General features: G+C 64.3%; 45 protein-coding genes. 17 read left to right on the top strand and 28 right to left on the bottom strand.

Annotated elements, in window-relative coordinates:
• Positions 1-130: 130 nt before the first annotated feature.
• From ACO48X_RS02045 to ACO48X_RS02055, 3 genes are all read right to left on the bottom strand, one after another.
• A complete protein-coding gene (locus ACO48X_RS02045) occupies positions 131-778 on the bottom strand; it encodes a MarR family winged helix-turn-helix transcriptional regulator (protein WP_485000060.1) in 648 nt (215 codons plus the stop codon).
• Positions 779-824: 46 nt separating this feature from the next.
• A complete protein-coding gene (locus ACO48X_RS02050) occupies positions 825-923 on the bottom strand; it encodes a 30S ribosomal protein bS22 (protein ID WP_005504750.1) in 99 nt (32 codons plus the stop codon).
• Between the two features lie 89 nt (positions 924-1,012).
• Positions 1,013-1,225 (bottom strand): helix-turn-helix domain-containing protein, encoded by a 213-nt coding sequence (locus ACO48X_RS02055; protein WP_040323104.1) that lies wholly within the window; start codon positions 1,223-1,225, stop codon positions 1,013-1,015.
• Between the two features lie 293 nt (positions 1,226-1,518).
• On the opposite strand from ACO48X_RS02055, the gene ACO48X_RS02060 reads away from it, so the two are divergent.
• The 3 genes from ACO48X_RS02060 to radA are packed head-to-tail and all read left to right on the top strand — an operon-like array spanning position 1,519 to position 4,979.
• Entirely contained in the window at positions 1,519-2,919 is a 1,401-nt protein-coding gene (locus ACO48X_RS02060) for a TrkH family potassium uptake protein (RefSeq protein ID WP_485000062.1), read from the top strand.
• A gap of 13 nt (positions 2,920-2,932) precedes the next feature.
• Entirely contained in the window at positions 2,933-3,595 is a 663-nt protein-coding gene (locus tag ACO48X_RS02065; protein WP_009198570.1) for a potassium channel family protein, read from the top strand.
• A gap of 16 nt (positions 3,596-3,611) precedes the next feature.
• Positions 3,612-4,979: a DNA repair protein RadA gene (gene radA / locus ACO48X_RS02070; RefSeq protein WP_485000064.1), complete on the top strand. Its 1,368-nt coding sequence runs from the start codon at positions 3,612-3,614 to the stop codon at positions 4,977-4,979.
• Positions 4,980-5,063: 84 nt separating this feature from the next.
• Here the strand turns inward: radA and ACO48X_RS02075 are convergent, their stop codons facing one another.
• Positions 5,064-6,647, bottom strand: a complete 1,584-nt coding sequence (locus ACO48X_RS02075; RefSeq protein WP_485000066.1) for a hypothetical protein — start codon at positions 6,645-6,647, stop codon at positions 5,064-5,066.
• 48 nt (positions 6,648-6,695) lie between these two features.
• Here ACO48X_RS02075 and ACO48X_RS02080 point away from each other — a divergent pair, with 48 nt between their 5' ends.
• Positions 6,696-7,574 carry an HhH-GPD family protein gene (locus ACO48X_RS02080; protein WP_485000068.1) on the top strand — a complete coding sequence of 293 codons (879 nt, stop codon included), beginning with the start codon at positions 6,696-6,698 and terminating at the stop codon, positions 7,572-7,574.
• 265 nt (positions 7,575-7,839) lie between these two features.
• Here ACO48X_RS02080 and ACO48X_RS02085 read toward each other — a convergent pair whose 3' ends face one another.
• On the bottom strand, positions 7,840-8,838 hold the full coding sequence (locus ACO48X_RS02085) for a sugar-binding transcriptional regulator (RefSeq protein WP_485000070.1): 999 nt from the start codon (positions 8,836-8,838) through the stop codon (positions 7,840-7,842).
• Between the two features lie 251 nt (positions 8,839-9,089).
• Between ACO48X_RS02085 and ACO48X_RS02090 the strand changes: the two genes are divergently transcribed.
• The 7 genes from ACO48X_RS02090 (at position 9,090) to ACO48X_RS02120 (ending at position 19,103) form a co-directional block, all read left to right on the top strand.
• Positions 9,090-10,838 carry a glycerol-3-phosphate dehydrogenase/oxidase gene (locus ACO48X_RS02090; RefSeq protein ID WP_485000072.1) on the top strand — a complete coding sequence of 583 codons (1,749 nt, stop codon included), beginning with the start codon at positions 9,090-9,092 and terminating at the stop codon, positions 10,836-10,838.
• Between the two features lie 69 nt (positions 10,839-10,907).
• Positions 10,908-12,434, top strand: coding sequence for a glycerol kinase GlpK (gene glpK / locus ACO48X_RS02095; protein ID WP_485000074.1), 1,527 nt, complete (start codon positions 10,908-10,910; stop codon positions 12,432-12,434).
• 1,053 nt (positions 12,435-13,487) lie between these two features.
• On the top strand, positions 13,488-15,146 hold the full coding sequence (locus ACO48X_RS02100; protein WP_485000076.1) for an L-lactate permease: 1,659 nt from the start codon (positions 13,488-13,490) through the stop codon (positions 15,144-15,146).
• 151 nt (positions 15,147-15,297) lie between these two features.
• Positions 15,298-16,086 carry a (Fe-S)-binding protein gene (locus ACO48X_RS02105; RefSeq protein ID WP_485000078.1) on the top strand — a complete coding sequence of 263 codons (789 nt, stop codon included), beginning with the start codon at positions 15,298-15,300 and terminating at the stop codon, positions 16,084-16,086.
• The gene (locus tag ACO48X_RS02110; protein WP_485000080.1) at positions 16,083-17,636 is read left to right on the top strand and encodes a LutB/LldF family L-lactate oxidation iron-sulfur protein; all 1,554 of its coding nucleotides are present in this window, start codon (positions 16,083-16,085) and stop codon (positions 17,634-17,636) included. Before ACO48X_RS02105 ends, ACO48X_RS02110 begins: the two co-directional genes overlap by 4 nt.
• Complete coding sequence (locus ACO48X_RS02115; RefSeq protein ID WP_485000082.1) at positions 17,633-18,286, top strand: LutC/YkgG family protein; 654 nt, start codon at positions 17,633-17,635, stop codon at positions 18,284-18,286. The genes ACO48X_RS02110 and ACO48X_RS02115 overlap by 4 nt, the downstream gene beginning before the upstream one ends.
• The gene (locus ACO48X_RS02120; protein ID WP_485000084.1) at positions 18,261-19,103 is read left to right on the top strand and encodes an SMP-30/gluconolactonase/LRE family protein; all 843 of its coding nucleotides are present in this window, start codon (positions 18,261-18,263) and stop codon (positions 19,101-19,103) included. The genes ACO48X_RS02115 and ACO48X_RS02120 overlap by 26 nt, the downstream gene beginning before the upstream one ends.
• A gap of 437 nt (positions 19,104-19,540) precedes the next feature.
• Here ACO48X_RS02120 and ACO48X_RS02125 read toward each other — a convergent pair whose 3' ends face one another.
• The 9 genes from ACO48X_RS02125 to ACO48X_RS02165 form a co-directional block, all read right to left on the bottom strand.
• Entirely contained in the window at positions 19,541-21,175 is a 1,635-nt protein-coding gene (locus tag ACO48X_RS02125; protein ID WP_485000086.1) for an amidase domain-containing protein, read from the bottom strand.
• A 409-nt stretch (positions 21,176-21,584) separates the two neighbouring features.
• Positions 21,585-21,752: a hypothetical protein gene (locus ACO48X_RS02130; RefSeq protein WP_485000088.1), complete on the bottom strand. Its 168-nt coding sequence runs from the start codon at positions 21,750-21,752 to the stop codon at positions 21,585-21,587.
• Complete coding sequence (locus ACO48X_RS02135) at positions 21,749-22,351, bottom strand: hypothetical protein (protein WP_485000090.1); 603 nt, start codon at positions 22,349-22,351, stop codon at positions 21,749-21,751. Before ACO48X_RS02135 ends, ACO48X_RS02130 begins: the two co-directional genes overlap by 4 nt.
• Positions 22,352-22,440: 89 nt before the next feature.
• Positions 22,441-22,737, bottom strand: coding sequence for a hypothetical protein (locus ACO48X_RS02140; protein WP_485000092.1), 297 nt, complete (start codon positions 22,735-22,737; stop codon positions 22,441-22,443).
• A gap of 200 nt (positions 22,738-22,937) precedes the next feature.
• On the bottom strand, positions 22,938-25,280 hold the full coding sequence (locus tag ACO48X_RS02145; protein WP_485000094.1) for an FtsX-like permease family protein: 2,343 nt from the start codon (positions 25,278-25,280) through the stop codon (positions 22,938-22,940).
• Between the two features lie 11 nt (positions 25,281-25,291).
• Positions 25,292-26,122: an ABC transporter ATP-binding protein gene (locus ACO48X_RS02150; RefSeq protein ID WP_485000096.1), complete on the bottom strand. Its 831-nt coding sequence runs from the start codon at positions 26,120-26,122 to the stop codon at positions 25,292-25,294.
• A 179-nt stretch (positions 26,123-26,301) separates the two neighbouring features.
• Entirely contained in the window at positions 26,302-27,558 is a 1,257-nt protein-coding gene (locus ACO48X_RS02155) for a sensor histidine kinase (RefSeq protein ID WP_485000098.1), read from the bottom strand.
• A gap of 115 nt (positions 27,559-27,673) precedes the next feature.
• The gene (locus ACO48X_RS02160; RefSeq protein ID WP_485000101.1) at positions 27,674-28,441 is read right to left on the bottom strand and encodes a response regulator transcription factor; all 768 of its coding nucleotides are present in this window, start codon (positions 28,439-28,441) and stop codon (positions 27,674-27,676) included.
• Between the two features lie 180 nt (positions 28,442-28,621).
• Complete coding sequence (locus tag ACO48X_RS02165; protein WP_485000103.1) at positions 28,622-29,428, bottom strand: TetR/AcrR family transcriptional regulator; 807 nt, start codon at positions 29,426-29,428, stop codon at positions 28,622-28,624.
• Between the two features lie 110 nt (positions 29,429-29,538).
• On the opposite strand from ACO48X_RS02165, the gene ACO48X_RS02170 reads away from it, so the two are divergent.
• Complete coding sequence (locus tag ACO48X_RS02170) at positions 29,539-31,761, top strand: MFS transporter (RefSeq protein ID WP_485000105.1); 2,223 nt, start codon at positions 29,539-29,541, stop codon at positions 31,759-31,761.
• Positions 31,762-31,800: 39 nt separating this feature from the next.
• Here the strand turns inward: ACO48X_RS02170 and ACO48X_RS02175 are convergent, their stop codons facing one another.
• From ACO48X_RS02175 to ACO48X_RS02185, 3 genes are all read right to left on the bottom strand, one after another.
• Positions 31,801-32,646, bottom strand: coding sequence for an anti-sigma factor domain-containing protein (locus ACO48X_RS02175; protein WP_485000107.1), 846 nt, complete (start codon positions 32,644-32,646; stop codon positions 31,801-31,803).
• Entirely contained in the window at positions 32,643-33,191 is a 549-nt protein-coding gene (locus tag ACO48X_RS02180; protein WP_484997618.1) for a sigma-70 family RNA polymerase sigma factor, read from the bottom strand. Before ACO48X_RS02180 ends, ACO48X_RS02175 begins: the two co-directional genes overlap by 4 nt.
• Positions 33,192-33,314: 123 nt before the next feature.
• Entirely contained in the window at positions 33,315-34,997 is a 1,683-nt protein-coding gene (locus ACO48X_RS02185; RefSeq protein WP_485000109.1) for a cytochrome c biogenesis protein CcdA, read from the bottom strand.
• A gap of 164 nt (positions 34,998-35,161) precedes the next feature.
• On the opposite strand from ACO48X_RS02185, the gene ACO48X_RS02190 reads away from it, so the two are divergent.
• Positions 35,162-35,431 (top strand): hypothetical protein, encoded by a 270-nt coding sequence (locus tag ACO48X_RS02190; protein ID WP_485000111.1) that lies wholly within the window; start codon positions 35,162-35,164, stop codon positions 35,429-35,431.
• A gap of 241 nt (positions 35,432-35,672) precedes the next feature.
• On the opposite strand, the gene lysS is transcribed toward ACO48X_RS02190, so the two are convergent.
• The 5 genes from lysS to ACO48X_RS02215 all read right to left on the bottom strand — a co-directional run bounded on the left by lysS (position 35,673) and on the right by ACO48X_RS02215 (position 40,460).
• Complete coding sequence (lysS, locus tag ACO48X_RS02195) at positions 35,673-37,214, bottom strand: lysine--tRNA ligase (RefSeq protein ID WP_485000113.1); 1,542 nt, start codon at positions 37,212-37,214, stop codon at positions 35,673-35,675.
• A 270-nt stretch (positions 37,215-37,484) separates the two neighbouring features.
• Positions 37,485-38,423 (bottom strand): hypothetical protein, encoded by a 939-nt coding sequence (locus tag ACO48X_RS02200; protein ID WP_485000115.1) that lies wholly within the window; start codon positions 38,421-38,423, stop codon positions 37,485-37,487.
• Positions 38,423-38,851: a hypothetical protein gene (locus tag ACO48X_RS02205; protein WP_485000117.1), complete on the bottom strand. Its 429-nt coding sequence runs from the start codon at positions 38,849-38,851 to the stop codon at positions 38,423-38,425. The genes ACO48X_RS02200 and ACO48X_RS02205 overlap by 1 nt, the downstream gene beginning before the upstream one ends.
• Positions 38,848-40,140: a hypothetical protein gene (locus tag ACO48X_RS02210; protein ID WP_485000119.1), complete on the bottom strand. Its 1,293-nt coding sequence runs from the start codon at positions 40,138-40,140 to the stop codon at positions 38,848-38,850. The genes ACO48X_RS02205 and ACO48X_RS02210 overlap by 4 nt, the downstream gene beginning before the upstream one ends.
• Entirely contained in the window at positions 40,137-40,460 is a 324-nt protein-coding gene (locus ACO48X_RS02215; protein ID WP_485000121.1) for a hypothetical protein, read from the bottom strand. The genes ACO48X_RS02210 and ACO48X_RS02215 overlap by 4 nt, the downstream gene beginning before the upstream one ends.
• 870 nt (positions 40,461-41,330) lie before the next feature.
• On the opposite strand from ACO48X_RS02215, the gene ACO48X_RS02220 reads away from it, so the two are divergent.
• The 3 genes from ACO48X_RS02220 to ACO48X_RS02230 all read left to right on the top strand — a co-directional run bounded on the left by ACO48X_RS02220 (position 41,331) and on the right by ACO48X_RS02230 (position 43,055).
• Complete coding sequence (locus tag ACO48X_RS02220; protein ID WP_485000123.1) at positions 41,331-41,744, top strand: hypothetical protein; 414 nt, start codon at positions 41,331-41,333, stop codon at positions 41,742-41,744.
• Positions 41,745-41,895: 151 nt separating this feature from the next.
• A complete protein-coding gene (locus ACO48X_RS02225) occupies positions 41,896-42,345 on the top strand; it encodes a hypothetical protein (protein ID WP_485000125.1) in 450 nt (149 codons plus the stop codon).
• A complete protein-coding gene (locus ACO48X_RS02230; protein ID WP_484989672.1) occupies positions 42,342-43,055 on the top strand; it encodes a hypothetical protein in 714 nt (237 codons plus the stop codon). Before ACO48X_RS02225 ends, ACO48X_RS02230 begins: the two co-directional genes overlap by 4 nt.
• 128 nt (positions 43,056-43,183) lie before the next feature.
• Here ACO48X_RS02230 and panD read toward each other — a convergent pair whose 3' ends face one another.
• Both panD and panC read right to left on the bottom strand, forming a co-directional pair.
• Complete coding sequence (gene panD, locus ACO48X_RS02235) at positions 43,184-43,600, bottom strand: aspartate 1-decarboxylase (protein WP_485000138.1); 417 nt, start codon at positions 43,598-43,600, stop codon at positions 43,184-43,186.
• 16 nt (positions 43,601-43,616) lie between these two features.
• Positions 43,617-44,642 (bottom strand): pantoate--beta-alanine ligase, encoded by a 1,026-nt coding sequence (gene panC, locus ACO48X_RS02240; protein WP_485000140.1) that lies wholly within the window; start codon positions 44,640-44,642, stop codon positions 43,617-43,619.
• Between the two features lie 256 nt (positions 44,643-44,898).
• Here panC and ACO48X_RS02245 point away from each other — a divergent pair, with 256 nt between their 5' ends.
• The gene (locus ACO48X_RS02245) at positions 44,899-46,101 is read left to right on the top strand and encodes an amidase domain-containing protein (protein WP_485000127.1); all 1,203 of its coding nucleotides are present in this window, start codon (positions 44,899-44,901) and stop codon (positions 46,099-46,101) included.
• Between the two features lie 340 nt (positions 46,102-46,441).
• On the opposite strand, the gene ACO48X_RS02250 is transcribed toward ACO48X_RS02245, so the two are convergent.
• From ACO48X_RS02250 to ACO48X_RS02265, 4 genes are all read right to left on the bottom strand, one after another.
• Positions 46,442-47,431, bottom strand: coding sequence for a Rossmann-like and DUF2520 domain-containing protein (locus ACO48X_RS02250; RefSeq protein ID WP_485000129.1), 990 nt, complete (start codon positions 47,429-47,431; stop codon positions 46,442-46,444).
• A gap of 194 nt (positions 47,432-47,625) precedes the next feature.
• Positions 47,626-49,221: a PH domain-containing protein gene (locus ACO48X_RS02255; protein WP_485000131.1), complete on the bottom strand. Its 1,596-nt coding sequence runs from the start codon at positions 49,219-49,221 to the stop codon at positions 47,626-47,628.
• Positions 49,218-49,745 (bottom strand): PH domain-containing protein, encoded by a 528-nt coding sequence (locus ACO48X_RS02260; RefSeq protein ID WP_485000133.1) that lies wholly within the window; start codon positions 49,743-49,745, stop codon positions 49,218-49,220. The genes ACO48X_RS02255 and ACO48X_RS02260 overlap by 4 nt, the downstream gene beginning before the upstream one ends.
• A gap of 474 nt (positions 49,746-50,219) precedes the next feature.
• Entirely contained in the window at positions 50,220-50,726 is a 507-nt protein-coding gene (locus tag ACO48X_RS02265) for a DUF3180 domain-containing protein (RefSeq protein ID WP_485000135.1), read from the bottom strand.
• Positions 50,727-50,811 lie beyond the last annotated feature (85 nt).

Consider the following 50,811-nt stretch of genomic DNA (forward strand, 5'->3'; position numbering starts at 1 on the left):
GGGATTGTCCACCTCCCCGTGGCGCACAAAATGGACGGTCGTGAGTTTGTCGTTCATGTGTCCAGCCTGCCGTCGATTTGATGGATTCAGCTCGGTTCGAGGGATTGAGCGTTGCCGAAGCTCGAGGGATTCAGTCCGTCCGCGAGTCTGGCGCGTCTGCCGATTCGCCGGACGGCGCCGGGCCTTCGGAGTCCGCCGAACAGTCAGATGGCTGCGAGCCTCCGGCCCCTGGGGAGACAACCGAATCTTCCGAATCAACCGACCCGTGAGACGGCACGGAGCCCCCTGGGCCCGTCGGAGAGTCTGCGGGCTTGACAGGCTTCACTTCGCTGGCGACGTCGGCCAAGATGTTCGACAGGCGCCCAAGCTCGAGCATGTCCTCCCTGCCCAGCTTGTCGACGAGCACGCGGCGAACCGAGTTCACGTGGGAAGGGGCGGCCGAAACCAAGTATTCGAACCCTTTCTCGGTCAATATGCAGTTGACGCCGCGGCGGTCGTCGGCACAGGGCTCGCGCTTGACCAGGCCGGCGTCTTCGAGCCTGCGCACCGTATGGGTCAGCCGGGAACGTGAGTGAACGAGCCTGTCTGCCAGATTGGACATGCGGATCGTGCGCCCAGGCGACTCCGAAAGATGCGCAAGCACTTCGTATTCGTTGAGGGATATACCCTTTTCGTTCTCTATGTCCTGATTGAGCACTTCCATCACGAGGGAAACAGCACGCAAGAAAGCCCGCCAAGCTTTCTGTTCCTCCGGTGAAAGCCACTGAACGTCAGTCATCGCACCTCCCACACAAAAGGCCCGGAAACCGCCCGGGCCTTTTAGGTCACTTCTTGTTGCGACGCTGGTGCCGAGTTTTACGAAGCAACTTGCGATGCTTCTTCTTCGACATGCGCTTGCGACGCTTTTTGATGACGGAACCCACAGGTTACCTCCGAAACTAATGGGCTTGTGCCCTCGAAATATTCAGGAACATACTAACGCCTTGAGCGCCGTACCGGTAACACGGACCCGTCACTCGCCCGCTGCGCGGGCGGTCGGTTCGTCCTGCACGCCCAAAAGGGCGTCGATGGCCGACTTAGGAACCCGGTATGAACTGCCGAAGCGAACCGCGGGCAACTCCCCCGAGTGGACCATGCGGTAGACGGTCATGCGCGAGACTCGGGTGAGTTCGGCAACTTCGGCAACCGTGTAGAACTGCGGCGCTTTGTTCGGCAACTGCGTCATGAATCCCATCCTGCGAATACGTGTGGTGAACCTTTTCCGCACAGGCTAGCGGCGGTCACACCGCAAGGGTACATGAACTTTCACATCCGTCACAGCAGCCGGGCACCATCACCCGGGCGCGTCGCACCGTTTCGGCGTTTCGGACGGCGGGATTCTACGCCCGGGTCAGGCCTGCCGACGCTGCCAACAGGGACCAAATGGCGATAGTCTTGGCCAATCGACTCCTTTTCCCAGAGCCCTCGAGCTCTGAAAAAGGCAAGACGTGAAACAGGCAACAGTGAGGAGCGACCATCGTGCGCAAGCGAGTGCGGGCTCAGGGCCGTCCGTCCGCGGCGCCCGGCCCTTTCCTTCGGGCGCGGGAGCTAATGGACCGCGTCGCCCGCGATTCGCCCGCGCGCCTGGCCCTTTTCGTGTTCGCGGGGATCGTCCTCGTCGAGACGTCGCTGCTCTCGCTGCCGGCGTCGACCTCTTCGGGCCAACGCGCCCCCTTTGTGGACGCTTTCTTCACGGCGACCTCGTCTGTGTGCGTGACCGGGCTCGTCACTGTGGACACCGCCACCTACTGGTCGCCGCTGGGGCAGTTCTTCATCGCCATAGGGATGATGATCGGCGGGCTGGGCATCATGATGATGGCCTCGATTCTGGGAATCGTGGTGTCGCGTCGCATCGGCCTGACGCAGCGCTTCCTGGCGGCCTCGGAGACCAAGTCGCGCCTGGGCGAAGTCGGCCTGCTCGTGCGGGCCGTCGTCGTCGTCGCCCTCAGCGCGCAGGCGATCCTCTTCCTCACCCTCACGCCGTTTTTCATCCGCGAGGGCGACGCCATGCTGTCCGCGCTGTGGCACGCGGCCTTCATGGCCATCTCGATCTTCAACAACGGCGGCTTCGTCGTCATGCGCGACGGACTGGGGCCGTATGCGGGCGATTGGACGCTGACCCTGCCCATTGTCTTCGGCACCGTCGTCGGCGCGATCGGCTTTCCCGTGGTGCTCGACATGTGGCGGCGTCGACGCCATGCAAAGAAGTGGTCGCTTACGACGAAGCTCACACTCGTCACCTACGCGGTTCTCTTGCTCTTGGGCGCCCTGCTCTTCTTCCTCTTCGAATGGGACAACCCCAAGACGCTGGCGAATCTTTCCCTGGGCGAGCAGATCCAGGCGACGTTCCTGCATTCGACCGTCGCGCGTTCGTCGGGCCTGGCGACAATCGATGTCAGCTCGATGACCCAATCGACATGGTTCCTCCTCGACGGGCTCATGTTCATCGGCGGAGGGTCGACGTCGGCGGCCGGGGGAATCAAAGTGACCACCTTGGCCGTGCTGTTCCTGGCGATCGTCGCCGAGGCGCGGGGAGACCGAGACACTCAGGCGTTCGGGCGCCGTCTGCCGTCGGAAGTGCTGCGCCTGGCCATCGCGGCCACCTTCCTGGCCTCGATCATCGTCACCGTGGGCACGATCGCGCTCATGGAGGTCTCCGGCCTCCCGCTCGCCGACGCCCTTTTCGAGGCGGTCTCCGCCTTCGCCACCTGCGGCCTGTCGACGGGCGTTACGCCCGGGCTTCCGACGGCGGGCAAGTACATCATCGCCGTCCTCATGTTTGCCGGGCGCACGGGCACGATGACGCTCGCAGCCGCGCTTGCCCTGCGCACCCGCCGCCGCGTCATCCACTACCCTGAAGAGTGGCCTACGATCGGATGACGGAGGAGCACGGATGAAGAAGAAACAGATTGACGACGACGCCGTCCTGGTAGTGGGCCTGGGCCGCTTCGGCACGGCGATCGCCTCGACCCTCGACGGCCTGGGCCGCGAGGTCCTCGCCATTGAGCGCGACCCCGTCCTGGTCCAGCAGTGGTCCCACAGATTCAGAATCATCGAGGGCGACGCAACCAGCGCCGACGCCCTGGAACAGGCGGGCGCGCGCGAGTTCGGGGTGGCCGTCGTCGGCATCGGCAGCTCGCTCGAAGCCTCCGTTTTGGCGACCGCCAACTTGGCCGACCTCGGAATGAAGCAGATTTGGGCGAAGGCGACGTCGCGTTCGCACGGCCGCATCCTTCGCCGCATCGGCGCTCACCACGTCGTCTATCCCGAGTACGACGCCGGCGCGCGGGTCGCGCACATGGTCAGCGGCAAGATGCTCGACTACATCGAGATGGAAGACGGCTTCTCGATCATCAAGATGCGCCCGCCGCGAGACATCCAAGGGTTCACGATGGCCGAATCGAAGGTGCGCGAGAGATTCGGCGTGACCATCATCGGCGTGAAGGCGCCCGGCCAGCCCTTCGAGTACGCGACCGAGGAGACGAAGATCGGCCCCGAGGACGTCATCATCGTCTCCGGCGACTCCGCCCTCCTCGAAGAGTTCGCCAACCGCTGAAAGGGCGGAGCGGTCCATGGCAGCCAAAGCGGCGTCGCGCACGTTCACGTGCTCCGAATGCGGATGGGACACCTCGAAATGGGTTGGGCGCTGCCCTCAGTGTCAGGCGTGGGGAAGCTTGGAGGAAGGCGAGGCGCCGCGCACGCGCACAGCCTCCCTCGCTCCAACGAGCCCCGCGACGCCCATCACCGAGGTCCCCACGACGGCCTCGGTCAAACAGCCGACGGGAGTGGACGAATTCGACCGCGTCCTGGGAGGCGGCCTCGTCCCCGGGGCGGTCGTCCTGCTCGCGGGAGAGCCGGGTGTGGGAAAATCCACTTTGCTTCTCGACGTCGCCGCCGAGGCGGCGGCCCAGTCCGGCCGCGCCCCGGTGCTCTACGTCTCGGGCGAAGAGTCGGCCGCCCAGGTCAGGCTCCGCGCCGAGCGCATCGGCGCGCTCCACGACCGTCTCCACCTGGCTGCGGAATCGGACCTCGCAACGATTCTGGGCCACGTGGACTCCGTGCGGCCCAGCCTGCTCGTGGTCGATTCCGTGCAGACTGCGGCCGATTCCCAGATCGAGGGGGCGGCCGGCGGCGTCGCCCAGGTTCGCGGCGTCACGAGCGCGCTCGTCGCCGACGCGAAAACCCGATCGATGCCGGTGCTGCTCGTCGGGCACGTGACGAAGGAAGGCTCGATCGCCGGCCCCAGGGTGCTAGAGCATCTCGTCGACGTCGTCTGCCAGTTCGAGGGCGACCGCCACTCGCCCCTGCGCATGGTCCGCGCAGTCAAGAACCGCTACGGCCCCACCGAAGAGGTCGGCTGTTTCGAGCTGAACGAGGCGGGCATTCGGGGCTTGGCCGACCCTTCGGGGCTCTTCCTGTCCTCGCGCCGCGAGAACGTGCCCGGCACATGCGTGACGATGGCCTTGGAGGGGCGGCGGCCGATGCCGGTCGAGGTGCAAGCCCTTATCGTTCCAAGCTCCGGGCCTCCAAGGCGGACGACGTCGGGTTTGGAGTCTTCTCGCGCGGCTATGGCGATCGCCGTTTTGCAATCGCGCCTTGGCCTCGACCTCGACCGCTGCGACATTTTCCTCTCGACCGTCGGCGGCGCCCGCTCGTCCGAGCCCGCGACGGACGCGGCAATGGCTTTGGCGCTGGCAAGCGCGCGGCTGGGCAGGCCGCTGACCGCCGGAACTGCGGCGATCGGCGAGGTCTCGCTTACCGGCGAGCTGCGGCCGGTGACGGGGCTTCAGCAGCGCCTGGCCGAGGCTCGCAGGCTGGGCTTCGGGGCGGCGATCGTCCCTCGCGGAACGCGCGAAGCGAACGTCAAGGTCCCCGACGGCTTGGCGCTGCTCGAATGCGACGACATCCTTGAAGCCGCGGCCCGCGAGGGGCTCGCCTGAGGCCGGAATCGCCCTGTCGCGAACGTCTCTGAGCCTCGGGGCTTTGGACCTGTCCTCGCTCGGACGCCGGACGGCGCCGAAGCTCTACCGCCCAGGCGCAGATGTATTTTGCCCGCCGCCCGGCGCTTGCCCTGGGCCCCCGGAGCTCCGCTGGCCCGACTGGCTCGGATTCTGCCCCGAATTCCCCGGGGTTTGGCCTCCGCCCGCGTTCCCGTCCCCGTTCGGCGATTGGCCTTCGTTTGAGTTTTGCCCCGGCTGGCTCGGATTTTGCTGCCCGGGCTGGCTCGGATTTTGCTGCCCGGGCTCGCTGGCCCTCGGCGCGGGCGACGTCTGCTCCAGCGCGAAGCTCGCCTGCGCCTTGGCGGCCGCGTTGTCATTCAACTTCAGCTCGGCCTTGTACGTTCCCGGCTTGGCGCCTTTGGCGGTGTTTCCACAGCCCGACGCAGCCGTTCCTCCATTCCACGTGAGCGAAACGGTCGCAGTGTATTCGCGGTCGAGCAGCAGCCGCTTGTTCTCCGCACCGCGGCGGCACGCGGCGATCGAGGCGACCTGGGCCGACCCGCTCGTGACGTTGACGTCGAGGTTGGACCAACCGACGTCGATGTAGCACGGATGGGACTTGGAGGTGTTGCGGAGCGTCGCCTGAAAGGCCACCGGCCGCCCGGCGGAGCCGCCTTTCGTCGTCAACGTCGTCTGCACCAGCTCAGACGTGCACTTCACGGGCTTGTAATCGTTGGTCGGAACCTTCGTGGCGGTCTCGTCCTGCTCGCTGATTCTGGCGAGGACGAATCTCATGCCGACCACCACCACGACGACGAGGACGGCGACGAGCGCCCCGAAGCCAAGTCGACGATTGACCCTGGCTCTGCGCTCCCTTTCGGCGGCCGCCCGTGAGCGGGCTCGGGCGGCGGCACTGGGTCTGCTCCGCGGCTGCTGCCGCCTGGCGGGCCCGCCCTGCGCCCCGGGTCTCCCCTGCGCCCCGGCTTTTCCATGCACTGCCTTTCCGTGCGTCCCGGCCCTCCCGGGCCGGGTCCCCTGGCGCTTCACGGAGCCGCCGCGCGGCTCGCCGGCAGGACCTGCACGGCGCGCACCGTGCCGCTGCCCGGCGCCGTGCGGAGACGCCGCCGGGCGTTTGCCTCGCACTGCGCCCCTGGAAGCGGCTTCTCGGCTTTCTGACTGCGGGCCTTTTCCCTTGCCGGCCTGTCGCTCGGCGGCAGCTCGAGCGCCTCGCGCGCCTTCGGGCCGCGCCTTCCGGGCGACGTCGTTTCCATGCCGACGATCGGCGTGGTCGGTTCCTCGTGCGCCGTTGAGGTTGCGGGGCGACGTGCGCGAGTGCGATCCCGAGCCGCCCGAGTGCGCCGCGCCGGAGTGCGCGCGTCCCGCGTGGCCGGCGCGCGCGGCGTCGGAGCGTCTAGGGGAACCGCCCTTGGATGCCGGACGGCGCCCGCTGCCGGAGGAGGCGGCCCTGCCTTCCTCGGAGTCCGCGGCATCGGCGTCGGAGGCGTTCGAACGTTTGGATCCGCTCGCGCGCCCCGGGCTCGCGCCCCTGCCGGAGCCTCCGGGCCGAGCGGAGACTCCGTCGCCGCGGCCCGGGCGCGCCGCGCCCAAACGCGGCCCCTTCCAGCGGTTGCGTCCGTCGCCACGGCGTTTCCTGGGATCGCTTTTCACGCGACCACGCTATCACCGGGAGCGCAAAACCTCGCGTCGACGCTTCGAATGGGGCACACTTGGCCCGTGCTCTTTCGTCTTTTGCGCTGGTACGCGGCGAACTCGCGTCCGCTTCCGTGGCGCGAGCCGACGACGTCGGCGTGGGCCGTGCTCGTCTGCGAGGTCATGAGCCAGCAAACTCCCGTGGCCAGGGTCATGCCCTCGTGGCACGAGTGGATGGAACGCTGGCCGGAGCCCGCCGACCTCGCGGCGGCTTCGCCCGCCGAGGTCATCTTGGCCTGGGGCAATCTCGGCTACCCGCGTCGGGCCCTGCGGCTGCGGGAGTGCGCGGCCGCCGTGGCCGCGGACTGGGACGGCGTCCTCCCCTCTTCCCGCGACGATCTCCTCACGTTGCCGGGAGTCGGGCCCTACACGGCGGACGCCGTCATCGCCTTCTCTTACCGCAAGCGATCCGTGGTTCTGGACACGAACACTCGGCGGGTCCTGTGCAGGCTGCACGGAGCCGCCGCGCCGCCCTCTCATCTGCGCAAGGACGAAATCGCGCGGGCAGACGCGATGGTCCCCCTCGAAGACGGCCTGGCCTGGCAGTGGAACGCAGCGCTCATGGAGCTCGGCGCACTCGTGTGCACCGCGAAGAATCCGGCATGCCAGGAGTGCCCGCTCCGCCCCGACTGCGCCTGGTTCGCCGCCGGCAAACCGGAAAGCGGCACGCCTCGCCGCGTGCAGAGATTCACGGGGACCCACCGCGAGGCCCGGGGGAAGATCATGGCGGTTCTCAGGGGCGCCGCGTCGCCGGTCTCCCGCGACGAGCTGGCCGCCGCGGCCTCGCTCGCGCCTTCGCGCTTTGACCCGGCGCTGGACTCCCTGCTCGACGACGGCCTCGCCTGTCTAAGCCCCGGCGGCTACGCGCTCCCCGGAGAGCGCTAGCCCGCGCGCGTCCGCCTCGCGTGACGGAGCCCGTCCCGCACAAGTCCTCGCACAAAGCGCCTTGTCCCCTTGTACCGGACGGCCCGGGCGCCGCGCCGGAATCGACGTTCGACCTTGACCGCACGATCAGCTATGTCAGGACAGCCCGGGCGCCGCGCCGGAATCGGAGGCCAGCCAAGCTTCAGGGTCGAACCGGGTCAGGCGTCGAAGAGGACTCAGAGCCGAGCCGCAATTCCAGAATCGAACAGGACTCAGAATCGAGCCGTCAGCCCCAGGCTCCGTAGTCGGACTCCGCTTTGCCGCCCTTTTCGACTTCGAGCAGGGCGGCGGCGCATTCGTCGTCGACCACCAAGTCCGTCACCGCGCCCGAGCGCAGCACGGCGGCCAAGGCGGGCGCCTTCGCAGCCCCGGCGACGGCGCAGACCCTCCGCGGGATCCTGGCCAGCTCCGCCGGCGTCGGCCCGGTCGCGCGGGTGTTGATCTCGATGTCTTCGTACGTGCCGTCCGCGCGCAGAAGGACCGTGCACACGTCGCCGACCACTCCGTCGCGCCGCAGCTCCGTCACTTCCTCCGGCGAAAGGTAGCCGCCGGCGTAGACGTGCGAGGGAAGGGGCGATGTGAAGGATCCGACGCCGAACACGGCGACGTCGGCGTTGCGCCCGATGTCCCTGACCACCTGGATGGAGCGTTCGCGCCACATGAGGTCCCTGGTCTCCGCGTAGTCGAAGAAGGCGGGAACGGGGAAAGGAAAGGCCTTCGCGCCGAATGCCCGCGTGAAGTTGCCGAGTATCTCGCCCACGTAGGGAAGGCCCGTCGTCGTGGGATTGGCCGCGCCGTTGAGCTGGACTATCGTCACGCCGGACATGCGCTTGGGCATGAGCCGCTCGGAGATCGTCGAGACGGTGGTTCCCCAGGCGATGCCCACCATCATCTTGTCCTCTATGACGTCGCCGACGAGGTTCCCCGCCACGCCGGCCACTCGTTCGAGCCGCCGGATTTCCGTAGTGGCCCCCGGCACCTGCACCACTGTGACGTCGACGTCGTAGAGGTCCTCGATGCGGCGCGAAAGGGAGTCGCGGGGCTCTTCGGGCGCGTGAAGGGAGATGCGGACCAGCCCCTCGTCGCGCGCCGAAGCGATCAGGCGCGAAACCGTCGACCGCGATATGCCGAGCTTGTTGGCTATCGCCTCCATGGTCTGTTGCTCGACGAAGTACAGGACTGCCGCTTCGTAAGCGAGATTGCGTCGTTCAGATCTTGTTGCCACACCCCCATTGTGCACGATATCTCAAAGTCAATCCAGCCAAAATAGTCGATCCTCCCGAATATGACGAGATGCATTCCACTTAAGTTACCGCTTGACTTATGCTCCAAACAGTGCAGATGCTCAACATACAGCCTCCGATTTGCACACATGGCCATTTCTTCGTTCTTTGCAGATTTCTTGAGAAGATAGGTAAAGGGTGGGTTGCATCGACAACCTACGAATCTGCATACACGTCAACGAGGAGTGAACACATGCCAAATTCCCACCTTTCAGCAGCAAGCCGCCAGCGCGCACTGGAGTCAATGTCATCGGACGGCGTCGACGTCCTCGTCGTCGGAGGGGGCGTGACCGGAGCCGGCATCGCCTTGGACGCCGTCACCCGCGGCCTGCGCGTGGGCATCGTCGAGGCGCAGGACTGGGCTTCGGGAACGTCGTCGCGCTCCTCGAAACTCGTCCACGGCGGACTGCGCTACCTGTACCAGCTCAACTTCGCGCTCGTCGCCGAGTCTCTCCGCGAGCGAGGCCTCCTCCTGACGGAGACGGCTCCGCACCTGGTCAAGGCCCAGCCTTTCCTGTGGCCCCTGAAGATGCCGGTCATTGAGCGCATGTATTCGGCCGTCGGCGTCGGAATGTACGACACGATCGCCCAGTTCGCCCATCGCGGCTCGGTGCCGATTCAGCGCCATCACACCCGCAAGGGCTCGCTCAAGCTGGCTCCCGCGCTCAAGAAGGATTCGCTCACCGGTTCGATCGTCTACTACGACGCCAGGGTCGACGACGCGCGCCTGGTCGTCACGCTCGTCCGTTCGGCGGTGCGCCACGGCGCCCTCGCGGCCAACCGCGTGCAGGTGACCGAGATGCTCAAGGACGCGGCCGGCCGAGTCACCGCCGCCAAGCTCCTCGACCTTGAGAGCAACCGCGAGTACGAGGTGCGGACGGGAGCGATTATCAACGCCACCGGCGTGTGGACGGAGAAGACCCAGTCCCTCGCCGGGACGACGGGCGGACTGAAGGCCCTCGCCTCAAAGGGCATCCACATCGTCGTGCCCAAGGAGAAGATCAATTCGAAGGTGGGAATCTTCCTGCGCACCGAAAAGTCAGTCCTCTTCATCATCCCGTGGAAGCGCTACTGGGTGATCGGCACCACGGACACCGCCTACCACGAGAATCGCCGCGAGCCCGTGGCCGACCTCGAGGACATCGACTACGTTTTGGAGCAGGCGAACTCCGTGCTCGCCAAGCCGCTGACGCACGACGACATCATCGGCACCTTCGCGGGCCTGCGCCCGCTTTTGCAGCCGGGAACGCTCGACGGCGACGAGTCGAAGTCGACTCAGGTTTCGCGCGAGCACACCGTGACGGAGGCCGCCCCGGGCCTGACCGTCATCGCCGGAGGCAAGCTGACCTCTTACCGCCAGATGGCCGAGGACGCCGTCGACTTCACGATCGGCAAGGACAAGGCCAAGCAGACCCCCTCGGTCACGAAGAAGACCCCGCTGGAGGGCGCCGCCGGATACCACTCGATGTGGAGCCGCCGCGCCGCGATCGCGCGCGAGAGCGGGCTGAGCATCGACCATGTCGAGGATCTGCTGGACCGCTACGGTTCGGACATCGACTTGCTTCTCGACATGATCGAGGAGCGCCCCGACCTGGGGAACGAGCTCAAGGGAGCCCCCGAGTACCTGCGCGCCGAGATCGCCTTCGGCGTGAGCCACGAAGGGGCCCTCCACCTCGAGGACCTTCTCGCACGGCGCACCAGGCTCACTTACGAGCACGCCGATCGCGGGCTTTCCGCAGCCGAGGAGATTGCGACCCTCGCGGGCGAGCTTCTCGGATGGGACGAGGCCAAGAAGGAAGCCGAGCTCGCCTCGTACCGCTCGAGGTGCGAAGCCGAGGCCGCCGCTCAGAAGATCGCGAGCGAGGCGGAGGCTCAGAAAGTCCGCGAACAGGCGGAGGAAGTCACGGCTTTCCTCGACGTCGCGCCCGAGATCCAAGGCTGATCCGGGCTTCCCCACTGCCGCGGGGGCCGTTCGGCCCCCGCGGACTCACCTAGAAAGGAACAGTTAAAGATGACTGATACCGAACGGAAGTACGTCCTGGCGATCGACCAGGGTACGACGTCGTCCAGGTCGATCCTCTTCAATCATGCGGGGGAGGTCGTTTCCGTCGGTCAGCTAGAGCACGAGCAGATCTTCCCCCACGCGGGGTGGGTCGAGCACGACCCAAACGAGATCTGGGACAACGTCCGCCAGACCGTGGGCATGGCTTTGGGCGGCGCAGAGGCCAACCACCACGAAGTCGCCGCGGTGGGCATCACGAACCAGCGCGAGACGACGATCATTTGGGACCGCGCAACAGGCGAGCCGGTCTACAACGCCATCGTCTGGCAGGACACCCGTTCCCAGGACCTCGTCGATCGGCTCGCGGCCGACGGCGGCCCCGACCGATTCCGTTCGATCGTGGGCGAGACGCTCTCGACCTACGCCTCGATCACGAAGATCATGTGGATCCTCGAAAACGTCCCCGGTGTGCGCGAGCGGGCCGAGCGCGGCGAACTGGCATTCGGAAACCCCGACACGTGGCTTATCTGGAACATGACGGGCGGCCCGGAGGGCGGCGTCCACGTCACCGACGTGACGAACGCTTCCCGCACGATGCTCATGGACCTGCGGACCTTGCAATGGCGCGAGGACATCTGCGAGATCGCGGGCATTCCGATGTCGCTCCTCCCCGAGATCCGCTCCTCTTCCGAGGTGTACGGATACGGGCGGCCAAAGGGCCTGCTTCCGGGCAAGCCGATCGCCGGCGACCTGGGCGACCAGCAGGCGGCGACTTTCGGCCAGGCATGCTTCCAGCCCGGCATGGCGAAAAACACCTACGGAACCGGTTGCTTCATGCTTATGAACACCGGGACCGAGCCTCAGCTTTCGGACAACGGGCTCATCACCACCGTCTGCTACAAGATCGGCGACAAGCCCGCGGTGTACGCCCTCGAAGGCTCTATCGCGGTGTCCGGCTCGCTCATCCAGTGGCTGCGCGACAATCTGGAGATCATCGCCACGGCCCCGGAGGTCGAGGCTCTGGCCGCCAGCGTGGACGACAACGGCGGGGTGTATTTCGTCCCGGCGTTCTCGGGCCTATTCGCTCCGCATTGGCGCGGCGATGCCCGTGGAGCGATCGTCGGCATGACGCGTTACAACACGAAGGCGCACATTGCCCGCGCGGCTTTGGAGTCGACGGCCTTCCAGACCCGCGAGGTCCTCGACGCCATGGAGGCCGATTCGAAGGTCAAGTTGGAGCAGTTGAGAGTCGACGGCGGCAGGACCGCCAACGATCTACTCATGCAGGGCCAGGCCGACATCCTCGACACCGAGGTTGTCCTGCCCGTGGTCGCAGAGACTACTGCCCTTGGAGCAGCCTATGCGGCGGGCATTGCGGTCGGCTTCTGGTCCGGAGAGGAGGACGTCGTCGCTAACTGGTCCGAAGCCAAGCGCTGGAAGCCCGAAATGGAGCCGGCCGAGCGCGAGCGTCAGCTCCGCCAGTGGAAGAAGGCGATATCGAAGACCCTCGACTGGGTCGACGACGACGTCAAGTGACCGGCGGGCGACGTCGGCGGCCTTCGGCGCGACGCCGACAAACGGCCAGTCGGCGTCATCGGCAAACGATCGTCGGCGACCGTGCTACGCGGACGGCTGACAAACTCGGGTCGGTCTCGAGTTGTCACGCCCAGGGCCAGCCGTGGTAGCTTGGGCTAGCCGAATCAAAGTTCGACGTCGCCGAGAACCGGTTCGGACACATTGAAGCTCCCGGAGCCTCCTGCCATAGGGCGTCAGACGGACAACGCCAAAGGAGGCTCCGGGTACCTTTTGTCTGGGCTGATGCCCCTCTTCCCAAACGGGCTCCCCATTCTTCTGAGTCCACACGCTCACTCGTCCAGGCTGAACGTTCCCACTGTTTGGACTGGGCGTCGCCGTCTGTCCAGACGGGGCGTTCCTATTGAAGGGCCCATTGAATCGTCTTGGCGGCATCCGGCATTTCCTTAGGAATGCCGACCGATCCAGGCTTCGAGTCGATCCCTATTTCCCATAGGCGGTCGTGGCTTCCCATAGGCGGTCGTGTCGCCAAACGAGCCGGCATTGAAAGCCCCGTCGATGCGAGAGCCTTGAGCACGTCGATTCCCGCCGTCACAGCCCGGTCGAGCCTCCTCAACTCCCGACAAACGGTTGGGTGTTCAAACTCTGCACACCAAACACCGGAATAGCAGGCGTTTCAGTAGGTTGGTGTGCCTTTCAAGGATGCGAGACGAAGAGAAGCCGACCGTCGGCGGAAAGGCCTCCCGACTTTGCGGAACCCGCCCGCCAGCCAGCAAGCATTCGACCCGCACCCACCAGCATGCATTCGACCCGCACCCGCCAACAAGCATTCGACTCATTTATGGCGGGCATTGCCGGTCTGCGAACGGCCTGTCGATTGGGCCCCGCTTGCCGATGCCATTGATCTGGAGCACACGCTGGTGTAACGTAGGCCGCACGTCATGAGATTTCGGTGCGTGAAGGGTGCGGCCGAGGCTCTCACCATTTCGGTCACTTTCAGACCGTAACCAACGGAGGTACGGCCAGGGGCAAATTCCCTCGCAGAAAGGAGACCCCATGATTCACGCCGCCTACACGCCGTCGACGACGGCGGTCGGATCGTCGCTCGCCCTGACGGCGCTGCTCGGCCTTCTGCCGCTCGTCGTCTTTTTCATTCTCCTGGGCGTGTTCAAGGTGAAAACGCACGTGTGCGCGATCATTTCGCTCGCGGCGGCCCTCGCGGCCGCGATCTTCGCCTTCGGCATGCCCGTCGACCTCGCGTTGCTTTCCGCGACCCAGGGCGCGGCCTTCGGCCTCTTCCCGATCGTCTACATCGTCATCATGGCCGTGTGGCTCTACAACCTGACGGAGAAAACGGGCCGCTCGGAAGACGTCAGGCGGGTATTCGCCGCCGTCGGCAAAGGCGACATGCGGGTCCAGGCGCTCCTCATCGGCTTCTGCTTCTGCGGCCTGATGGAAGGCCTCGCGGGTTTCGGCGCACCCGTCGCGATCTCCTGCGCCATGCTTCTCGCCCTCGGCGTCCCCGCGATCAAAGCGGCGCTCGTGACGATGGTGGGCAACGCCCTCAACGTCTGCTTCGGCGCGATGGCCATCCCGGTGACCACCGCCGCAAAGCTCGGCAACTCCTCCGCCGACGCCGTCGGCGCGACCCAAGGCCGCATCACCCCGCTCTTTCTGTGCTGGATCCCCGTGCTCCTCCTCGGCATCCTCGACGGCAAACGCGGAATGAAACAGGCGTGGCCCGCCGCGCTCGTGGCCGGCGTGACCATGGGGCTGGGCCACATCTTGGCCGCAAACTTCCTTTCCTACGAGTTGACGGCGGTGTTCGCCTCGCTGCTCTCCTTCGCCTCGGTCACCCTCCTTCTGCGAGTGTGGCGCCCCCGAACGCCTGAGGAGCAGATGTCCGAGGCCTCCTCGGAAAAGCTCAGCGGCTCGCGCGTGGCCCTGGGGCTCCTGCCCTACTGGCTCGTGGTCGTCATTTTCGCCGTCGCCAAGCTGTGGACGGCGGGAATCGACGTGCCCAAGGCTCTCGAATCGACGGACGTGACATTCGGCTGGCCGGGGCTCGACGGTCAGCTCATAGACGCCAAGGGGCAGGCCGTCAAGGCAACCCAATTCACGTTCAGCTGGCTTTCCTCGCCGGGGACGATGCTCCTGCTGACCGGGCTGATCGTCGCCTTCGTCTACGGAAAGAGCAGCTCCGGCGGAAAATACCCCTTCTCCTTCGGCAAGGGGATGACGACGCTGTGGAAGACGGTCGTCGACCTCAAGCTCGCCATCCTCACGATCGCCGTCGTCATGGCGCTCGCGTACGTCATGAACTTCTCGGGCCAGACGGTGGCGATCGGCACCTGGCTCGCCGCGGCGGGCGGGGCGTTCGCATTCCTCTCGCCCATCCTCGGGTGGGTCGGAACCGCGGTGACCGGTTCGGCGACGTCGGCCGGCGCCCTATTCGCAAATCTCCAATCGACGGCCGGAGCGAAGGCCGGAATCAGCACTCAGCTGCTCTTGGCAGCCAACGAAATCGGAGGTGGCATCGGAAAAATAGTCAGCCCTCAGAACCTCGCAATCGCGGCCACGGCGATCAAGGAGCCCGGATCCGAATCGACGCTCCTGCGCAAAGCCGCCCCCTACTCGATCGCTTTCATCGCGCTGCTCGGCATGATCGTGGTGCTTGCTTCGAGCGGGACGCTGGGGTTCCTCGTCACAAACTGACGCCAGGGTTTCATCCGCACGGTAGGCAAGGGGCTTCCTTGGCCGCGCTTCGGGATCGCCGCACGCGATTCCCGCGGATCCGCTTACGCGACGCCGTCTACGACGGCAGGCGAAACAGTGGCCCAAGCCCCTCAACAGAAAAGGCAAACGTATGAAAATCGCACTGTTTTCGACGTGCATCGCGGACGTCATGTTTCCGCAGGCGGCGCAGGCGACCGTCCATTTGCTCGAACGTCTAGGACACGAGGTCTGCTTCCCCGAAGACCAAGGCTGCTGCGGCCAAATGCACATCAACACGGGTTACTATCCCGAGGCCATGCCGCTTATTCGCAACCATGTCAAAACCTTCACCCCCGTGCTCGACGGGCAATGGGACGCCATCGTCGCCCCATCGGGCTCGTGCACGGGATCGCTCCGGCATCAGGCGCCGCTCGTGGCGAGAGACCAGGGCGAGCCAGAGCTCGCGGTCTACGCGGAAGCGCTCGCCAAGAAAACCTACGACCTTCCCGAATTGCTCGTCAACGTGCTCGGAATGGTCGACGTCGACGCTTATTTTCCTCACAGGGTCACGTATCACACCACGTGTCATTCCCTGCGGATGGCGCGCATCGGAGACACCGCCACGCGGCTCATCGCGGCCGTCCGGGGCATCGACTACGTGCCGCTGCCCGATTCCGACGTCTGCTGCGGCTTCGGAGGGACCTTCTCGCTGAAGAATCCCGAGGTCTCGGCTGCGATGCTCTCCGACAAGATGGCGAACATCATCTCGACGGGCGCCGAGATCGTCGTGGCAGGCGACTATTCGTGCCTGATGAACATCGGCGGAGGCCTGGCGCGATCCGGCTCCGGCATCAGATCGATGCATCTGGCCGAAGTCCTTGCAGGAACCGAGGAATCCCCCTGGTTCGCCCCCGCGACCAATACGAAGGTAGGTGCATGATGGGAACCGTCTCTGATTTCGCCAAGAAGTTCCGCCCCTCGACGTGGACGCAGAAAGACGCCGAAGAGGCAAAGCTCGGCTGGCATCCCGGCCATCCGATTCCCGACGATCCGCTGCAGTGGGGCGGGCATTTTCCCCAGGCTGCTCACGAGACCCTCAAGAACACGCAGATGCGGCGCAATCTCGGGTATGCGACGGGCAAGATCCGAGCCAAGCGCAATCTGCGGGTCGAGGAGATGCCCGATTGGGAAGGCCTTCGCGAAGCGGCGTCGAACATCAAGAGGACCGTGGCAGCCGACTGGGTGAGGCTCCTCGAGCAATTCGAAGAAAACGTCACCAAGCGCGGCGGCGTGGTCCATTGGGCACGCGACGCCGAAGAGGCCAACGCAATCGCGCTCAACCTCATCTCCGCCAAGGGAGTGGACGAGGTTGTCAAGGTCAAGTCCATGGCAACCCAAGAAATCAACCTCAACGAGCATCTGGAAAAACACGGGATCAAAGCGTGGGAGACGGACCTGGCCGAGATGATCGTCCAGCTTTCGGAGGATATGCCCTCGCACATCGTCGTCCCCGCGATCCATCGCAACCGCGCCGAGGTGAAAGCCATCTTTGAGGCGCGAATGGAAGACGCCCAGGGCCTGAGCGACGAACCGCGCATCCTCGCCATGGCCGCTCGCGCGCACCTGCGCAAAAAATTCCTGACGGCAAAGGTCGCACTCTCGGGCGCAAACATCGGGGTGGCCGAAACCGGCACGGTGGGAATCTTCGAGTCGGAAGGCAACGGCAGAATGTGCCTGACCCTTCCCGAAACCCTCATCACGATCATGGGAATCGAGAAGCTCGTGCCGCAGTACCGCGACATCGAGGTCATCGGCCAGCTTTTGCCGCGGTCGGCGACCGGCGAGCGCATGAACCCGTACACGTCGTTCTGGACGGGCGTCACCGAGGGCGACGGACCGCAGGAGTTCCACATCATCCTTCTCGACAACGGGCGCACCAACGTGCTGGCCGACGAGGTCGGGCGCGAGGCCCTCAAATGCATCCGCTGCGCCGCCTGCATGAACATCTGCCCCGTATACCGCCACACGGGCGGGCACGCCTACGGCTCGGTGTATCCGGGGCCGATCGGCTCCGTCCTCACCCCGCAGCTGCTAGAGGCCTACGATCACAGCGATCCAGCATCCAGTCTGCCTTTCGCCTGCTCCCTGTGCGGTGCGTGCGGAGACGTCTGCCCGGTCAAGATCGACCTTCCGAACATCCTCGTCCATCTGCGCCACAAGTCGGTAGAAGCCAACCGCGGCGGCATTCCGAACATCTGGGACGTGGGCATGGCCGTCTCGTCGAAGGTCATGCGTTCAGGCAAGGCGATGGAGGCCGCGGGCAAAAGCGTCCAGGCTGGGCGTCTGATCGCCGGGCCCAACTTGAAGATCAGCCGCGTTCCGCTTCCGGTCGCGAAATCGTGGACGAGGGTGCGCGACGTTCCGGCGCCGCCCGCCCAAAGCTTCAGGCAATGGTGGAAGGCGCGCGAAGAAAAGGAGGGCGGGCGATGAAGGCAGCCACGAACGCACGCGAGGAGATCTTCCGCCGAATCCGAGCGGCGGGGCCCATCCCCGTGCCTGAGATTCCGCGGGACTATCGCACAAGAGGCGACGGATCGGACGTCGTGGCGGAGATGGAGGAGAAGCTTGTCGATTACACGGCGAAGGTCACCCATGCGGCCACCGCCGCCGACGTGCCGGCCGCCATCGCCGAGGCGCTGTCAGACGCGGCGAGCGTCGTCGTGCCGCCCGGGCTCGACCCCGCCTGGGCGGAGGCGGCCGCGAAGGGCCGCGAGATTCACGTCGACGAGCCGCCTTTGAGCAACGCCGAGCTGGACCGGATCGACGCCGTCGTCACCGCCTCGCGCGTGGCCGTCGCCCTTTCGGGCACGATCATGCTCGACGGCGCGCCGGACATGGGCAGGCGTGCGATCTCCCTTGTCCCCGACACCCACGTGGTGGTGCTCAAAGCCTCGGACGTCAAGGCGACGGTTCCCGAGGCCGTCGCCGTGCTCGGCGAAAATCCGACGCGTCCGACCACGTGGATCGCCGGCCCCTCGGCAACCTCGGACATTGAGCTGGTGCGCGTCGACGGCGTCCACGGCCCGCGCAATCTTCGCGTTATCATCGTCGACGATGGAGAAGACAACTCAAATAACTGACATCGTCGCCTTTCACGGCGAAGGACCGGCGTGGCATGCCTCGTGGGGCGGGCTGCGGATCGTCGACATGCTTGCGGGCGACATCCTCACGATCGGCTCGGACGGAAGCGTCGAGCGGCTGCCGACGGGGTCGTCAGTTGCGGCCTTCGTGCGCCCTCGCGCGGGCGGCGGATACGTCGTGGGCGTCGAGCGCGGCATCGCCCTGGCCGATTCGGCCTTCGGCGCGCCCGTTCCGCAAGCCGAGATGTGGGCGGATCCTGGCGTTCGGATGAACGAGGGCGGCGTCGACCTTTCGGGCAGACTGTACGCCGGGTCCATGCCGTACGACAAGACCCCGGGCGGCGCCAAGCTCTACCGCATCGGGGCCGACGGCGCCGTCGACGTCGTGCTGGATTCCGTCACCACGTCCAACGGCATCGACTTCACGGCCGACGGAAGGCTCGCCTATTACAACGACACCGCCACGGGAGGAACGAGCGTATTCGACGTCGACGAATCGGGAAGTCTCGTCAACCGCAGACTTTTCCACGACGGCGACGGCGGACGGCCCGACGGCCTCTGCGTCGATTCCGAGGGCAATGTGTGGTGCGCGATGAACCGGGTCGGCAAAGTGCGCCTCTACTCCCCCGAAGCCGAGGTGCTCGGCGAGTGGGAGCTTCCCGTGCGCGGGGTGACGGCAGTGACCCTCGGCGGGGAGGACCTTCGCGACGTTTTCATCACGACGTCGCGCCAGACGGCCGACGAGCCGGGCGCGGGCGCAGTCTTCCACATGCGGGCGGAGGTCGCGGGCCAGCCGCTGCGCGCATTCGCCGGCTGAACGGGCGGAGGCGGCAAACAAGCCGACGTCGCATACTCTCGCAGGCCGGCCTCGCATGCGTCCGCAGGCCGACCTCGCATGCGCTTTCCTTCAGGCCGGCCTCGAATGCGTCGGCAGACCGACCGCGCACGGAGATTGGGATTGAAAGCGAGGACAGAGTCGCCGTCAGCGGCCTCGCAAGAGGACGCATGACGTTTTCCACATGCGGACCCAAGGGATCCTCGCAGGCTCAACGTACAGACCCATGACATCCTCCCAGATTTGGCACGCGGACCCATGGCACCCTTGCAGTCTTGATGTGCGGCGTCGTGGCATAAACGGAATCAAAGAAACGGGGCGCGGGCTGCCTTCCGGCAGTCCCGCGCCCCGCCTTTTCGCGGACGCTGCGTTTCAGTGCGGAGGCGCCTCAGCAGCCGCCGCTGTCTGTTGCTTCGCCCTTACTGTCCGTTGCTGTCGCCCTCAGCGGTGATCCAGTAGCCGCGCTGCTTCCACACGGAGGCAAGGCCGTTGCCGTGGACCCAACCCTCGTAGTTGCGAGTGTGCTGGGCAATGGCGAAGGTCCGATACGTTCCGTACTCGTCGCTGACGACGTCAGCCTGCTCGGTCACGAATGCGGTGTGGTAGACCTTGCCGTTCGAGTAAGCCAAAGCCACGAAGGATCCGCGGTGGACGCGAGAGGCGAACTCGGTCCAGCTGGTCGTTCCCTGGTTGAGGCCCCAGTGGCGGGCAAAGGCGTTGGCCACCGCCCACGAGTAGGTGTGCCTGGTGGAGTCGCCCCACGGGTGCGGGTGCCAGTAAGCGTCGGTGGGCTGGCCGCCGGCCGCAAGAATCTGAGACGCGAAGTTTGTGCAGTCTGCGTGCTCGAAGTACTTGTACTGCTGAGTGTTCGGCGTGAAGGCGTACTTCTTGGCGTAGGCGACGGCCGCATCGACATTGGGAACCGTGAGCTTTTTCGTCTGAGGCTGCGCCGGGGCGGCGGGGGTTGTGCCCGGGCTGGGCTGGCTTCCGTCGGGGCTGGTCGGCGTCGCACTCGGGTTGGGCTGGTTCCCGTCGGGATTGGTCGGCGTCGCGCTCGGACTAGGCTGCTCGCCGTTCGGAGCGGAGGGTGAAGCGGTCGAGGTCGGCTGGCTTCCGTCGGGGCTGGTCGGCGTCGCACTCGGGCTCGGCTGCTCCTCGCCGGGTTTGATCGGCGTTACGCTCGGGCTGGGCTGGCTCCCGTCGGGATTGGTAGGTGAAGCGGTCGAGGTCGGCTGGCTCCCGTTGGGGCTGGTCGGCGTCGCACTCGGGCTCGGCTGCGACCCTCCAGGGTTCATCTTCAGGCCGCCGGTCATCGAATCGAGCTTCTGGGTGAGGGTGACGTTCTTCTTGGAAGCCGCGGGAATCGTGCTGTCCAGAATGCCTCCGGTCCGGATGATCGCCGAGACGTTCTTGGTCTTCGTCGCATAAACGAGCTTGGGAAGCACCTGCTCCGTCTTGGCGTTGTCAGCGGGAGCCGCCAGGGTGGAGGAGAAATCGGCGACGGCGAAAATCTCATCCGAAGACACCGGCGTGTTCGCGGCCATGACCTGATCCGAAAGGGCATTGACGTACTGCGTGGCGGTCTGCTCCGAAAGGTCCGGGAGCTTGAAGTGCGCACGGATCTTTGCAATAGAGGCCGCGTGTGTCGTTTTGAAGCGCGCAAGAGCCACCGAGGGGTTCCTGTATTGCGGAGTCGCTTCGAGGGTGTATTCCTTCCCGTCAATGGCAAAATGATAAGAATCCCGCGTAGTCTTGAAACCCGCAATCGAGCGCGCGGGGGCCTTCCTCGTGACCAAATACCCCCTCACGCCGTAGGACTTCCTGGGAGCGTTCGTATTGCCTTGGGATCCATCGGCCCCTCCCTGGGAGCCCCCGGGCGAGCCTGCCGAGTTCCCCGGAGCGGGCGTGGGATCCTCGCCTACGCGGAGACCGATGGATTTCCCCGCAGACGAGGGGGCCGGACCCGAAGCGCCGACGTCAGCGACGGCGGGGGCCACGGAGATGAGGGAAAGGAAAGAGGCGATCGCGGACACATGTCGAATCCTGCGTTTCATTTAGATTGCCTTCCGTTAAAAGGATGGTGGTGAGCTTCTCAGCCTTACCTGCGTGAGATCGTGATTTACTTGGCCTACCGCAAGGAGGCTCATGGACTTCAACCATTTCATGGATCGGAAAATGGATGAAGGGACTAAAGTCCTATGCGTAGGATAAGCTAGAACACAAGGAAAAGTCGGGGCACGACGTCGTTTCGCTGAGGGCGGGACACCACTTTTCATCGGAAGCAAGAGCTGAATATCGATCGAAATATTCGTTATTTATATACACATCCTCCGGTACGGCTTCTACGATTGCATCTCTTAACACATCAGAAGGTTCGGAACGACGCATTTGCCTCTTTCACACAACCTACTAGCTAGAAAAAACATTACGGTGCAAGTCCACGTTAAGTACTTGCAAATCCCCTCAAACAACCGCTTTGCCTTCCAGACCGCCTCCCACGAAAGCTCCTGCACTCGCAGCGATCTCGCTTTCGCCTTTTGATTCGCGGACCTGTTCGACGGCGGAGTCAAACTTCCACAGCATCGAATCCACGACTTGAGGGTCGTACCGGAGCCTATCGACCACCGTCATTCCTTTCCCTTGGTTTGAGTCCTGACAAAAGAACTTGTCGGGGCGGCGCTGGGCGAACCAGGCGGGGAGTAGGGAGCCCACGTTTCGGGCGGATTGCCATCCTCATGCCGCCCAGTGGTTCGCAGCCGCTCCGGGACAGCCTCCGTTCCAGCTGGCCACCCTTCATATACTTCGCCTTTCGCGCACCCGGTATCTATGCGAACAAGACTCTTCACCCTGTACCTAATAAGGATGCGAGCTCCATCTGGGCGTGCAAACACAGCCGACTGCCCTCCGTTTCTTCCCGGAGCTTCCGTTTTTGGAGATCCGAATCCTAGAGGTTTTGCCAACTTGTACATACGGCTTAAGGCCGCCTTCCATTTCTCTGGCGTCAACGGCCCGGCAATGGCGAGGTCATATCTCTCCGAGGCGTAGCCACTTGGGCAATGCACTCCGAAATTCTCACCGATCTGGGCATGAACTCGAAGCGGCTTCCATTCACCGACCCCGAACTCTTTCGACAGCATGTCGTAAAACGACAACAGGAGGCCGATCGTCTGACGCCGCTCCTCGACAATCGACAGACTGCTCACCCGCGTGGGCGTAACATCGCCGTTCACGTTCTCATCCTTTCCAGAGACACAGGAAGACAAAAATAGGAGAAGAGCCCCAACAAGGCCGCCAACTGTCGACGAAACACGGCGCATCGTCAACGCTCCGGGAAATAGATGCCGTTGCCCGCGACAACGCTGGCGATATTCTTCACCGAGGTCCGCATCTGCCCGTTTTCGGCATTGTTCATGTATTCAGAGTGCCCTTCCGATCCGGAATAGTGCGCACCGTCAGCATCGGTGGCTTTGTCTGTGCTGAAATGCTCGTAGTTGAGGTTATTATAAGGTTCCGGCGTCGACGGACCGAAGCTCTGGTGCCATCCAGACCACGCCACCATGTCGTCTTCCGCGCCGCCAATGCTTGTGTGACCGGGAACCATTCGGATCTTATCCACCAGAGCCGTTCAAATTCCACCTTGCCAACGCGGCAGGGCGCCAAGCGGGAAAACCGTATCCGCTCGGCGCCCTGCGCCGTTCGTCAGAGGCGGAGGCGACGCGTGTTCGTCGTGAGCCGCTCCATTGCGTTCGGTGAGTTCGACGTCGGCCCATCCGACCGGCAATGCCCCGGAGAATGCACTCGTCGACAGCCGTCCCCCTACTCTGCCAGCAGCTCCCTCGATGTGACCGTGCGCGTCCTGCGGGCCAGGACCATGACGAGCAGGGCGGTTATAAGAAGCAGCGCCATGCCCAAGCCGACGACCATGAGGGCCGGCATCTCTGCATCCAGCCGCTCGACTCCCAGGGACCGGAGCAAACCCTCGAATAAGGGAATGGCGGTCACACTTCCGATTGCGATCCCGATCGCGCCGCCTATTGCAACGGGCAGAAGATAGCAGGCGAGCATTTGGCGCATAAGCTGGGCATTGGTGAATCCCGCAGCCTTGAGCACTCCGAAAGTGCGCCGCGAGCGCACCATCGCCGAACTGACCACCAGACCGATAACCAGCATCGTCACAAACCCTGCCACGCCGAAGATCGCGAAGGACATCGTCTTACTCATCGCCAGGTACGGAGCGACGTAGGACTCGGAGATCGCATACGAGTTGACGACGTAGTTGTACCGCCCCTTCATCTCGGTTCTCACTTTGCCGACGAAGGCGTCGATGTTTTGCCCCTCCTTGAGGACGGCGGTCGCGTACTTCGGCTGGTAGGCGGCGTTCATGCGCTTGGCGCCGTCGATGGTGACCGAGGCGACCATGCCCATGCGCACAACGGTCTGCGTCAAACCCGTCACGAGGTAAGTCGCCTTTCCTCCTTGAAAATCGACGGTCACTTCGTCGCCGACGTCCACGCCAAGGCTCTTCGCGAACTTGCCGCCAAGGGATATTTCATTGGCGGACTTCGGATATCTGCCCTTGTAGACGGACCGGCTTCCCTTCGAGGAGGGATAGGAATCGGCGACCGAAAGTGACACCGTGCGCCCGGACACGTCGGCGTTCCTGGTGTTGTCGAAGATCTGAACACGCTCGACTCCGGGCATCGCCCCCAGGTCTTTGCGCACGGCCTCGACCGAGCGGCCTTTCAGCACCGAGACGGTGACGTCCTGCCGGTCCCCGATAAAAATGCCGACCACCTTGCGGGAATCTTTGAACAGGGCCGAGTACAGTGCCACGGAAAAGACGGAGGCAAAAGCAACCATCGCGATCACAATGACCACCATGATCGTCTGAGCCCGGGCCTGAAGTGCGGACTTCACACCGAGCACCAGCGTCAGCGGCCCGCGTGCCTTTCGCAGGGGCAAATGATTGGAGTGGAATGAGTGTGTGGCCTCCCCGCCGCGCAAGGCCTCGACGGGAGGTATCTTTCGCACCTTTCTGGCGACCGCGAGGGCGGTGACGCCGACGACCGCCAGCATCGCTCCCGCTGCCGCGCCCACTCCGACGACGCCGACCTTCGGAGACCACTGCAATCCGGACTGGGACTCGACCAGCTGGCGTATCGCCGGGAAGAGGGCGACGCCGACCGCGGCCCCCGCAAGGGAAGCCGCCAAGGCGACGATCGCGAAGGGCAGAGCGAGCAGCCGGGCAATGTGGCCAGAGCGGAAGCCGAGGGCCTTCTGCGTCCCCAACGCGGGCATCTCGCGGACGATGACCGAGCGGATGGCGAATCTGACGATGACCGCCACCACGGAGGCGACGATCGCCGCGAAAAGAATGAAGGAGAAAATGAGGACGTTGGCGGGGATCATCAGCACCGAGGAAAGCAGCTTCCACCCGACGCTCACGAGAACCGGGCTTGCACTCCCGCTTTGCACCGCAGCCTTGGTCACCTTCGAAGAGATCTCTGCTGCGACGTCGTCCGCCTGCGACACGTCTTTAACGAGCGCCCTCAGCTGCCAGACGCGGTTCATTCCGGGAGCCGACGCCAAAGCGGCGGCCTCGGAGGCTTTCACCCGAAACTCGACCTGGATCGAGCCCATCACGCCGCTCACGGGATTCTCGTGGAATCCCTGAATGTGATACCGATGTTTGACTTCGCCTACTGTCATTTCAAAGGGATCTCCGAGCTTGTATCCTCCGGCCGTCTTGAAGGAATACGGCAGCCATATGGGGTCGGCGTGACGCTTGGAATCTTCGGCCACGACTCCGCTTCGTCCAATGCGCGTGTCTTTGTCTTGTTCAACGATCGTAACGGCGCTGATCTGCTCCTTGCCGTCGTACTCGAAGGTCGCGCCTGCCCGCAGCGTCTGAAGAAGTATGTGATCCTTGACCCGGCCGTCGTCTCTGGCGATTCTCTCGGCGTCGCGGGAGCCTTTTTCGTTCTCGAGCAGGATGAAAATATGCTCGGTGTTGAGCTTGGCTGTGGCGTCGTCCAAAGTCGCCGGATACTGGAGGATCAGAACGGCCGCGAGGTGCAGCATCGCCGAAGCGATGGCCACGAGCAGGCCGACGATGACGAACTGTCCGGCCGATCTGCGCAGGCTTCGTTTGAGGAACATGCGGCGCATTGTCACCACCCCATTTCCTCGAGGAACGCGGCGAGACGGTCGCGGCGGTCCTTGTCCGCGGTCTCGAAGGCGCCCAAGTTCAATTCTCCCTGGATCGTCCCGTCGCGCAGGTAGAGGATGCGGTCTCCGCGCAAAGCCGAATTGAGGTCGTGGGTCACCATGGCCACCGTCTGACCGGCGCGGTTGACTCGGCTGAGAAGATCGAGAATGCGCAGCGAGTTTTCGGAGTTGAGCTGCCCGGTGGGTTCGTCGGCGAAGACGACGTCGGGTTCGTTGACAAGGGCCCGGACGATGGCGGCCCTCTGGCCCTCCCCGCCCGAAACCATCCCCGGAAACTTCTTCCTGGTCGCCTCGTCGACACCCACGAGGTCAAACAGCGTATCGACGCGGGCGGCCACGGCCTTTCGCTTGCCGACAAGCAACCCCGGCGCCATCGCATTGTCCGTGAGGGACATCGAGTCGAGAAGGTTGATCTGTTGAAAGACGAAGCCGCAGTGAGTCCGCCGGAAGACCGCCAGCTTGTCCTGGCTGAGCTCTGTGATGTCCTCGCCGTCGAACACCACGCTTCCCAGGGACGGCTTGTCCATGCCCGAAAGCGCGTAAAGGAGGGTGGATTTTCCTGCGCCGGAGGGCCCCATGATTACGGTGAAGCCGCCGCGGCGGATCGCCAGGTCAAGGTTCTTCAGCACATGCTGCTGGGTCCCCTTGTGCGAGAAAGTCTTTGAAAGCTTCTTCGTCACAATCACGTCCTTGGAGTGCGACGTTTCCCCCTCAGATTGCGCCGTGTCATTGTTCTTTTCGCGTACCGCATTGCGGTTCTCTGTTGCGTTCATGCTTCCAAGGTACGCAACAACCGATTACGAAGCCTTTTCGCGATTCTTAACTGTTTCTTAACTCTGCCGGCAAGATTCTGAACGGCGCGCGCCTTATATTTCGGCGCGCCTTGCCGGTGCGCCCGGAGCGAAGAGCCGCTCGATCGGCAGAGCCAAACCTTGCGCCCCGCCCGCATGCCTCACCTGGCGAGCGGAATTTCAAGGACGACGGCGAAGCCTGGGTCGGCCAGGCGGCACGAAAGCGCCCCGCCCATGCGCTCCATGAGACAGCTTGACGTGTAGAGGCCGAGTCCCTCGCCGGGCACCCCCTTCACGTTCGAACCCCGCACGCCCTTGCCCAAGATCGCCTCGATCTCTCCGCGGTCCACGCCCGGGCCGCGGTCGCGGACGACGATGAGAAGAAAGTGCTCGTCGACGCTTGCTCTTACTTCGATGGGCGTGCCGGCGTACTTGCGCGAGTTGGCGACGACGTTGTCGAAGACTTGCCGCATGCGCAGCCGGTCGACGGAAACCAGGCAGTGCGGCAGGGAAAAGTCCCCCATCGCCTCGTCCGCGTCTGCCGCCCTCAACCACCTTTCTATGTCCTCGCTGCCGACAGGAACGGGGGCGACCCGAAGGGAGGCGATTTCCTCGCGGTTGGCCCGGGCGACGTCCGCCATGAGCTCTTCGATCTGACCGGCCTTCTGACGAATGACCTCGATCTTCTCGCGTTTGGATTCGCTGGCCTCCGTCGCCTCGAGGAGCTCCGCGGTGGCGGCGATCGAGGCGACAGGCGTGCGAATATCGTGCCCCAGCTCGGCCACAAGCTGTTTCTTCGACTCCTTCGCCGCGGCTTCGGCCCTGCGCGCCCGGCCGAGCTCGTCGCGCATGATGTCGAATGCCTCGGTGAACGGCCCGAACACATTGTTCCGATCCATCCGCAAGGGGACGTCGAGATTGCCTTGTGCCACCTCGCGCGCAAAGAAACTCAACTGCTTGAAGGGCCGCAGAAGGCGCCGCCTGGACACCGCGACGACGAGAAGGCAAAACGCGGCCACTGCGAGGATCGTTCCGCCCGCCAGCCGGAGCGCCGCCTGCCGGGCCTCTTCCTCCTTCTCCACCCATCCGTTGTAAATCCACATGCGCCCAACGTGCCGCCCTCCCGCGACAAGCTCGAAACCGACCGCGCCCGTCCGCATGGCGTCGCGATCGCCGTCGATCCTTCTGCCGCGCGAGTACACGAGTGATCCGTCGTCTCCAACGACGGTGACCTGGGGAAAGCGCCGACCGGTCCGGGCGTCGGCCGCGCGGGCGTCGGGCCACGACTTTTCGACCGCTTCGACGAGCTCGTTGGCGGGCACGACGTCGGACTTGAAACCCTTGGCGGGCTCGGAACCGAACAGAATCGCAAGAGCGGCGGCTGCAGCGACGACGACAGCGGCGACGGCGCCCTTCATCGGCCGCCCTTTCCCCGGTTGTCCGCTCCCTGGCTTTTTCCGCCGTTCGCTTTCAGGCCTTTCCTACTTCGGCCGCCTGCCCGCCTAACTGGAATCGCCGAGGCGTCTCGCGTCGTCACAGCGCTTCTCCAGCTCTCGCGGACGCTTCTCCAGTTCTCGGGGGCGCTTCTCCGGCCTTCAAGGACGCCCCGCCTTCGCGAAAACGGTATCCTCTCCCCCATACCGTGCAGATATACGCCGGATTGTCGGGGTCGGGCTCGATTCGCCTGCGGAGGCGGCGCACGTGGACCGCCAAAGTGCCGTCGCCCGTGACGGCGCCGCCCCACACCTTGTTCAACAGCTCCCGTTTTTCGACGACCCTCCCCCGGTTGGCCACGAGGTAGGCAAGCAGGTCGAATTCCATCGCCGCGAGCGGGATCTCCGCGCCATCGACACTCACCCGGGAGGATTCGAGGTCGACGGCGAGCCATCCGTCGTCGTAGACGCCGGCCTCACGCCCGCCCGCAGAACCCGAGGCCGACCTCGCCAAAGTCCGCCGCACCTTCGCCACGAGGAGGGCCAGCGAATAGGGTTTGACGATGTAATCGTCCCCTCCCAGCGTCAGGGCGAGAATCTGATCGTCTTCGCCCGTGCGCGCCGAAATGAAGACGACCGGGGTGTCTCTGTCTTTGCGGAGCCTGCGGCAAAACTCGAATCCGCTGGCCCCCGGAAGGTTGACGTCCAACAGTATGAGCCGCGGATCCAGTTTCGACACGGCCGTGAGGGCTTCCTCGGCGCTGCCCACCGCGCGGGCCTTGATCTGCGACAAATTGAGGTACTCGACCGTCGAGGCCGCAAGCGCCGCTTCGTCTTCGACCATCAGCACATCGATTTGCTCCGCCATTCATCAACCCTAAGGCTGCGCGGCGAGCCCGGGCAAGGCGCGCGGCTGGCCGACCGCCGTCGCCCTTCCCGCGGGGACAACACGGGAGCACCCCTCCTACGCGAGATGATCTTCGAGCCTTCACCCTTCGCGCGGGGACAGCACAGCGCCGCATTGCCAGCGCGCATCAAGTCTTTGCCTTCACCCTTCGCGCGGGGACAGCACCCTTTCGAGCGCCGCCGTCGAACGCTCGTATCTCGATTCGCCGGTGATGACGAAATCGACGATCGCTCCGAAATAGCTGTCCATGAGCAGGCGGACGACGTCGGCCGTCGGCAGCGCCGGATCGACGACGCCGCAGACCTTCCACCGATCGACCAGGACGGTGAGAGCTTTCCGAAACTCCGAGTGCCTGCGCCGCATGTCCCGGTTGAGGCCGGGGTTGCGAATGGTCTCCGCCCACGCGTTCACGGCCAGACGCACCGAGCGCAGCATCCATTCCGGTGGCTCTGCGCCGTCGGTCTGGCCCAGCTCCTCGAATATACGCAAAGCCTCGTCCGTGACGACGCGGTCGGCGACGTCCTCGCCTCCGGAGGCTCGCCCGTCTTCGCCAAGAACCTGCCCGCCCTCCTCGGGCGCCTGTTCGCCCTCGTCGGGAGCGTCTTCCTCGTCGCTTCGAAGCCTTTCGCGCTCCACCTTCTCCATATGCCGCCAAAAGGCCAAGGCGACTTCCGCGTACACCTCCCTCAAGGACGGCGGATTCTCACGTTTCGCGAGAATCGCAATTCTCGCGAACACGGCGTCGGTCCGCTCTTTGCACACCGTCACGATCAGCTCATTTTTTCCGCCCGGAAAATAGTTGTAGACGGTGCTCGTGGACATGCCGACGGCGTTGACGACGTCGTCCATCGAGGTCGCATGGAAGCCGTTCTCGGCGAAACACGCTTCCGCTGCCACGACTATCCGCTCGCGTTGGCGTTTCTGGTGGCCGGCGCTGACTCTGGGCATGTTTCAAGGGTACCTTGACCCGTAAATCGAAACGAGCGTTGTTGCTAACGGCGTGCATGCGGAGTAAGCTCACAAGAGTAAAACGATCGTTTCGATTTGAAAGCGTTCACATGTCTGCCATCACTCAGGAATCCGCCGCCACAAGCGGCGGGAAGACCAAGAACAAAGCCGCGATCCTCACGAGCATCATCACAACCCAGCTGATGATCGTGCTCGACATGACGATCATCGCCGTGGCGCTGCCGAGCATGCAGAGCAGCCTCGACATGACCGACGCCCAACGCCCGTGGATCGTCACAGCGTACACGCTGGCCTTCGGCGGCCTCGTGCTCTTCGGCGGGCGCCTCGTCGGGATCGTCGGGATCCGACGGGCCTACCCGATCGGCCTCATGGGATTCTCGATAGCCAGCCTCGTCGGCGGCCTGGCGCCGTCCTTCGCCGTGCTGGCAGGCGCACGCGCCGCCCAGGGCGTCTTCGGCGCCCTGCTCGCCCCCACCATTCTGGCCTTCATCAACAACTCCTTCGTCAATCCCAAGGAGCGCGCCGGCGCCTTCGCGCTCATAGGCGCCACCGGAGGGATCGGCGCCGCGGTGGGCCTCCTCCTGGGAGGGGCGCTGACCGACCTCCTCAACTGGCGATGGGCGATGTTCATCAACATTTTCATCGCCGCCTTCGCTCTCGCCACCAGCCGCAAGACGCTCCCGCCTGCTCACAAGAACAATTCCGGGGCTTCGATCACGGACGACTTTTTCGGCCTCGTACTGGGGTGCACGGGGCTTTTCAGCGTCGTCTTCGGCCTCGACCGCGCCCAGCGCACATCGTGGGGTTCGGCCTCGACCGTCACGTTCATCAGCGTCGGCTGCGCCCTGCTTGTCCTTTTCGTCATCCGGGAAAGGATGGCCCGCAAGCCGGTGCTGCCCCTGTGGATCGTCACGAATCCGGCGCGCAGCGCCTCGTACGGCACACAGTTCACCTTCGGCGCGGCCCAAATGGGCACGGCCGTCTTCATGACGTACTACCTGCAGGAACACCTCGGATACTCGCCGATGAAGACGGGCGTGGCCATGCTCCCGATGGTCGTCGGCATCGTCGTCGCCGCGGCAATCTCCGGCAAACTGATTCTGCCGCGTCTGGGAGCGCAAGCCGCGTTCCCCCTCGGGCTCGGCCTTTCCGCCGCGGGCGCGGGAATCCTGTCGCTCATGGACGTCGATTCTTCGTTCGCACAAGCGGCCCTTCCCGGCCTCATAGTCTTCGGCCTCGGCATGGGCGTCGCCGTGCCCATCGCGTTCAACGCGGGCACGCGAGGCATCGGCCCGTCGCACATCGGCCTGGCCTCGGCGACGATCAACGCGAGCCAGCAGGTGGGGTCCTCCTTCGGCGTCGCTATCCTCTCGACCTACGCGACGCACCTGGGCAAGTCGTACGCCGCCGATCACACGGACGATTTCCGATCGAAGGTCGCAGCCGCCCTCTTCGGGGCCCAGGCCAGCCCGCAGTCCGCGGCCGGCAAGAGGATCATCGCCTCCATGAGGGACGATTTCGCCGACGAGGCCCGGGTCAACGCCTACTCGGGAGGCTTCGTGCTGCTTGCCGTCATCATGGCCAGCGTCGCAGCCGTCATCGCGATAGGCGCCATCGCGTTGAGAATCGCGCGGCGCCGCACGGGAGCCGCAAGGGAAGCCGCGAGCGCCGCAGCCTCGACGCCCGGCACGGCGCCTGTGACGGCGCCTGTGACGGCACGCATCGAGATCAGCGAACCAGGCGCCGCCTCGCGGGATTCCGCGTCAGTCTTCGCGGCCGGGGCCTTGCCTGCCTCCCAGGCTTCAGCCGACGTCGAAGATTTGTCCGCCTCCGCGGCCGTCGCACCCGTCGTTGAACCCACGCCCGTCGCAGAATCCTCGCCTGTCGCCGATTCCTCGCCCGCTGTCGAAGCCTTGCCCACAGCGCCCGTGACGCCCCTCGCGGCAGCCTCGGCCGCACCCACGACGACGCCGAACAACGCGTCCCAGACGCCAGAAACGGCGGGAGCCGAGCCAATCGCGGGTGCGCCGACCCGGGGAATCCCCGCTGGCCAAAGCCAAAGCCGAGGCGAAGGCGACGTTCCAACCCTGGACATCGAGATCGAAAGCCCGGCGCTCAACGCGCCGGCAGTTTCACGCTCGGCTTCGTCGGCTGCGGACGCACCCGACGATCTGACCGTGCGTTACTCGGAAGAAGTCGGACAGGCGTCGGACGGATCGACAGCGCGGACAATTGCCATAACGGTCACGGGAACGGCTTTGGCGACGGCCGCGTTCGCGCTGAGGGTCGTGCGCCGGCGGCGTTCGAAGTGACGCACGTCGGGCCCGGCATCACGCACCGGGCCCGACGCCTCATTTTTTGCCCATGGGGATGTCCGCGACCATGTCCGACGACGGAGCGGACGAACCTGAAGCCGGCTCCATCGTCAGCATGACCGATTCCCCCTCGTCCGGCATAGCAGACAAAAACGCGTACCGGGCCTTGCTTCCCGAAGGGTACATGCCCATCGAGGTCATTCGCTTGCCCTTGACCGACCAGGCTTGAACGGCTTTGCCACGCGGAATCCGCATCCCCGCGGGCATGACCAGCGCCGCGGAATGCTCCTTGTACGACCACACGAGCCGGATGGTGTGTCCGTCGGCCATTTTATGGGACATCTGGCTGTAATCGGACGCCTGGTTGAGGGTATTGAACTTCGCCTCGTCCGACATTCCGCGCATCGTCCACGCCCGGCCCGCGGCAAAGCCCCCGACGACGAGGAAGACGGCGGCGGCTGCCCCAGCAAACCTTCGCACCCACACTCTTCGCCTGGGAAGCTCAACGACGTCGGCACCGCGGGAAACATCGTCATCGGCACCGCGGGGAGTGGATTCCGCCCGGCCCGCGCCACGGTGGCCGACCTCGTCCGAAGAGGCTTCGCTCAGCATAGCTTTTCCTCCTTGAGGCACGTGCGAAACGCCACTCTGCCCAGGAGCCCGGATGCCCCCATCCGAATAAGAAGCGGCCGGATCCCCACCAATTTCAGTGGCGTGCAGCTCAGTGCCAACCCGGGCATCCCCAGAGCTGCCAGAAGAAATGCGCGCCATGAGCGCCGCCTTGACGTCGGCGGGCGGCTGCGGCGGCTCGCCATCGAAAGCGGCGGCGCCCAGCAGTTCGGCTTCGGGAGTGCCGAAGGCGATGTCGTCGCGTTCGGTCATCGGTCCTCCACAACCTCGCGCAACTGCGCGATTCCTTTCCTGATATGGGTCTTGAGGGTGCCCAACGGCATGTTTAAAGCCTGCGCCGCTTGCACGTGGGTCATCGACCGGAAGAAGACCGCGTCGATGCAGGAGCGGACCGGCTGGTCAAGGCCGGCGACGGCGCGCGCAACCTCGCCGCTCCGCTCGTGAGAAAAGACGGCCTCGGCCACAGAATCGTATTCGACCTCGAATTTGGCCGAAGAAGCCTCGCGAAGACGTCGCGACTCGTGCGACCGAACGCAGTCGATGGCCCGCCTCCGAGCGAGGACGGCCAGCCACGCCTTGGCGCTGCCTTTCGCAGGGTCGAAGGACGACGCACGCTGCCACACCTGCCAGAAGACCTCCTGCAGAACATCCTCGGCCAGGTCGGCGTCGACGACAATGCGGCGAATGAGGGCCAAAAGATGGCCGGCAGCACGGTCGTAGAGGAGGCCGAAGGCCTCGCCGTCACCCTTCGCAACCGCGGCGAGCAAGCGGTCAAGATCGTTGTGAGCATCGTGCACGGCAACTATGCTAACGGCTCGCTCGGCGCCTCGCCTCGCAACGCTCTTCGCAGTCGGCATCGCCCCCACCGTTGGACGCGTTGCCACCCTACGTATCGCCGCTGTCCCCGCCATCCTCATCTGTCACCCGAATGTGAAGGAGTGGAGGCGGACGCCAGCGCTCGCCTCGACCGTGAGAGTGCCCCTTTTCGCGTTGTCGCCGGGGAGAAGGTCAATGGCGTTGGGAATCCCTTCGACCTTTTTTGTGTAGCTGCGCCCCTGGAAGGTGTAGGTTATCTCGCCTTTGCCCGATGCAACGAGGTAAACGCGGCGGGAATGGAGCCCCAGTTTCAGGCTCGCTCCCTCAAAAGCGGGCGTAGCCGATTCGCCGTCGGCCGTCCATTTACCTGAAAGATTGAACTTGCCCGGCTTCGGGTCGCTTGACTGGCCGTAGTCGACGGTGCCCTCGGCAAAGGGAACCTTGCCGTCGTAGTAACGCGCCCTGTCCGGGAAGAGATAAGTCTCCGGATTCGCCTCCTCGGCCCGAGCGGCGTCGGCCTTCGAATCGTCCTTGTCGGAGAAAACCGGATCGGGAAGCTTTTTTCCCGGGTTTTGCTTGGCGAGCAGTTCTCGGATGAGCCTCTCCGTCCTCGCTTCGCCATGTTCGCCGTAGTGGATATGCCGAACCTTGCCCTGCGCGTCCACGAGGTAGTGGGCGGGCCAATAGTGGTTGTCGAAGGCGCTCCACGTCTTCAGATCCGAATCGACGGCGACGGGATAGGTGATTCCAAGCTTTTGCGCGCCGCCTTTGACGTTTTCCGGCACCTTTTCAAAGGCGTACTCCGGCGAGTGGACTCCTATCACCTGAAGCCCGTAGTCGCGGTAGGTCTTATAAAGCTTTTCAATCCCCGGCGCCGAACGTTGGCAGTTGATGCACGAGTACGCCCAGAAATCGACGAGCCGCACTCCGCCGGCAGGCACCTTGTGCTCTAGGGCGCGACCGCCGGGGGTGTTGAACCAGGCGGCAATCCCGGTTATCTCGGGCTGCGGCCCGCAGTCGGCGAGTTCGGCCGAATCCGGCGAGCACGTGAACTTTCCCGACTGCTCGTCGTGAAGGTACTCGTCCGCGGCCTTTTGGAGATTCGCAGTGTAATCGGGAATGACCCGCTGGATTTTCGCCGGCAGATCGAAGACGATGCCCGCCGCCAAGGCGATCATCGCGCCTCCCGCCGCGATCCGGATCCCGCGCTGCCGCTTCCGATACCCCTTGACGCGCTCGGTCACGCCCCGTCCGGCGAGGGCGAAGAAGAAGAGGGGAATGGCGACCCCGACGGCGAAGGAAATCGCCAACACCACGGTTTCAGCGCCGACTTTCCCCGTCGAGCCCGCCACGCTGATCGCCGTGAGCACCGGTCCCGCGCATGGAACGTAGGCGGTTCCCAGCACGAGGCCGAAGACGAATCCGTTGGACCGCTTGTCCACCTGTTTCATGCGTATGCGCGCGAACGGCTTTTCCAGCCATTCCTCGACCTTCGGGATCATAAGCGAGACACCGATGAGCGCGAGGAAGGCGACGCCTGCCCACCGAATGAAATCTTGGGGAAGCCCCAGAAGGCTGAGGACAGTCGATCCGAGCAGAGTCACGGCCGTAAAGGAGACGACCAGCCCGAGCGTGATGAGGAGGGGGTATTTTCTTGACGGCGACTTGCCGTTGGAGGAGGCGCCGGTCGCGCCCGCGAGGAAGATGATGGGGAGCATCGGCAGTATGCACGGCGATACGCCCGTGATCAGGCCGCCGAACAAGCCGATGAGAATCTGCGAGAACATGGTTTCCTTTTCGCCGCCGTTTGTCTGTCACCGTTGGTTCGACGCCGACGTCGCCCACAGATGTGTGCAACAGTTCACACATCCGGCATGCCCTGCGGCGCCGAACAGTGATTGAAGGCGGAACGATCCGCCCTGCAAACAACCACTCGAACAAAGGAATGCCCATGGCTCGCAAATTCTTCGCATCGACCGCTCTGGCCTCCGTCGCCCTTGCCGCAGGCTTGGGCTTGGCGGCGTGCAGCGCCGACGATCAGCCCTCCGACAAGATGTCGACGACGCAAAACGAGAAGATGTCGGACAAAGACAAGATGTCGGATAAGGACAAGATGACAGACAAAGACAAAATGACCGACAAGGACAAGATGACCGATGGGTCCATGAAGGACAAGGGAACAGACGGCTCGATGAAGGACGGCTCCATGACCGACAAGTGACGGCGTCTGGAAAAGGAGGCGTCGCGTGCCGCCGATCGAATCCGAGACGACGTCCGCGACGTCGGAATCTTCTTGGCGAGGCGGCGTGCATACCGCCGAGACGTCGCGTGGCGTGGGGCCGCGATCTCGCCGTCCCACGCCACGCTCGACCGCATCGCCGAACCGGCGCTGCGTCCGACGACGCTTTGCGTCGCTCGTCCCGCGTGGCGCTGCCTTATAAGCTTTTACAAGCCTTTCGTCGTCACTTGCCCTGCGGGCGCACGAACGGGAACGTGATCGTCTCCCGGATGCCGAGGCCCGTCATGGCGGTCAAAAGTCGATCGACGCCCATCCCCATGCCGCCGCACGGCGGGAATCCCTGCTCGAGGGCCTCGATGAATTCTTCGTCGAGCTGCATGGCTTCGGGGTCGCCGTTGGCGGCCTCCAAGGACTGGGCTGCCAAACGCTCGCGTTGGATCACCGGATCGGCAAGCTCGGAGTATGCCGTCGCCAGCTCTATCCCGCGCACGTACAGGTCCCATTTCTCGGTCAGTCCGGGCTTCGAACGGTGAGGCCGGGTAAGGGGCGACGTGTCCTCCGGGAAGTCGAGAACGAAGGTCGGCTCCCACAGTTTCGAGCCGACGAGCTCTTCGAAGATCTCCTCGGCGATTTTCCCCGCGACCCAGTAGGGCGCCACGGAGATCCCGTGGCGGTCGGCGATCGCCTCAAGCTTTTCGCGCGGGGTTTCGACCGTGACCTCCTCGCCCACCGCTTCGGAGATTGAGGTGTAAAGATCGATGCGCGCCCACTGGCCGCCCAGGTCATATTCCGTCCCGTCGGAAAGGGTCACCGTGGTCGTCCCGAGGGTGTCGAGGCAGGCGCGCTGAACCAGCGACTGGGTCAGCTCCGCCATCGTGTCGTACGTCGCGTACGCCTCGTACGCCTCGATCGCCGTGAATTCAGGGGAATGGCTCGAATCGGCGCCTTCGTTGCGGAAGTTTCGGTTGATTTCGAAGACTTTGTCGACGCCCCCCACCACCGCCCTCTTGAGGTAGAGCTCGGTGGCGATGCGCAGGTAAAGATCCTGGTTGTAGGCGTTGATGTGGGTGACGAACGGGCGGGCGGCCGCGCCTCCGTGGATGGCCTGGAGCATGGGCGTCTCAAGCTCGAGGTAGCCGCGATCGTCGAAGTTGGCGCGCAAAGACTTCATGACGCCCGCGCGAAGGCGCACCATGTCGCGGGCCGCCGGGCGCATGATGAGGTCGAGGTGGCGCATGCGCACGCGCGACTCCTCGGAAAGGGTGACGTCTTCGCCGTCGGCGTTCGTGTACACCTTCGGCAGGGGGCGGATGGCCTTGGAGGCAATCTGCCAGGAGCGGGCGAATACGGAGAGCTCGCCGCGCTTGGACGTTCCGACGTACCCTTCCACGAAAAGGTGGTCGCCGAGGTCGACGTCGGTCTTGAATCTGGCGAAGGCCTCCTCGCCGACGTTGGCCAGCGACAAAAGCACCTGGATGCGGTTTCCGGGGCCGTCCTGAAGGGTCGCGAAGGCGATTTTTCCGGACGAGCGCGAAAGCATGACGCGTCCGGCGATCCCCACGGCGACGTGGGCCAGTTCGACGCCGGCTTCGAGGCTGCCGTATTTCTCTCGCAGCTCGGGAATCGTCGTTGTGACGGGAAGCTCGACCGGATACGGTTCGATGCCCTCGTCGATCATCTTCTGGCGTTTGGCGAGCCGAATGCTGATCTGGCCGGGAAGGTCGTCGTTCTGCGGCGCCGCGGCGGGCGTCTCGTTGGTAGTCACGGACAATAGACTACAGCGTGGAGCTCGCCCGCGCGGATTTGGCTTCGTCCCGGTTCTGGCCGCATGGCGCGCCGCGGGCGTGGGGTGCGCGCGGATTCAGCCCTTCGGACGGCCAGCCCCCGGTCGCGCCAGGCACCAGACTTCGCCGAAACGCCCCTACGACGAAGAGCGCGGCGAAGCGGCTACGCGGCCTGCTCCGAGCTGCGTTGCAGACACGACCCGCGATTCGGGCGTTCACAGGGAAACGCCCGAATCGCGGATGCGGCGGCGCTAGGCGGCCTCCGCGATCATATCGATCAGCGCGCACCAGACTCTGAATGTCGAAACCGGACGGACGGCGGCGGACTCCCCCTCGAAGACCACGCTGAAATAGCCCGCGGGAGTGTCAAGCACGCAGATCGGCCCACGCGTTTCGTTCTCGTCGGCCGCAGCCGCGTCTGTCACAAGTGGATCGCCCCCGCCCGCTACAAGCGTTTCGCCGGCCACAAACGTTTCGCCCCTATCTGTCACAAGCGTTTCTCCTTCGCCAGCCGAGAGCGCCTCATCGGACCTATGCTCATCGCCCTCAGCCACACGCGCATCGCCCTCATCGGACGCGAGCGCTTCATCGATCGCAAGCATCGAGGATACGATCCAGATCTTCCAGTTACCTTCCTGCATGGCGTCCTGAGCCTCGGGCCAAAACGTGCTCAGCTCGTCCGCCAGGCTGTCGCGCACGGTCCTGCTGGAGAACTCGAAAAGTTCGAGCACCCAACTCTTCGGCACGTAGACGGAGGCGACGGGGGCGGCGACGGGCCGCGGACCGACGTCGAGCAGATCCGCCATGACGACCGGCAACAGCCCGGGCTCATAGAGAGAAAGGGCCACGGAATCGTCAATGTCGAGGGCGACGCACGACGCCCTGCCCACACCGAACCATCCGGCGGCGTGCCGCAAGACTCCTCCGTCGTTGACAAGAAGATCGACGTATCCCAGGGAATCCCAGTACGGGGCGAGCAGATCACGTGCGACGCCGGACAGAGACTCATAAGCCGCCTCCGCCGCAGTGCTTGACGGACGGTCGGAGGCATCCGCCGAGGCTCCTTCCTCGAAAAATCCGAGGCGGCGAAGCCGGGCCATTCCCTCGTCGGAAACGTCGTTTCCCTCGAGGCAGGCTTGTATATCAGCCCATGCCTGCCGGGGAACAATGACGTCTGCGCTCGCCTCCATCAGACCCCCTCCGGTTTGAAACCGTCAACGATGTCTGCAATGGTTCGCGTCTGCCCGGCAAAATCCGAAGAGACCGCCATGAATACCAAAATGTAGGCCTCCCGTCTCTTATCCGTTCCCACGCAGTACATCAGTTCCGTGACGTTGCGCCCTTCCGAGCACATAGTCAACGTCGCGACGAGCGCAGGCTTTCCACCCACCGTCGCGTCGCCGACGTCGAGCACCCGGCACGTGGGATCACTGCGGGCGTTCTCCAAGAGCCGTCCCATTCCTTCCTCAATGGACGGTTCAGCGTCGCGAACGCGCGTGACTAAAAGGGTGGGTGCATACCCTTGCGAAGTCACCGGCCCACACGCGATGCAATCGACTCCGCCCACGTCGGAGGCGTCCATCTGCCTCCACTCCGGCGGCAATGCAATCACGGTCATTTCCCTATCTTGTCTATCAAGCCGGTGACTTTGCCGTCCAGGAGATTTTTACCGCCGTCGGCCAAAGACCCACCAGCCCAACCTCCCACGACACCGCCGATGACTGTGCCGACACCTGGGCATATTGCTGTTCCGATGGCGGCCCCCGCAGCCGTTCCGGCGCTGCCTCCGGCAAGCCCCGGCGCGACGTCCCATCCGGCTTTGGCGACGGTGCGAGTCACTTTCTCCATGCCGCTCAAGGAAGAATTGTGGGAGTCGGCCTCCCATTGCGCCTTGCCAGAGCCCCACGCGTCAAAGCCCGCCATTCCGTATTTGACCACCGTGAGGCCCTTGCCTGCTTTCCCGCCGAAGTCGAGGGCCTTCTTGCTCTTTCCCATGACGTCCTCAGACACGCCAGCTAAGGGCTTCCAGTGCTTCGAATCCGTGGCGCCTTTGAGCTGCTCAAGAGGGTTGGTGCGCGAAGAGAAGAAAGAAAGTCCAATCTCTTTGGGCGACGTCGGAAACTTGGTGTGGCTGCCCCTTTTCCCCAGTATTTCTTCCATCATCCCGCCACCTGAGCGCCATGCCATGCCTTTGGCTTTGCCTACGCCTTCACCCAGCATAAACTCGGCTTTTTTCCCCATAGACAGTATGGTTTTAATATCGTAGCCGTCCTTGATCCTGTCGAGAACCCACTTGCCGACCTTGACACCGTCCCATCCGACGCCCAGCGGAGAGCGGCCACTAGCGATAGGAGGGAGCAAAAAAGCCTTGAGCATCGTACCGAGGGGCCCGTCCAGCCAAGTTGTCGGGTCGACCCCGCACATCGCGGCAAATTCCGCGTGAGCCTGGACCTCTCTGGCACGAAGGTCATCGTGTTTGCCGACCAGAATGTTGAACTGTGCGACTCGAGCTGCCGTCAGCGTTGGACTCGTCGAACTGGCAAGGCAGGGCAGCACGTAGCTACCGATCGCTGGGAAACCTTCGGCCTTGGACTCGGCGAGCAAATCTTTGAATCCTTTTTCGACGCTCTCGATCTTCTCACAAAACTGAGAGACCGCAGTTGAGTATTTTCCGATCTCTTCGGTAGTGCCAGAGAGCTTTTTGTTCAGATCCTCCGCACGTGAACTGTACGTCAGAGCGGCGCCGCCCTCCCAACTGTCTTGAGCTTTAGCATGGATGTTCAACGCATCCCGAGAACGCTCTTCAACCTCTTTGAGGAGCTTCTCAAGCTCCTGCTTCTGATTCGCAACGTCGGCCGACTTGGCTTCTACCGAGGTGTCAAAACCGAAGAATTTCTCTAACATCATGACGTTTCACCGCCGCTCTGGAATTGCTCTTGGACAGGGCCGTACTGACGAGCGTTGTCTCCATCAGTCTGTTCAAACCCCTTGATTGAAGCATCGATGTCGCCGTTCATGTCATTGATCGACGTGGCGCAACCTTTGATCGCGTCCTTGATTTTATTCGTCATTTGATCAGCAACACTTTGCGACTGCCCGTAGCCAGAAGGCTCGGAAAGTTCCATGCCACTGAAGCCTTCAGCCAATTCACCGTATCTGGAATGGACATTCCACATCTCCGGAACATCCATCCGCGTGATGGCCGGGCCTATCATTTCGTAAGCCATAACTTACCCCTACTCGATATACCTTTTGCGGAAATTCGCCACTCACATCGAAAGGTGGAGCGCACATCAAGCCGCGACGGTTACTGTCGAGGATGAATTTACCGAAGTCCGCCCTAGGCGACGACTGTGCATGCGGGAGAGATCTCCCCACCTTCCACATACTTGAAATTTGGATGAAACTGGCATTCCAGAGCCAATATTCTCGCCTTGACCTTGCATCGCAAACGAGCGTATGCACGCTTCGACAAGCACTCGAGGCCCCGGCGCCTCGGCCTCTCCGTAAAAATACTATTCGCCCCCCGTAATCCTTCTGCAGGGTGACTATGCGACAACACTCTCCCCAGGAAGAACGCAGCAGAAGACTAGAAATGGAGAGCCAATGCGAATAGCCTGGCAGGCACTAAGCTGCCGGAGCGATCGCAGGCAACGCGCACCACACTTGCGAGGACGCCGTGGGTCGAATGACCGCAGCGTCGCCGTCGAAGACCACTTTGAAATAGCCCCTGGACGTGTCGAACGCTAAGATCGACCCACGCCTTTTTGGGGGACGATGCCGTTGGCACCGGCCTGCGTCAGACTCCCTCCGGTCGAAAACTCGCGACGATGTCCGCGAACACACCCGCCATCGGGACGAAATCCGGAGTCGCCGCGATAGGCGCCAGAACATACGCCGAAGGCAGTTCCTCGGGGCGGTGACGTAGAGAATTAGCGTAAGACTTTTCTGCTCGATGCAGTAAGTGAGCACAGCGGCGGCCGCGGGATATCCCGCCCGCACGGTTTCCCCGACGTCGATGAGACGGCCGACCCGCGTCCCCGCGGTCTCCTGTATAGTTATTTGACCTACTTTCACGCAAAGAGACGAGGACAGCCATGGCAGGCAGAAGAACGCCGGAAGAGATTCAGAGGATTCTCAACCAGCCGAACCCCTTGGTGCCGACAGAGACGATCGGGGTGCGACTCGGCGCATTGGAAGCGGTGGGGGCGGTTGCAGCCGTTGCCGTCGCGGCGAACTTCGGCCAGCCGCAAGCAGTCCCCCAAGGCCGCCCGCGGACCGTCCCCTTCGAGCCGGTTCCGCCGCCCGTCCAGCGGGCGATCGTCGTTTGCCTCTTCGGTTTCTTTCCGCCCCTGCTGCTAGCCGCCATCCGCGATGCAGTCCGACGCCCGGCGTTTTCCTTCGACGACCAAGAAACGGCGAACGGCCATGCTTTGACTTTGAAACCGGCGTCGATCAAATGGAGCGACGCCGTCCGCATCGACGAAGCCCAAAAGGAAGTCTCCAGTTAGCCGCTTTCACGCACGTTTCGCGCCGATTTCATACAGGCTCCACGTTTGTTTCACGTCGCCTTCACGCCGATTCGCCGCGAAACTCACCCTTAAAAACACGTGGGTCTCTTTACCCCCAAGGGGATCGGCCCGCCCCGCTTAGGATGGACATATGCATCTCACGCTACCTGATTCCTGGCAGGTCCGCGATGTGCCGGACGAATATCAGGCTGCCAAGTACATCGCCATGGGCCCCCGGGGCTACCTGGGCTACTCGCCCTCCGCCGTCGTCACGTACGAGGAGGGAGTCAGCGGCACGCTCGACGATTGGGCCGCCGCCATGATCGAAGAATCGTCCCAGACGATTCCAGGTTTGCACGTCATCGACGTCGGCGGATTGGAAATAGCGGGCCACCCGGCGATCGTCCACGCCCTGTCAATGACCGTTGAAAGCGTCAACGTGACCCAGATGCAGTTCGCGCTGCTGACGGGAGGCAGGCGCTCGGCCAGGAGGCCCGGCTACGTCGTGACGGTCACGTGCGCCTCCGCCGACCTTCCCACGATCGGCGACTCTCTGATCGACATGGCCACCAGCTTCGAGCCCTCAGGAGGCGAACAATGAGCAGCGACACGATCAGCGTCGTCTTCCCCACCGACGAATGGGAGGCCTTGAAAGACCTTCTCGACGGGGAGGGCGCGCCCCTCAACCTCATGGGCGACCTCGAGCAGCGCGGCTTCCTTGAAAACGGCGCGCTCTCGCAGTCGGCTGCAAAGCTTCTGCAGGCCTATCAGCAGGCCGCGGGAGCGGTGCGTCTATATGTGTGCGACGCCGGAGTGGTGCGCGAAGCCCGCACGTGGGTGGCCAAGGACCGCAGCGTGCTGCTCGACATCACCGACGGCGAAGTGACGGTTTTGCGGCGGCAGGAGCCGGGCCAGTTTCCGCTCACGCTGTTGGAGATGCTCGGCATCGGCCCTCGGCCCCGCCTCCCGGAGGGCGCCCTTCCCGGATTTTCCGCGAGAATCATCCGCGACCTCCTGCGCCCGAGCGACAGCGACCGCAACGCCAAAGCCCGCGACGACCTCGCCGAGACGCTCAGAGGGGTGTGGCCGGCCGCCAGCGAGGCGATCAAAAAGGACGACTGGCGGCTGTGGCTCATTCAGTCCTTCGACGTCGCCGTCGGCGAGCCTCAGGCGCGCACCACCGTGTGCGTCCTCGACACGTCGGCCGGCATGGTCGGGATCACGGTCGATGGCGACACCGCGGTTCCCGTGGCCGTGACGTCGCTCGAAGTGTGGCGTGCCGTGGCCGCGGCGATCGCGCCGTGGTCGTGACCGCGATCTAACAGCCGCAACCGCAATGTAACCGTGGCCTCACGAGGCGGGCACGACGCGAGCGCAGCATAACCGTAACGGAACCCCGGTTCGGCAGGCCCGACGGCTGCTCTCGATGCGCCAGGCGGTTACTTCCGGAACGAGGCAATAGGTTCGCCCGAGCTGCGCAGCCCGTGGCCCGGCGGCGCTTGGCCGGGCTCGCCCCCCGTCTCGACGATAGCGTTGTCCACGTCGACGAAGACGACGCGCGGCTCGTAGCTGCGCGCGGACGCGTCGTCGAGCAGCGAATACGAGATGACGATGACGACGTGGCCTGTCTTCACCAGGTGCGCGGCGGCGCCGTTGATCTGGCACACTCGGCTCCCCCGCGCACCGGGAATCACATAGGTCGTGAGGCGGCTGCCGTTCGTCACGTCGACCACGTCAACCTCTTGGCCGGGAAGAATATCGGCGGCGTCAAGCAGATCGGCGTCGATCGTTATCGATCCGACGTAATGCAAATCCGCACCCGTGACGGTGACGCGATGGATCTTGCCGGTCATCATTCGGCGCATACGCAATTCAGCCACGAAGTTCAACCTCCATATTGTCGATGAGGCGCGTGGGCCCAACCCAGGCCGCGACGGCCAACAAACCTCGCCCGTGCACGGGCGCTGCACCCGTTGCAGGCACGGTCTCTGCGTCGCCCGCGGACATGGTCTCTGCGTCGCCCGCAGGCATGGTCGCACCGCTCGCCGGGAAACTCTTACCGCCGCTGGCCGGTATAGCCGCGGCGCCTTCGGAAGGCGAGGTCCCAGCGGCTCCGCCCGCAAAGAAGGCCTCGCCGTCGATGGCCGCAAAAGTCTCTGGGTCGACGAGAGCAAGGTAGTCGATTTTGACTCCCGGCGCTTCGCGCAGGTGCCGTTCGGCGACGTCGCGCACCTCCTTCGGGGACAGTCCGCGTTGGGCGGCGTCGGCCCCCACCGCGAGAGCCTGGTTGAGAGCCAAAGCCTCAATGCGTTCGGTGGGCGAAAGATAGGAGTTGCGCGAGGACAGGGCGAGGCCGTCGACGTCGCGCTCGATCGGGACCGCCCGTATTTCGACCGGCATGTCCAGATCGGCGGCCATCGTGCGGATCAGAGCGAGCTGCTGCGCGTCCTTCTGCCCGAAGAAGGCGATGTCCGGGCGAACGAGGTTGAGCACCTTGTGGACGACCTGGAGCACGCCCGCGAAATGCGTGGGGCGAGTCTTTCCCTCGAGGACTGCGGCCATCGGCCCGGGATCGATACGGACAAGGGGGTCGCGCGGATAGACGTCCTCGGCCTCGGGAGCGTAAACGGCCTGGACGCCGACCGCCTCGAGAAAGGCCAGATCGGCCTCAAGGTCGCGTGGGTAGGCTTCGTAGTCTTCGCCCGGCCCGAATTGCAGGGGGTTGACGAAGATCGAGACGACCACATTGTCCGCCGCCTTCTTCGCGGCCCGAACGAGCGCAAGGTGCCCTTCGTGAAGCGCGCCCATCGTCATGACAAGCGCACTCGTGCCTTTGAGGGCGCCGAGGGCTTCCGCAAGATCCGCTTTAGTGCGTGCAACTTTAGTCACGCCTACCAGTTTACCGGCCGACGACGGAACCTTCGCAGCCGTGGCCTGAGCGGGAGGCTCACTGGCCGTCGAAGCCCGCACGCCCCCTTAAAATTGTAATAACCCGTATCCGAAAAATCAGGGGACGAACAGCCCTTTTAATGTGACGGTCTTAGAGAGACGATTGAACCATCGGCGCACAAATGGAAAATCCTAGAAAAATTCAGAGTTGATTTGTCAACGCCGCACGTATCCAATAAAACAAAACAAACAAGGAGATAGAAAAATGAGAAAACGACGCCTTACATTGGCCGCGTCAATATGCACAGCAGCGATGCTGTTCCCCGGCAGCCCGGCAAACGCGGGCCCGTCTCCGACCGGAACAAGCCCGTCCGCCGTCAAGGCAGGCTCCGCGAATATGGACGATCTTCCGCATAAAGCAGCCAATTCAGTGGCGGCGATGGAAAAGCAGGTCAACATCGACGCTTTCATCGCCAAAAAGGACAAACCCGATTCGCGGCTAAAGGGACTTCCCGTGAAGCCCGCGGCCCAGAAAAGCGCGGACGGTGTTGCAGCATCCGCCCAGGAAATGGCTCAATCCATGGCAAACGGCCCCAAAGGGGCACGCTTTGTCGACAAGGTCCGCGTCAAGGTCAATGATGTTGCTGTAAAAAAGCAAAGCAACGGAAGTCTCGTCGTCACCGCACAGATCGAAATTTCTCGACATATCGCGAAGGACGACGTCAACTGGGAAGGAATTATTCCCCACGAAATCAAAATAGACGCCCGCGGATGCATCTATGGCCTCGTAGTCAAAGATCGCGACTATTACGACAAGCACCTCGTCAGCTACCTTCCCAAACCCCAAAAAGACGCGTCAAATTCTCCAGAGGGCAGGCGAGATGACAAATCGCAGTACACGGGAGAAAAGTTGGCGCAAGGTCAGCAGCGGAAGGCACCGGCCGTCGTACCACTCACTTTGACGCAAAAACAAAAGAAGAAAGCGGTGGAGTACGCTCGCAAGTACGCCAAATCCCCGAACCGTAAGTATCACTACTATAAGGAAAACGAAGGCGGGGATTGCACCAACTTTGTGTCGCAAGCCATGGAAGCAGGCGGATGGGAGCAGGTCTACCATTCATACTTCGACTATAAAGACGACAACGCCTGGTGGTACGGCGGAGGACTGCCTTTCAGCTATCCCCGCAACAGCTGGACTTGGTCCGGTGCCGAAAACTTCTTCCGCATGGCGAACGGCAGTGGTGGGCTGAAAAGAACGACCTTGCTAAACAATTACTATGAATTGCAGCCGGGAGACATCTTGCAATACAAAGCCAAAGGCGCTACCGAGATGACCCACACGATGATCGTCACCAAGGTTGAAAATGGCGAACCTTATCTGAGCTATCACACCGACGATCAGATCGACCAGCCATTGTCTTCCATGCTTAAAGGCGAAAAGAAGACGTGGTATCCGCAGCGCACTTAGCGGCGATCACGCGGTATATTTCGTTGAGCTCATCGAAATCAACGGCGCGCAGAGGATGAAATGCCTCTGAGGCGCTCCGCGAAAATACAAACATTCCAGTCGGCGGCCGCGGGGATTGTCCCCCGCGGCCGCCGCGTCATACTCAACCGCTCAGCCAGCGATTCTACTCAGCGCGGTTAACATCCTCTCCTCCGTCCTCGGCTGTTCCATCGCCGCCGGGCGCTGCCCTTGTTGTCGCTCGCCGATTCGTAAGTCCGCCGAGTTCCAACCGACGCTCCCGTCCGAACCGGCCACAAGCTCGAACAGGCGGCCTAGTCCGATGTGGCCGGACCCAAGCCCCTCAGTCCGGCTCGGCGGAATACGAACCGTCGCCGCCGTCCGAAGCCCTCGAACCCGAGTCGACGCTTCCGTCAGGCTCCGCCGAGCCCGGCGTCGCCAAACCTGAAGCGCCGCCGTCCAGCTCGGCCAGCAGGCGATCAATCGCCGGAGGCTCCCGCAGGCTTCGGGCCGCGACCCGCGCCGCCGTCGCCCTCGCGAGCGCGCGGTAGGCGGGCGGTATGTCCGCGTAGTCCCCCGTCGCCGCGAGCGCATCGAGCGAGGCGAGGTGCTCGCGCACGGTGCCGACGTCGCCGCGCGCAACCGGCCCGGTCAGCGCCGATTCGCCGGAGCTGAGCGTGCCGTCGAGGGCGGCCTGAAGGAGGGGCGCGAGGTAGGCGCCCGGAGCCTCGACCCCGAGGGCCTCCAGCACCCGCATCGACTGGGCGACGAGGGTGACGAGGTGGTTTGCGCCGTGGGCGAGGGCCGCATGATAGAGGCCCCTGTCTTCCTCTGCGACGACGACCGGCGTGCCGCCCGTCTCGGTCACGAGCGCCTGGCCGATGGGCAGCAGCGTGGCGGGGGCGGTGACGGCGAAGGGGCAGCCGACGAGGCGGGCGACGTCGAGCGAGGTTCCGGTGAAGGTCATGGCCGGATGGACGGCGAGGGTGAGTGCCCCCGCGCGTGCCGCAGGTTCGAGCACGGATACGCCGTAGCGGCCCGCGACGTGGATCGCCAACTGCCCGGCGGTGAAGCAGCCGAGCTTGGCCAAGCCTTCGACGAGCGGGCCGAGTTCGTCGTCGGGAACGGCGAAAAGCAGCACCTCGGCCCGGCGGGCGACCTCCTCGACGCTCAGGGCGGGGACTCCGGGCAGCATGGCGCCGAGGCGGTCCAGGCTGGCCTCGGAGGGCGCGTGGGCGCCGACGATCGTATGCCCGGCGGCGCGCAAGGCGCTGCCGAGAGCGCTTCCGACGCGCCCGGCTGAAACGATGCCGATCGACAGGCGTGTGGCCATTCGCCGCCTTCCTCTCAAGCGTTCGACTGCAGGCGCCTACTCGCAGGCGTTTGTCCGCAAGCGCTTCCTCTCGGGCGCACACAAGGGGCCTTCGCGAGCATTCGCGCCTTGCGTCAGCAGTCTACTATTCGCGCCCGGTCAAGGCGGCGCGTAGGCGCGGCCTTTCATATCGCGGCCGTCGGCCTCCGACTGTCTTAGCCCTCGACCGGCCCCCACCCGGGAGTGAGAGCCGCCGCAAGCGTGCGTCCGCCGCGATCGGGGGCCTGATCGAACTGCCGGAAGATCCCGAGCCGCTCCCGCCAGCCCTCGATCGATTCGCGGTCGCCCTCGGCCCTCCGGTCGCGCCCAAGCTGGGACTGCCGCTCGCACAGCGACCTGGCGTCCGCCAAACGGAGGTGCTTTTGCACGGTCTCGATTGCCATGGCGGCCGTGCTCAGCCGCAGCGAGGCCAGACCGAGCGCGCGCTGGACCAACCCCTGGGAAAGCCTGAGCCCCTGGAAGCGCGCATGCCACACGATTCGCAGCGAACGGCCGAAAAACCGGCCCCAGCGCAGCACGGCGACCGTCCGGGTGAGGGCCTCGGCGTTGCGAACCCACCCGAAGGGGTCGAGCACCTGAGAGGCGCGCGGGGCCGCGACGAAAAGCTCGGAGGGCCCTTTGCCCTCGAAGGCGTCTTTGAGAAAGGCCTCGGGATCGTCGACTCCGAGGTCCGGGATGAGCGCCCACAGAACCCGTTCGACGTCGCGCATGCTCCCCGCGGTGACGAGCTCCGTGGGTTTGGCGCCGTCCTCGTTCAATGTGAACCTGGTCTTGGCGGCTTCGACCTCGACGCTCCACCAGCCAAAGCGGCGCCAAAGCAGGCGCTGGCGGACTCGCACGGTCTGGACCCGCATGGGAAGGACCGTGGTGGCCTTCTGCGACGCGAGGCCGGAACGAAGCCGCAAACCGTCAGGGGTCAGGGACAGCGCGGCGCCCCACTTTCGCGAAAGGGCGCCGATGCCGCCCCACACCGCGCCGAGAAGCACGAGCGCCACGGGAAGAAGGGCGACTTTCTGGTCGAAGGCGAGAAGGGCGATGGAGGCGGCCGCCGAGAGAATCCCGATGAAGAAGACCGGCGAAAGCATCAGCGAGGCGACGAGCCTGCCCGGCTGGAGCTCGTAGACCCGGGGCTCGTCGAGGAGTTCTGAAGCCCCTTCACGCCACGGCAGGATCCTGACGGGACGGTCGGCGCGTGCGTCGTCGGCCGCCTTGAGAATCGCCTCCCGCAGGCCTTCACACTGCTCCTTGGTCAGCCACCCGAGGCGCATCCCGCCTCCCATCGCCGCCGATTCGACGGTGACGGAACCGAGTCCGAACATGCGGGCGAACAGGCTCCTTTGGACCTCGACGCTTTGAATCCTGCCCCACTTCACGTGGACGCGTTTCTTCAGCACGACGCCGGATCGCAGGCGGATGCCGTCGGCGCCGAGGGAGAACGCTTTGACATGCCAGACGACGACGGCGACGGCGGACGAAACCACGCTCACCGCAAGGAAAGCCAGGAGGGCCCATCCGACGGCCCGCATCCCGAGGTCGCGAACCGCGCCCCACAGCGTGCCGATGTCCTGCCTCTCGATCCAGTCGCGCGAGAACCAGGCTGCCGCGACAAGAATGCTCAACCACATCCGCAGCACGCTCGCCAACGGGGTGAGAGGGTGGAACCGCTGCCATTCGCCCGAGGAGCCTGCGTCCGTCCGGCATTCTCCCGCCGCAGGCGGCAGCTCTTCGCCTGCAGCGCCCTTCGCGCTCACAGCCCCTCCATCCTCGCCTGGCTGACCTCCATGAGCCTCGCCCTCAAACGCTCGGCCTCCCCGACGGGCAAGCCGGGAATGGAGGGGTTGACGTTGACGGAGGCGGTGACGAACACGAGCTTGGCCAAACCATACCTCCGCAGAAAAGGGCCCGATGTCACGACCAGCTGTTGCATGCGGCCGTACGGAACGACGACGAGAGAAGGCCACAAGACTCCCCTGCATACCACGAGGTCGTCGTCGCCCTCGTAGTAGCCGATGGCCCGCGCCCGCCGAGAGGCAATGAAGACACCCGCCATTTCGACGACGAGGCATAGCGGGACGAGAGCCCACAGCCACGGCCATTCGCTTCCGGAATACAGCGCGAGGGCGATCACCGCGGCAAGGGAACACGCGAGAACGAGCAGGCCTTGCAGCCGGAGAACTTTTGCGTAGGCGCGCCCCACCCCGCTGAACGTGATAGTGGGCGACAAGGGAGTCGACGTGGTCGCCTCCCCGCCGTCTTTGTCCACGTCGCGATTCACTCTAGCATGCAAGAACACATATATAGTCTAAATTACTTTGCACGTCGACGCGAGGAGTAATGCTGCCCATGGCCCCTTCCGCGCACGGCGCGCCGCGCCCCCTCAAACTGGGCATATCGCTTGAAAATACCGGCGTTCTTCGGGGTTAAGCCGTCGGAACTCCGGGGATGCGGCGTCGAACCATTGGGGACAGAAGCCCAAACCTCGGACGAAGCGACGTCAAAACTGCGAAAGGGGGCCCCGATCCCTCCAGGATGCGCCCTGGACAAGGCGAGGCAAAACAAGGACTGCGTGCGGCGAGGCTTGGCACGCAACGGCCCTGACGGCCGGCGGCGAGCCGATCGAAGCACCGAGTCGCGGGGGCGGCTCAGGCGCACCCGCCGGCGCGGCAGAATCACGCCAGCCGGCGCGGCAAGGCGACGGATCGAGACGCGGGCGCGACGCCGCACAGCATGGCTGCGCAGCATGGCGGGCTCACGCGACGGTCGGCCTGGCTTGAGGGCCGGGGCCGTCGTCGTCGGAATCGACGACGCACCACCTTTCGACGACCCAGCCCGTCCAGGTCAAGACGGCGCTGGAGACGGCGGCAAGCCCCGCGGCGAGGACTTGCTCGCGAACGTACGAGGTTTCTCCGGTCCTCCAGAAAAGCGCCGCGCACAGGCCGAAGAAGCCCGCCAGCCAGGCCCCGCATCTGGAGCACGCCTGAGCCAGGACGGCCACGCGGGCCGCCTGCAAGGGCGAGATTCTCCGCCGCGTTCTCCGCTGATCTTTCTTCTCCGGCTGGTCCTTTTCCCGCATGGCTTTGACCCTGCGGCCCCAGGCGAAGAGGAAGGCCGAAAATCCGAGGATGAGCACGCCGAGGGGAAGCGGAATGGGCCAGGGGGCGTGGCCGCCGCTGAGGGTGAGGGCGCAAAAGACGAGCCCGCAGCCGAGGCCGAACGCCAGGCTGAAAGCCAAGTTGCGGATGGATGTCAGGCTCATGGTTTGCCTCCTTTCCGAGTTTCCTCGCAGCAGCGGGCCGCCGCGGCCCCGGCGGTCGGGCCGTCAGCGCCGCAGCTTCTCAATG

This window comes from Peptidiphaga sp. (assembly GCF_057238965.1).

Excerpts from the sequence above, each read along its gene's own strand:
- ACO48X_RS02045 (WP_485000060.1), bottom strand. The coding sequence starts at position 778 with ATGACTGACGTTCAGTGGCTTTCACCGGAGGAACAGAAAGCTTGGCGG.
- ACO48X_RS02055 (WP_040323104.1), bottom strand. The coding sequence starts at position 1,225 with ATGACGCAGTTGCCGAACAAAGCGCCGCAGTTCTACACGGTTGCCGAA.
- ACO48X_RS02065 (WP_009198570.1), top strand. The coding sequence starts at position 2,933 with ATGAAGAAGAAACAGATTGACGACGACGCCGTCCTGGTAGTGGGCCTG.
- radA (WP_485000064.1), top strand. The coding sequence starts at position 3,612 with ATGGCAGCCAAAGCGGCGTCGCGCACGTTCACGTGCTCCGAATGCGGA.
- ACO48X_RS02080 (WP_485000068.1), top strand. The coding sequence starts at position 6,696 with ATGGGGCACACTTGGCCCGTGCTCTTTCGTCTTTTGCGCTGGTACGCG.
- ACO48X_RS02090 (WP_485000072.1), top strand. The coding sequence starts at position 9,090 with ATGCCAAATTCCCACCTTTCAGCAGCAAGCCGCCAGCGCGCACTGGAG.
- glpK (WP_485000074.1), top strand. The coding sequence starts at position 10,908 with ATGACTGATACCGAACGGAAGTACGTCCTGGCGATCGACCAGGGTACG.
- ACO48X_RS02100 (WP_485000076.1), top strand. The coding sequence starts at position 13,488 with ATGATTCACGCCGCCTACACGCCGTCGACGACGGCGGTCGGATCGTCG.
- ACO48X_RS02105 (WP_485000078.1), top strand. The coding sequence starts at position 15,298 with ATGAAAATCGCACTGTTTTCGACGTGCATCGCGGACGTCATGTTTCCG.
- ACO48X_RS02110 (WP_485000080.1), top strand. The coding sequence starts at position 16,083 with ATGATGGGAACCGTCTCTGATTTCGCCAAGAAGTTCCGCCCCTCGACG.
- ACO48X_RS02115 (WP_485000082.1), top strand. The coding sequence starts at position 17,633 with ATGAAGGCAGCCACGAACGCACGCGAGGAGATCTTCCGCCGAATCCGA.
- ACO48X_RS02120 (WP_485000084.1), top strand. The coding sequence starts at position 18,261 with ATGGAGAAGACAACTCAAATAACTGACATCGTCGCCTTTCACGGCGAA.
- ACO48X_RS02125 (WP_485000086.1), bottom strand. The coding sequence starts at position 21,175 with ATGAAACGCAGGATTCGACATGTGTCCGCGATCGCCTCTTTCCTTTCC.
- ACO48X_RS02130 (WP_485000088.1), bottom strand. The coding sequence starts at position 21,752 with ATGACGGTGGTCGATAGGCTCCGGTACGACCCTCAAGTCGTGGATTCG.
- ACO48X_RS02145 (WP_485000094.1), bottom strand. The coding sequence starts at position 25,280 with ATGTTCCTCAAACGAAGCCTGCGCAGATCGGCCGGACAGTTCGTCATC.
- ACO48X_RS02150 (WP_485000096.1), bottom strand. The coding sequence starts at position 26,122 with ATGAACGCAACAGAGAACCGCAATGCGGTACGCGAAAAGAACAATGAC.
- ACO48X_RS02155 (WP_485000098.1), bottom strand. The coding sequence starts at position 27,558 with ATGAAGGGCGCCGTCGCCGCTGTCGTCGTCGCTGCAGCCGCCGCTCTT.
- ACO48X_RS02160 (WP_485000101.1), bottom strand. The coding sequence starts at position 28,441 with ATGGCGGAGCAAATCGATGTGCTGATGGTCGAAGACGAAGCGGCGCTT.
- ACO48X_RS02165 (WP_485000103.1), bottom strand. The coding sequence starts at position 29,428 with ATGCCCAGAGTCAGCGCCGGCCACCAGAAACGCCAACGCGAGCGGATA.
- ACO48X_RS02170 (WP_485000105.1), top strand. The coding sequence starts at position 29,539 with ATGTCTGCCATCACTCAGGAATCCGCCGCCACAAGCGGCGGGAAGACC.
- ACO48X_RS02175 (WP_485000107.1), bottom strand. The coding sequence starts at position 32,646 with ATGACCGAACGCGACGACATCGCCTTCGGCACTCCCGAAGCCGAACTG.
- ACO48X_RS02185 (WP_485000109.1), bottom strand. The coding sequence starts at position 34,997 with ATGTTCTCGCAGATTCTCATCGGCTTGTTCGGCGGCCTGATCACGGGC.
- ACO48X_RS02190 (WP_485000111.1), top strand. The coding sequence starts at position 35,162 with ATGGCTCGCAAATTCTTCGCATCGACCGCTCTGGCCTCCGTCGCCCTT.
- ACO48X_RS02200 (WP_485000115.1), bottom strand. The coding sequence starts at position 38,423 with ATGGAGGCGAGCGCAGACGTCATTGTTCCCCGGCAGGCATGGGCTGAT.
- ACO48X_RS02205 (WP_485000117.1), bottom strand. The coding sequence starts at position 38,851 with ATGACCGTGATTGCATTGCCGCCGGAGTGGAGGCAGATGGACGCCTCC.
- ACO48X_RS02210 (WP_485000119.1), bottom strand. The coding sequence starts at position 40,140 with ATGATGTTAGAGAAATTCTTCGGTTTTGACACCTCGGTAGAAGCCAAG.
- ACO48X_RS02215 (WP_485000121.1), bottom strand. The coding sequence starts at position 40,460 with ATGGCTTACGAAATGATAGGCCCGGCCATCACGCGGATGGATGTTCCG.
- ACO48X_RS02220 (WP_485000123.1), top strand. The coding sequence starts at position 41,331 with ATGGCAGGCAGAAGAACGCCGGAAGAGATTCAGAGGATTCTCAACCAG.
- ACO48X_RS02225 (WP_485000125.1), top strand. The coding sequence starts at position 41,896 with ATGCATCTCACGCTACCTGATTCCTGGCAGGTCCGCGATGTGCCGGAC.
- ACO48X_RS02230 (WP_484989672.1), top strand. The coding sequence starts at position 42,342 with ATGAGCAGCGACACGATCAGCGTCGTCTTCCCCACCGACGAATGGGAG.
- panD (WP_485000138.1), bottom strand. The coding sequence starts at position 43,600 with ATGATGACCGGCAAGATCCATCGCGTCACCGTCACGGGTGCGGATTTG.
- ACO48X_RS02245 (WP_485000127.1), top strand. The coding sequence starts at position 44,899 with ATGAGAAAACGACGCCTTACATTGGCCGCGTCAATATGCACAGCAGCG.
- ACO48X_RS02250 (WP_485000129.1), bottom strand. The coding sequence starts at position 47,431 with ATGGCCACACGCCTGTCGATCGGCATCGTTTCAGCCGGGCGCGTCGGA.
- ACO48X_RS02265 (WP_485000135.1), bottom strand. The coding sequence starts at position 50,726 with ATGAGCCTGACATCCATCCGCAACTTGGCTTTCAGCCTGGCGTTCGGC.